Raw genomic sequence first — 57,671 nt, forward strand, 5'->3', positions numbered from 1 at the left:
CCACCTTTTCGTGGCTATATTCTAATACTTTTTTGTTTTGGTATACAATTATTACAGGCACAAATTGACACATTTAAATTAGATGCTGTAGTTGTTACATCCTATAAGGAAGTAAATACTAAACAAACAAGTATACATATAGAACCTATAAGCCTCGAAACGATTATTCGCAGCGGTGCATTTAATTTATCGGATGCAATGGCAAAAATTCCGGGAATTAGTCAGCTCTCTACTGGAGTTGCTATTTCCAAACCAGTAATTCATGGATTATATGGCAATCGTGTATTAGTGCTTTTTTCCGGATTGCGGTTTGATAATCAGCAATGGCAGGATGAACATGGGCTTGGATTAAGTGATATCGGAATATCAAAAGCTGAGATCATTAAAGGTCCTTATTCTGTATTGTATGGAACGGAAGCAGTTGCGGGAGTAATTAATATTATTGAAGAAGAAAAAGCAAAAGCAGGAACCCGACAAAGTGATCTGGGAATTAAATTAAATTCCAATACTTTGGGAGGAACCTTACAATATGGGTATAAAATAAATTTCGGAGAAAAGTGGTTGCGTTTCAGAGCCGGATATGAATCGAATGCAGATTATGCAGATGGAAATAATACACGAATTCTGAACAGCCGTTTTGATGGATATTATTTTAAGGGAAGTTATGGTTTTAGAAAAAAGAATTGGCTCAGTGAAAATAATTACAATTTTTCGCTGAATCGATTCGGATTTATATTTAGTGATATTTCCGATTTTTTTGAATCTCCCGATGCCCGGTGGTCACGAAGTTTTCCGGGACCACATCATATTGTTGTTTTGAATATACTTTCTTCTGAAAATACTTTTATTCTTGAAAGATCGAGTCTCAAACTGAATGCTGGGATTCAATCTAATCAACGCATGGAGGATGAAGGTGGAGGTGCCATTAGTTTAAATATGGCACTTATTACGGGGGAATATACCTTGCGTTGGAACAAACAATTATCTGCAAAAAATGAAGTTGTACTGGCAAATATCACATCCATTGAAAATAATACCAATTACGGAAAACGGCGAATTATTCCGGATGCCTGGATGAGCGAGACAGGAATTTCCGGATTATTGAAACATCATTTTAATAATTCGGTTATGGAAATTGGTGCAGGTTTTGGTGGAAAATATATTAAAACACTACCAACTGCCGGTGTTAATTCGGAAGAAAAAATAATTGATCCTTTCCAAATTTTCAGACCATTCTTTAACGGAACTGCTGGGATCTCTTTAAATCCAAACACAGATCTTAATCTGAAATTTAATGTATCAAGTGGTATGCGCAGTCCGAATTTAGCGGAATTATCATCCAATGGTTTACATGAAGGTGTATTCACTTACGAAATTGGTGATCCAACACTTTCGAGTGAACAAAATTTGAACGGAGATATTTCAGTGAATGCAAATTTTGGTGACTTCCATATTTATGGCAGCGTATTTTATAATTATTTTCACAATTATATTTATCTCGCACCCACTTCCGAAGAATGGTTTGGATTTCCGATCTATAGGTTTAAACAACAGGATGCAACTTTATATGGTGGCGAAACTACCTTAGATATTGCACCTGCGTTGATCAAAAACTGTAAGTTAAGTATCAGTTATTCCGGAATGATCGGGAATACTGTGGATGGAAAATATTTACCATTTATTCCTGCTCAAAAAATTCGCCCGGAGTTGCGATTCGAAAAAAATAAAATTAGGAAAACAGAAAATGATTTTATTTTTATAAACTGCGATATTGTTTGCGGACAAAATAATATTGCACAGGAAGAAACAGTAACACCATCTTACGAATTATTAAATGCAGGATTGGGATGTACTATCAACACCAATAAATTTCCAATAGTATTATCGCTTTCCGGAAATAATTTGCTCAACGAAGTATATTACGATCATTTATCGAGATTTAAACCTTTGGGATTAAATAATATCGGTATGAATATCGCAATTAATTGCAAAATTTTATTTACTAAACAAATTAAAACAAAATTATATGAAAAATAAAAATATTATTATAACTACGCTATTACTTATCGTTACCATTTTTTCTGCATGTAAAAAAGAAGATGAAATGGAACCACCATCCATCAGTTTTAAAACGGGAGGAAGTTATGTTTCCTCGAGTGTTTCTTTACCTGCCGGCTCTGCTTTACTCATTGGAATAGAAGCATCAAAAAGTGAAAGCGAGGGAGAAGATGAAGATGTATTGACGCATTTTAATATTTCCCGTTCTCTGAATGCAGGAACTGATGCTTCTGTATATAATGTAGATCTTACAGCTGCACAGGAAGAAGAATATGACTACGATTTTGCCACACCAGTAAGCACAACAGTTGGCGATACTGAAAAATACACATTCACCATCACCAACCGCGATGGATTAACAGGACAGGTAAGCCTTACGGTTACTGCACAATAAATTATTAGTGTGAATTAATGGTCCCGGTCTAGTAAACTAGCCGGGCCTTTTTTTGTCAAAATTTATATAATTTAAACTTAGTGTTACAATTCCCCTAGGTGTCAGGGATTAGGAAAAAATTAGGAAATTAACACTTTAAAAATTGAATTTCATTCAAAACAATAATCGAATTCAATTTTGCTCAAAAGTGAATATGTTTGAATTTTGTCAAATTTTCAGGATTTTCCATTATTTTTTATACAGAGTTCCTTATACTTAGTTTAATATTTTAACTTTACTTAGATATGAGGTTTTTCTCCTTTTTATACTTTTGTTTAATAATTCTGAAATCCGGAAGCACACAAGTTACCTGGAGTGAAAATATTGCGCCCATACTTTATAATAATTGTGTAACCTGTCATCGTCCTGAAGGTATTGCACCTTTTTCATTGATCACTTATTATGAGGCTTCGATTAAAGCCGGTGAAATTGAAGCGGCAGTATTAACCGGAGAAATGCCTCCCTGGCCAGCAGATCCCAATTACGCTCATTTTGCAGACGAATTAGTTTTAACAGCAGACGAAAAATTTAAAATTTCTCAATGGATTGCAAACGATCTCGCAGAAGGTGATCCGGAACTGGCACCTGATCCACCTGTGTTCAATTTTGGAACCTCTGTTTTAGACGCTGTAGATACAAGTTTTACTATTGGAAATTATACAACACAATATTCTATAGATGAATATCGCCATTTTGTTGTGCGCACTAATTTCACGGAAACAAAATATTTTAATGTGATGGAAATTATTCCCGGCAATTGGAATCTTGTTCATCATGTGGACGTATATCTTGATTCTACCGATATTTCTTATGAGTTAGATCTTGCTGATCCGCTTCCGGGATTTAATGAAGAAACAGGATTTCCGGTATCTAGTAAATACGTTGGCGGTTGGTCGCCGGGTAGCGGACCATTATTTCTTCCTCCGGATTGGGGAATTGAAATTCCTGTTGGAAGCGATATTGTTATACAAATACATTATGCTCCTGATAATTTGGGATCAACTGACAGCACCAGGATTAATTTTAAGTTTGTCGAAAATATAGAGGATGTTCGACATGTTGAAGTAAGTATTCCTCTATATAATCCACTAGGTGAAGCGTTAATTATACCTGCAAACGAAATTACTAATTTCACACAACAATCAATTGCAATGGGAAGCGACAAGTCGTTTATTGCAATAATGCCACATATGCATAAACTCGGAAGGTCTTATAAAATTTGGATAAAAACATTAGATGGAGATTCCCTGCCAATTATAGACATACCGAATTGGGATTTTCACTGGCAATATTTTTATACTTTTCCCACTGTTCAAAAAATTCCGGAGGGTGCAAAATTTTATGCAAATGTATATTTTGATAACACTACCGATAACCCTGATAACCCGAATGACCCGCCGATAACAGTGTATGAGGGGCCTTATACTTCTGATGAAATGCTTATGACATTCATGGCATATACCAACTATGAAGAAGGTGATGAATATATTATAATTGATTCCTCGTTTTTATTTCCAGCTCCGATTATTGAAATAGAAAATGAATCTGTTTTTAAGGTATATCCAAATCCTGCATCTACAAATATTACTATTGAATCTGATATTAATACTCGAATTTCCGGAATTCAAATAATAGATATTTATGGAAAAGAAATAATGCACTGGGAAAATTTAAGCAATGTTAAACAAGAACCTTTTTCCACATCTATTGAAGTTTCTACTTATCCAAAGGGAATATATTTTATTCAATTAAAAACAGCAGAACATAATTTTGTAAAAAAAGTGATCCTTTTCTGATCATCCTATTGAATATATTTTCCTGAATTAATTTTTATGTACTTTTATGCCCATTGTGAGTTTAGAACTAAATGAAAAAGCAATATGCCATTAAGATGCAGGTTTTACTGTTTGATCATATTTACGATCATTTTTGTAAGCACCACCTCTGCGCAAACCATTTCCTGGGCCCAACAAAAACGCGACCTTGAATTTCTTAGCGATGCAATTAAAAACGCTCATCCAACAAACGAGAAAGATAAATTAAACTGTCTGCACTTAATTGACAGTATATCAGCAATAATTCCCGATAGTATTAATATAAAGGAGTTTCATTTTCAGATAAAGGAAATAATAGCCGGATTACATTGTGTACATACAAGTTCGCGAAAATCTCCGGGAGAATTACGATCCGAAAATAAAAATAATTATTTCCCCTTTTCTGTCGCTGCATCAAATGATACATTATATCTGATTCATTATTATAACGATAGTAGTATTACACTTTCTCAACCGCTATCGGTAACATCTATAAATAATATCAGCTCTGAAAGGTTAATTCGATTTATGCGGAGTTACATGACCAGCGATGGAGACTTAGAAACTACAGGCAATAGTTATATTAAAGATTATGGGTATTATTTTATTGCAGAGTACCTCGGTTTCCCGGATAATTTTTCTGTTGCGTTTAAAACAGCAAATGGAATATTACAAACTTTAGAAGTTCCTGCCATACATGAGGCTATAACAAAAAATGATATTGTGACCTCTGAATTAAACATAATAAAAATGGAGGATGCCAGATTTTATAATTTTCTTTCTGATTCACTAATTCAAATACTCGATATTGATGGTTTTGCAGATCATAAATACAAAAAATTCTACTCCGGCATATTTGAATTTATAGCTAAAACAGAAATAAATACTTTAGTGATAGATCTCCGTGATAATTTAGGCGGAAACAGAGATAATGCAACGGAATTATTGGGATATTTTTTACCAAAGGAACAATACTATCAACTCATTAAAGAATCAGGAGCCGCGAAACCTTACGCCGATAAAAAAATATTATTTCTGCAGTTTCTAAAGTTTAATATCGGTTCCTTTTATAGGGCAAAATATAATGATGGTATTGCAACTTTCACCTATCGCATTAAACCGGCAAAAATTCAATTTAAGGGAAATGTATATGTTCTAGTGAATGGCAAATCTGCTTCTGCATCGGGATATGTTGCAGCCTATTTACAATTTTATACTGATGCCATCATTATAGGAGAAGAAACAGCAGGTGGATTTTATGGGAATAATGGAGGTAGCTACACATCGGTGACTTTACCTGAATCACAAATTAAAATTCGTTTTCCCGTCTTTCGGTTTAAACATGATTTTGCACCGGAAAACAGATCTGGTGGCATAATTCCCAGTGTTATAATAGACCATGATCCTATTGATATTTTTAACGGAACAGATGATGAAATGATTTATTTAAAGGGAAGGTCAGGAGGTAAGAGTCATTAGTCAGGAGTCAAGAGTTATTAGTCAGGAGAAAACACATTCGGCTTTAGAGGATCTACTCATTACTCCCGTCCGAACGGGTCATCCGGGCGGGCATAACTCATTACTCATTTTCGTGAATCGTGAGTTTGGATCCTATTAACATTGGAGTTTCGATTTAGTCATTAAACATCTTGTCAAGGGGAGGCTTCTCCCCCCCCCCCCGGGGGGGGGGGGGGGGGCGGCCCCCTCCCCCCTCTCACCAAAATATTTTCCTTCGAATAATAATTTCTGTTATTTAGAAGAATACACTCTTTTCACCCATCGCGGAAGAATAATTACACCTGCTATTAAATAAGGATAATAAGAAATTGCCCTCCACACAACGGAAAATGTTCCTACTAATTGAGGGTCAATAAAGTCGCACATTAATGCACTGTAAGCAATTTCGGCAATTCCTATTCCGCCGGGAGTAATTGGCAATAACATCACCATCCAAATAGGAAATTGTCTCGCAAAAATTACTGAAATATCGTTTGTTGCAGGATTGAAAAATGCCATCACCACACAGGCTGAGATCATAAAAAAGGAAACCCAGCTTACTGTAGTTGCAGCAAAAGCCCTTAACCAAAAATACCTGTCTTTATTTTTTAATTCTTTGGAAGCAAGCACTACATCATCGCCCGTGTGCATTGCATCCTTTTTCCATTTGCGCAATCCGGGTAACGAAAATATTTTTACTATAAATGTTTTTAAAGCATTTGCATTAATAAATAAACCGTAGGCCAATAATAAGATCACCATGAAAAAGAAAAAATATCCAACAAAATAGATCTGTTGCATATTGTGAAAAATACCCATTCCCGGAAGCCCGGCTTCTCCTCTGCACATTGCATCTTTTGCGAACATGGATTTAAATCCCACAATCAATAATAAAAGTAATGGTGCTAATGCGAGAAAGATCTGATCGAGAAAAATGGTAAGCATACTTGTTGCGGCGCTTTTACCCAAACTTAATTTTTCTTTGCGCATGAAATAAATTGCCACAGCTGCACCTCCAACTGTGGATGGTGTTATTGCAGAAGAAAATTCCCAGAGGGAGATCAAACTAAACGATTTTCGCCAATTGAATTTATTATCGGTGATCAATCTCAAACGGTACATATAACCGATATGTCGAATCACCAATAAAATAAACGCCAATAATATCCAGAAAAATGAACGCAGAGTCCATTGCAGGTTTTTTAATGCTTCGTAATTTAACGAATTATAAATAAGATATCCTGAAACAATAAAAGCTATTACAGCAATTATTATTATTCTGCGGTAAGAAAACTGTTTTGTTATCTGTTCCTCTTCACCGGAAAGTTTATGTAACTCTGGTATTTTATCAGGCGGCTTTTTCATGCTCACCGGATAAAGTTATCCAGAAATTATTTAAACCATCTCCCACCAATAAAACCACCTTTTGAGCAGCAATAAGATCAAGAATACTCAAAAACCTGAAAACTGCCTGATATTTATCCTTACAAGAAGTGAAAACATCCGAAAAAGGCACATTTCTCTTGCCTTTACAATAGGTTACTATACCCAAACTTTCTTCCTCAATGGAATAATCGTATTGAAAAACCACGTGATCTTCAGTGCGGGGCTGACTATTAAACCTATCCATCACCTTTTGGAACACTTTGAGCAACACAAAGAGATTAACGGTGCTCAATTCCATTTCATTGGAATGTTTTTTTGCGAGAATTTCGTGTTCCCCTAAAATATTTCCACGCTGCATTTTTAATTGCCGATCTTCTTCCAATTTACCGAAGTCGTTAATTACTTCTTTAAATCGTTTGTAATCCAACAATCTATCAACTAATTCCTTACGCGGATCTATCTCATTTCCAAATTCATCCAATTCTTTGCGAGGCAACAACATTTTTGCTTTAATGCGCATCAAAGTAGCCGCAACCAAAATAAATTCGCTCGCAATTTCTATATTCAATTGTTTCATCGAATGCAGATAATCCAAAAAATCTTTCGTTATCACCGAGATCGGAATATCATGAATATCCAATTCATCTCTCTCAATAAAAAATAATAAAAGATCAAACGGCCCTTCAAATTGCGGGAGTTTTATTTCGAATGTTTGTTGTTCGTTCATTTTTTTTGTTCTTGGTTCTGAGTTCTGAGTTCTGGGTTCTGAGTTCTGGGTTCTGGGTTCTGGGTTCTGAGTTCTGGGTTCTGAGTTCTGGGTTCTGAGTTCTGGGTTTGCAAAAGTTTAGATGGTTTGCAAAAGTTTCAGGGTTACGATACGAATTATGCCTGCCCGGCCACTGACGGGTTTTTTATTTTTTGATTGTTATTTTTTATTGCCTCACCCTCGGGCCCCATCTCTTATCTTCCCCAAAGTTAAAGACGTTTCTTTTACTGTTTTTCAAAGCTTCTGCAAAATAAATTACTTCGCAATTTCTACAACCAAATTCCTCCGAAAATTACTTTACATTAATATTAAACCATTCAGTTGTAAATTAATTTTGCAGCGCCAAATTTAATCCACTGCCCACTGCCCACTGCCCACTGCCCACTGCCCACTGCCCACTGCTCCTTCGTCCTATGTCCCCCTTCCCTTGTCCTATATCAGTCCTGTGTCCTATGTCATATGTCCTATGTCCTAATTAGCTACTTCACTCATAAACTTAATATGCAATAACCTCAACTCTTCAAATTCCAATCCTTCATCACTCAGATCATTAAATGCTTTTTTCAGATCTGCAGTTTTCATGTCGATAAAATAATCGTGCACTGTTTCCTGTATATCTTCTTCAATAAGATCATCGAGATAATAATTGAGACCTAATTTTGTTCCGGAGGAAACGATGGTTTCAATCTCATCTATAAAATCAGGGAAATTTAATCCTATGGTTTTTGCAATATCAGGTAAAGGCATTTTTTTATCTATTAATTGAATGATCTTCACCTTGTGTGCCGATTTATTCACCACCTGTTTCATTACGAATTCAGATGGTTTTTCAATTTCATTTTCCTCTACATAAATACTGATAAGCTCCAAAAATTCCTTTCCGTATTTATCTGCTTTTCCTTTACTTACACCCGAAATTTTTACCATTTCATCCATTGTTTCAGGATACATGGTTGCCATTTCTTCCAACGAATTTTCGGAGAAAATAACGTAAGGTGGTAATCCGGCTTCTTTCGCAAGACGTTCGCGCAAAGAAGTTAAAAGATCCATCAATAAAGGATCCAATACACTTTTTCCTGCAGCATTATCTAAATCGATATCAGTGGTATCTGTTTCGTAATCGTGATTTAAGGATATCATCACCGATTTAGGATGTTTAATAAAATCTCTTCCCTTATCCGTTAATTTAATTAAGCCATATTGTTCAATATCCTTATAAACAAATTCATTTAATAAACACTGACGTAAAATAGAATTCCAGAAATGATCATCCTTTTCTTTTCCAACACCGAAAAGTTCAATCTTATCGTGACGATAATTTTGATTTTCGGTTGTACTTTTTCCTACCAACAGATCAACCAAATATGGAATATGATGATTTTCATTTACGAAGTCAACTATTTTTAATGCATTCTGCACATATTCTTTTCCTTCAATTTTTTCTTTAGGTTTTAAGCAGTTGTCGCAACTTCCACAATTCTCCTGACCATATTCCTCCCCAAAATAAAATAATAAAAATCTTCTTCTGCACACACTTGTTTCGGCGTAAGCAGCAGTTTCGGCGAGTAATTGCGCACCCATTTCGCGTTCGGCTAGGGGTTTATCGCGCATGAATTTTTCTAATTTTTCTATATCCTTATAACTATAGAAAGCGATACATTTTCCTTCCAATCCATCGCGACCTGCGCGACCTGTTTCCTGATAATAATTTTCTATGGATTTCGGAATATCAAAGTGAATTACAAAACGCACATCCGGTTTATCAATTCCCATTCCGAATGCAATTGTTGCAACAATTATCTGGTGATCCTGCATTAAAAATCGGTCCTGAACTTCAGGCCTTGTTTGCGCATCCATTCCCGCATGATATGCACCGGCTTTTATTCCGTTTATCGTGAGAATTTTTGCAATATCTTCTGTGGATTTTCTATTCAGACAATAAACAATTCCCGATTTTTTCGGATTTTCTTTAATAAAACGAACGATCTGTTTTATTGCATATTCCTTGGTTCTTTTCGGACGAATTTCATAATATAAATTCGGACGGTTGAAGGAGGAAATAAATATGTTGGGATCCTGCAGATCGAGATTCTTTTTAATATCACTCTGCACCTTTGGTGTTGCGGTAGCAGTAAGTGCAATAATAGGGATACGATCATTTATCGTTTCTATCATTGTGCGTATCTGGCGGTATTCCGGGCGGAAATCGTGTCCCCATTCTGAAATACAATGGGCTTCATCCACCCCAACAAAAGAAACTTTTATCCCTTTAAAAAATTCGATATTTTCTTCTTTTTTAAGTGTTTCCGGGGCTACGTATAACATTTTAGTGCGTCCTTCGGTAATATCCGCCTTTACTTTTTTAACCATTTGTCGGTTAAGGGAGGAATTTAAAAAGTGGGCAATATCGTTGTTGCTGCTATAGCTGCGCACAAGATCTACCTGATTTTTCATCAGCGCGATGAGTGGAGATACAATGATAGCGGTGCCCTCCAGCATCAGCGCCGGCAATTGATAACAAAGCGACTTCCCACCTCCCGTAGGCATTAATACCAGGGTGTCTTTTCCCGCCAGCAAACTTTCAATGATCTCTTCCTGATTTCCCTTAAACGAGTCAAAACCAAAATACTCTTTAAGTGCTTCCTTAATTGTCATGTTAGATACTTCCATCCTCTCTGTTCAGTTTATGTTTATTTTAAACAAGTTCGTTTTGGGGTATATTTGTCGCTGAAAGTAAACCGTATCCCAAAACACTTACGGTTAACCTTCCGAATTAGAATCGTCTTCTAAATATAAATAATTTTTATAAAACAGTTCTCTTTAGTAGAAATTTATCATCAGCGGCAATGAGTAAAGTTTATGTGGCTATAATGGCCGGAGGCATTGGGAGCAGGTTTTGGCCTGAGAGTAGAATAAAAAAACCAAAACAGTTTTTAGATATTCTAAACACGGGTGAAACGCTGATTCAAACAACCTATAACCGTTTTTTAAAAATAGCTGACAAAGATAATATTTTCATCGTAACAAATGAACAATATGTATCAATTATTAATGAGCAGCTTCCGGGGGTTGATAAATCGCGCATTTTAGCGGAGCCGATGCGGAAAAATACTGCTCCTTGCATTGCTTATGCATGCCATAAAATTGCCAGTATTGAACCAGACGCAAATATTATAATTGCTCCCAGCGATCATTTAATGTTAAATGAGGAAAAATTTCTTTATGTTTTACTGGAAGCACTTGAATACACCGAAAATATGGATGTATTGGTTACACTGGGCATAAAACCGAGTCGCCCCGACACCGGATATGGTTACATTCAATTTGATGAGACCGTTGTGCACAGAGATATTCATAAGGTAAAGACCTTCACCGAAAAACCAGACATGGAATTAGCCCGCACTTTTATAAAAAGCGGCGATTTTCTTTGGAATTCAGGCATTTTTATTTGGAATGCAAAAGCCATTATGGCGGCATTCAATAAATACCAACAAGATATTCATCAGGCGTTCTGGGCTGCCAGAAAGGCTTTTGGAAAAAAAGATGAAACTCGTTTGATGGAAAAGGCTTATAGTATTTGTCCGAATATTTCCATCGACTATGCAATAATGGAGCAGGCAGATAATGTTTTTGTGATTCCCGCAGCTTTCGGATGGAGCGACCTTGGAACCTGGGCAAGCTTATGGGAAAATTATGAAAAAGACTACTACGGAAATGCCGTAAAAGGTAAAAATGTAATGATCTACGATTCCACAAACTGCATGGTTATGGTGCCCGATAAAAAATTAGTAATTCTACAAGGCCTCGAAGACTACATCGTTATTGACACCGGCGACGCCCTCCTCATCTGCAAAAAAGACAAGGAACAGGAGATAAAGGAGATGACTGCGGATATTAAGAGGAAGGAGTTGGATGAATACCTTTGATTTGTTCTGGGTTCTGAGTTCTGGGTTCTGGGTTCGGGGTTCGGGGTTCTGAGTTCTGGGTTCAGGGTTCTGAGTTCTGAGTTCTGGGTTCGGGGTTCGGGGTTGGTTTACTCACTACTCACCACTCACCATTCCCCCAGAGAATGTTTCCTTTTTGTTAATTGAAAATTTAATTCGGAGTGAAACCGCCCAATGGTACAAACTGTGACTGAGACTGCGACTCCCCACTCCCCCCTCACCAAATGTTGATAATCCTGCATATATTTTGCCATTTTGTGACATGCCAATGAGGAGGATAAAAAGGAAGTAGATCAAAATTTTACAGCGAAATAAGCAACTTGCAATAAATCGATTTTTGATGATTTACTGATAAAATCTATGTATAAACTTAAAAAATGCGATCGAATTACAATATTTGGAGCCAAACCATGCAATTTCTATGAAGAGTGAAATTTACTTTTCTATTCTACCCTGACTTTTGACCTTGATTAAATTTTTTCATTTTTGTGACATTTTCATGCTTTTATTTAACAAACAGAGGTATAAACTTTAGACTTGAGTTTATATTTTCGCCATTCAAAATCTAAAAAGTAAAGAATGAAAAAAACGCTCACGCTCCTCTTGTGCGTAGTATCTATTGCTGCGAGTGCCCAGGAATTCCGTTATGGATTTTATCTTTCTCCCACAAAAAATACCTTTGTTCCGGAAGGTGACCTTTACACTCCATATGGAGAAAATGGAGGATTTCAATATGGAATATTATTGGAACAAACATTTGGTAAGGGAGAACATATTGGGTTAGGTGCCGGAATAACCATGGATTATTTCCAAAGCGGATTAGAATCGCTTGAAGCAGGTCAAAACAAGGATACAAAGAATTGGGATGTTCGTCCGCGATATATTGAAATTCCGGTTGCTGTCAAATTAAGAACAGGTCAACTTGGAAAACTCACTCCTTATTTACAGGGAGGAATAACATATGCTTCTGCAATTCGTGCGAGAGGCGATTATACTTTAAATGGACAGGTATGATTCTGATCTCGATTATATTAATAAAGAAAATCAGAACGGACTTATTTATTTACCTAAAAATTTGAGTATTGATCTTGGTATAGGAACAGAATTCGAAATAAAAGATGGTGCTTCTGTTTTTCTTGCATTTTATTTTAAAAATGGTATCATGAATGTGTGGGAAGATAATACCGATAAAGATGATATTTTCACTCGCCAGTTTGGCGTATCCATTGGTGGATTATTTTAATTTTTATACTTAATAATACATTGATCAGAAATAATAATATTTAAAAAATAATGGAAGATTAAATTAATATTTAATTGTATTAATTATCTCCTCTAAAAATAATTTACAATGAAAAAAATATTTGTCGTTTTATTTACTTTTATATCGCTTGTAGTAAATGCACAACAATTCAGATATGGTGGATTTATTGCACCACAAATAAGTTTCTGGAGCGTGGAAGGTGATCTTTATGCGAACAATGGGAATGGATTTGGTTATCAAATAGGAGTAATGGCCGATCAAACAATTGGAAGTAAAGAAAGATTTGCCATCTCCACAGGACTAACATGGAATGCAGCACCGGGAGGTTTTGTTTCCGCTTCATTACAAAATAACACGGGTAAAGAATGGCATTGGAAAGTAAATACTTTGGATATCCCAATTTCTATACGTTTGCGTTCTGATCAATTAAAGAAAACGGTATTATATGCGCAGTATGGTGTAAATATCGGTATTACCATGAGCACATCCATAAAAAATGAAAAGGGCAACGATGGTTCACAGGGATTCGAATACGAAAAAATAAACCCAAGTCTCGCAATGGGATTCGGTATCGAAAATCAAATCAATGATAAAATGACCTTATTAATTGGAACCTACTTTATTAATGGTGTTAAAAATATGATAATTGATGATGCCAATGATGATAATATGTTTCCACAGCAGGTGGGGTTAAAATGTGGGATACTCTTTTAAGGTTTTTTGTTTACCCTATTATCTTTACCGCTGATTTTAAGGTGATTTAGTTGATTGCCATGATTTTGATTGAGGGTGGATTGGGATGTATTCTCCTATTGATAATATGAATATGAATGATGCTTTTTTTAAAATTCATTACATGAATTTTTTGGGGTGATTTGGATGGGGAGGTATTCTCCGAATTATGATATGAAGATGATTGATGCTTTTTTTAAAATTCATTACATGAATTTTTTGGGGTGATTTGGATGGGGAGGTATTCTCCGAATTATGATATGAAGATGATTGATGCCTTTTTTTAAAATTCATTACATGAATTTTTTGGGTGATTTGGATGGGGAGGTATTCTCCGAATTATGATATGAAGATGATTGATGCTTTTTTTAAAATTCATTACATGAATTTTTTGGGGTGATTTGGATAGGGAGGTATTCTCCGAATTATGATATGAAGATGATTGATGTTTATTTAAAATTCATTACATGAATTTTTTGGGGTGAAATTATTGAGGGGGAATGATATTGTTGAATTTTGAATTTATGAGGCGTTTGAATTGAAGGCTTTTTGCTCCAAAATTGATGAGGAGGCCTACTTCGAGGTTATAGACCTCCAGGTAATTAATTGCTTGACTAAGATCGCCTTCGTCCATTTTACTTACGGCTTTTGTTTCTACGGAGACTACTTTTTCTACTAAAAAATCAGCTCTTCTTGTTCCTACTTTATGAAATTTATAATATACTTGCATTTCCTGTTCCCGACTGAAATTCAATCCTTGTAATTCCATTTCAATTGCGAGTGCCCGCTGATAGATCCTTTCCTGAAATCCATTTCCCAATATCTTGTGTACTTCCATTGCACAGCCAATAATTTTTGCTGTGATGTCAGAGTATTTGTACTTTTCGTTTATCATAATTTTTCAAAAATAATGATATGTACAAGCTATATTTAATTATGGAAAAGATAGTCGGCTCAAAAAAATTAAATCGGATATACTTATATTATAAAAGAAGTCTGGATAGAAATAGTTTCATATTTCTTTTGTGTTATTTTTTACAATTTCTAAAATAAATTACTCGACCACCAAAATAAAATCCTGATCCGGGGTATTACCACTCACTTCCCAATCAGCATTATTTACACCTTCATATACCAGTGAATCTCCGTTTGCAGTTAAAGCAAATACTTTGAAATCGGTAAAAAAATTGCTCGGCATCACATGCCCGCCTGTTCCTTCTGTAACCGAATAAACATGATTTACCAAACCCGCTTCTACCAGACTATCTAAAAAATTTATTGGTTCATTGTTAAAGCTAGCAGTGAGCTTCAGATCGGTTGTGGTTTTATTATCAATAAAATAAACGCCTTTAGCCATTGGTTCATTGGTGCAGGAAATAAATGCAAGAAGCGGAATTAATAATATTTTCATATAAAATAATTGAAGTTTTATTTTTCCATCATTTCTTTAAAAATAAGATAGGTATTAAAACAAATTTCACTTTTTTGATTAGTGGTTATATGGGTAACATGAATTTTATCCGCCATTAATCCCGCACAGGTGGTTATGTCAACAGCACCGGTTTTTTTATAGTCCAAATACTTTAGTAAAGTATATTCTTCCTTTAACCACAGGGTAACATAGGGTTTATCGCAACTTCCATCACCCGTATATAACATTGCGTTTAAAATACTGTGCAGTTTTTTCAGATTTTCTTCTGCACGTTCTTCGTCATCAAGATTTCTGTGTGCATAAATTAATTCTTTGTATAATGCTGGTAATAAAGGATTGGTTTCCAACAATTTGTTTGCTTCGGTAATTGCCTCCGTAAATTTTTTTTCATCATTCAATTTAAAAACAACATCCGCTTCCGCCGTATATGGATTGTATTCAGGCTTTTGGGTAAATCCAATTAATAACATGTACACTTGTGCATCTGAAAGCTCCGTGCCTTTAATAAATTTTTCAATTAATTTATCATAATTATATTCGGATTTTTTATCTGTGGTTTGAGCTATTAAATTGTCGAAGTCGATAACCTTTGCATAATCCGGAGCTTTTGGGTGTAATGGATTTGGCGCCTTTCCATAATCACTTAATTGCGTAATTTTCTGATTTGCAGAGAGATAGTTCTCGGTGGATTTTGCGCCATCCAGCAGATCATTATCTTCAGGAAATATTTTTAAAGCTCTGGCATACAAAATTTTTGCAGCAGAATAATATTTCATTGTTTGAAGATATTTTCCATAATCAACAAAATAGATCACTTTTGAAGAATCGAATGAAAGTGCCTTTTCAAAATATTTCCATGCGTCTTTTTGTGCATTAAAGGTAAAACTTGCGGTTACGTTTCCATGCTTCCAATACACTTCGGCACTATCGGGGTTTGTTTTGCGTTCGTTTTCAAATCGCAATTCCTCATCATCAAATAATTTGCTGTTTTTAGCATAATTGTCCACCTGCGCAATTGCCAATTGACTTGTTATTATTAATGAAATGAATAATACATTTTGGAAGAGTTTTTTCATTGGACTGTGGTAATTTTTATCAGGTGTAATTTATAAAGATACAAAACCAAAGATAAATCGATTTTTTATTAGAAAATAGGGTTTAAGATCGAATTAAAATTAATGTTATTCCAGGTTTAAAGTAGATTCAAAATAACCAAATCGGTTTGATGTTTCCCAATCTTCATTTCTCACTCCTTGATAGATAAGTGAATCACCACCTGCTGTATTTGCATGTACAGTAAATTCCGTAAAGAAATTACTAGGGTCAACATGTCCTCCGGATCCTTCTACTCCAGTATAAATCTTTTTAAATCTATTAAATTCTACAATACTATCCAATAAAACAATTTGTGTTTGGTTATAATAAGCTTTAATTTTCAAATCAAAGTTGGTATGGTTTCCAATATAATATAGCCCTGTGGTAGCAGGCTGTTTATTGCAAGCAAATTGGGTAATAATTATTGTTGTTAGGAGGATATATTTCATTGAGAAAAGTATAAAATAAATAAACCCAAATTTCTACTTTACAAAGTTAATAAATGGGTTTCTGGTTTTTGTGATACTAAACTTCAAAACACCTCGGTTCAAATAATTTCTAATGTTTGGGGAAATGAATTTATTTTACCCGGTAGATTCACTTTAGGCCACGGTTCTTGATTCGATATGAGACGATAAAAAATTAAAGTAAGCATGTTAATTCGACTTCGCCCATCAGTGGCAGGTGAAAAACACCTGGCCACGGCGTACTTGGGAGGGTGTTTGTTGTTTCACTTTCGGTAAAACGAAAGTTTTATTCGAAGCTTCAATGTTACAAACTGCCCACTGCAAACTGTTGACTGCTCTTATTCCGGTTTTATTTTAACAATTTTATTGTCGCGCATTACAACCAGTTCTGTTTTTTTGTATTTTTTAAATTCAAGCAGTCTTTCGTATGTTAACTCGAGGCCTTTTGAAATTTTATCGTAGAGTTCCATTTGTTCTTTAACTGTGGTCATAATTTTGTTTTAATTCATTAAATTTAAATTTGTCAATAATAGTTAGTTGTCCGTCAATAGTTTTTCTAGCTAAAATTTCATGTTTACCATTTGAATTATCAAATATAAAAGCACCATCAACAATTGGCAAATAAATATCAAATAAATTTTTTATGCCATTTTTATAACGTCTCTCTATTATTTCAGGTTCAATGTTATGTCCTCCTTCTGAAACCCGGATTTTTACGCGTTCTTTTGCCAATTCTACATTCTGTAACCAAAAAAAAATTAAGGTTACCGTATACCCTTTTTGTTTTGCCTGATTGATTTTATTATTGTAGCTTCTGGTGGAAAGTGTTGTTTCAAATGCGAAACTAACATTTTCTGAAAGTAGTTCATTTATTCTTGTCAGCATTATCCGACCGGCTTCAAATGATACTTTTTCTGGCTGGAATGGCGATAAACCTCGGGCAATCTCATCCGCATTAACAAACTCATTACATTTAATAATTTCAGGTAAAATCGTAAAGGAGGCAGTAGTTTTACCGGCTCCGTTACAACCTGCAATTATGAAGAGGTTTTTGTCGCTCATTGGGGTAAAGTTACGAAATTGTATTGTGGGTTTAAGGCCAAAGATTTCGGTCCTAAAATTGTCTTAGTATCAGAAAGTTTTAATATCAGTAAATTAACTAATTTTATGGTCAGGAATAAATTTATTATGGGAAAATTTATTTATGAGGTCATTTTTATTACTGTTTTACTTACTTTTCCAATTAATGTTTTTTGTCAATCTCCAAACATTCTTTGGCAAAATTCGATTGGGGGCTTAACCGAAGACAATTTAAGTTTATTTTTAGAAACAGAGGACAGTGGTTATGTTTTAGCAGGATCTTCCACTTCAATGATTTCAGGTGATAAAACAGTTGCTAATAATTTATATAATGATTATTGGATTGTCAGGGTTGATAGTTTATCGATCATTGAATGGCAAAATGCGATCGGAGGAAACGGTAATGATATTTTAATGTCAATTATAGCAACTAGTGATGGAGGTTACTTTCTTGGCGGCTACTCTGACTCCGGAATTAGCGGGGATAAAACGGAGGTGAATTTGGGAGATGATGATTTTTGGGTATTAAAACTGGACTCTGTAGGCCAAATTGAATGGCAAAATACCATAGGAGGAAATAGCATTGATGAATTATATACTGCGAAACAAACCTCAGATGGCGGATATATTCTTGGGGGTGAATCCATTTCAGACAGTTCATATGATAAGTCTGAAAACAATAAAGGATATTCTGATTGTTGGGTAGTGAAATTAGATTCCATAGGAAATATTATGTGGGAAAATTCTTATGGCGGAGGTGGAACAGAACATTTATTTTCATTGGACCTCACAAATGATGGTGGGTTTATACTTGGTGCCTCATCACATTCTGGAATTACAGAAGACAAAAGCGAGATAGCTGTCGGGGCCGATGATTATTGGATCATTAAATTGGATGCATTTGGAAATATAATTTGGGACAATACGATTGGTGGAAATTCCTGGGATTTTGTAAAATCAATAGTTACAACAGAGGATAACAATTATATTGTTTTAGGGTATTCCAAGTCAGGAATTTTTGGCGATAAAACAGAAGCCAGTGTTGAAGATGATTATTGGCTACTCAAATTGGACTCAACCGGAAATATTTTATGGCAGCAAACAATTGGAGGAAGTGCGAGTGATATAGGGTGTTCAATTTCATTTAAAGATAATGGAAATTTTTAATTGGTGGTTATTCATTTTCAGGTATTTCAGGAGATAAAACAGATTCATTAAGAGGTGACACTGACTTTTGGATACTTGAATTAGATACACTTGGAAATATATTATGGGATAAAACTTTAGGTGGTGATGGAAAAGATTTAATTGGAAATTTTATTGAAACCAACGATGGAGGATATATGGTAGGTGGAGCAGGGTATTGCAATCTAACAGGAGATATAACAGACCCGGGAAATGGATCTACTGATTATTGGTTAATAAAATTATGTGGCGATATTACAAATATTATTGACTCTTTGTGTGAAAACACTTCCTATATTCTTCCTGATGGCAGCATTACATATGAACCCGGTGAATATACAGTAATATTGACAAATATTATGGGTTGTGATAGTGTAATTAACATAACTTTAAATACCCATCAGGTAGATCCCTCCATCTATATAGACGATGAAACGTTATTTGCATCAGACACTGGAGCACTAGAATATCACTGGATGGATTGTTCAAACAAAGAATTAATTGAAGGGGCTGATACCTATTTTTACAGCCCAACTTTTTCAGGCAGTTATGCATTAATAATTACCGATGCATATAACTGTGTAGACACCTCTGATTGTTATTCAATAATTGTGGATGATATTACCACTGGAAAATTGCCAAACAAATTGATAATTTATCCAAACCCTGCTAGTAATTATTTAATTATTGAAATAAATGATGAATTAATTAATGCAAAGGTTGAAATAATGAATATTGAAGGAAAATTGATATCTACCTCAAGCTTGTCGAGTATTAAAACTAAAATTCAGATTTCTGACTTTTCAAAGGGAATATATTATTTAAGAATTATAAAGAGTGATAGAATAAACACAGGTATTGTAATATTAAATTAGATATGGGCAACTGCAGATTTATTACTGCATGATAACTCGACTTCGCCCCTCAGTGGCAGGTGAAAACACCTGGCCACGGCGCGGGAGGAGCGATGGTCGTTTCGCTTTTGGTATACCGAAACTTTAATTCGAAGCAGAATTCTCCAATGCTACAAACTGCTCACAGCCCACTGTTAACTGTTGACTAGTTCAATCCGAAGCAGAATTCTCCAATGCTACAACCTGCCCACTGCCCACTGTTAACTATTGACTAGTTCAATCCTAGCAAAAATCTCCAATGTTACAACCTGCCAACTGCCACTGCCTACTGCCACTCCCCCTACTCCGTCTCCAACCCCTTCAAAATCTTTTCCAACTCTCCATGCAACGACTTCAACTTCGGATTGTCGTAAAGGGCAAATAAAACACGAAACTTCATGAGAATATTCATTTTTTGGGTTTCTTCGCCGGAGGAAATGAATACTTGTTGGATGGAAGATATCACACTGTCGGTGGTGACTTTGGTGTTGCCGTTGGGGAATTTGTGGCCCTGACGTTGCAGGATGAATTTACACAACCAATACCTCGGCTCGTCCATAAGATCCCAGAAGGTTAACATATTGTCGAATACCTTGATATTATTATACGACCATTCCAATTCGGAAATATCGGGTAACTCCACAGCATTTTTTGGTAATAATTCGTTTAACATAAATGCATTGCTGATGGAATACATGGTATTGTCGACAGAGGATGATTTACCTAATTTAAATCCTTCCACATAATTAATAACTGCTTTTTGAATTAATTCGGTGCGTGCTTTGCCTGTGTGTAATGATGCTAAAGTTTTATAGGCAGATCCTAATACATTATAAAGTGCATGTGAAGTAATAATTTTATTAAGACTTTCTACTTTACTAATTACTTTTTTAATCTCTTTTATTGCATCAGGTGATTTTAGAAAATAATTAATTTTTAATCTCGAATATTCCACATAAGAACCTAAATTAAAATCGTTGCTGTTTTTTTCAAAATATCCGGAAAAGTATTCGAGACTGGTTTTTTCTTCTCCGATTCGGTTGTAGAAAATTGCAACCAATTCAGTGAGTTGATTTAGGGAGATGTTGGAGGATTTTGCTCCATTGAGTATAAAATCAAACTCTTGTATGTAACCTTGTTTCTGAGCTTCGGAATAATTGGCACCTATTTTATTAATTAAATTCTCCAGATCCAATTTAACTTGTTCTATTACATAATATTTTTTATCATCAACCTTTTTTTCCGAACTTAATTTTTTCAGCGTATAAAATTGATCGCCATAACATTGATAGGCTCCCCAGGTGTTGCTGTAAGGATATTTTTCGTAACAATTGCGTCTTGCATTTCTTATGGCATCACCGAAATTATATCCTGATAACATTCCGTTATAAAAATCGGTGGTGAATTCCATTGCGGCCACATCGTTTATTGCCCAACCGGCAGCGACAACCACTTTTACACCCATTTCAATTAATTGAGTGCCCAAATTTGCAGCGAGTTTATATCTGGATCGCGAAGCAGCTTCTGCAACATCACTAGTATTTCCCAGGTGACAACAATTTATAAATACGAGTTCGGGAATACTGCTTAATTGCTCTATTTCTTTTGTGGTGAGAAATACTTTATTTCCAATTACCATTCCCGACAGATCGGGATTTTCTTCATTAAATAATCCATGTGCCGCCAGATGTATAATTTTATAATCGGAACGGAACATTTTTTTAATGATGGTGCTTGAGCTATCATTTAAACTAGAAGTAGTTTCATATCCGATCTTAGATAATAAATTATTTACCATTTCCGCTTCTGCCGCTGCACCTGTTAAGGATGGTAAATAATTTCCGGTATCAGGATTACCAATTACCAATGCTCGATTTGCCAAGGTATAATTTACACCCGGACGAAACTCATCCGTAGATAACTGACGAATCATTCCAACCTGTGTTGAAAGTGGTGATGATTGCACGGAAATATCCTGCAACATCTCCCATGGATAGCCGGCAGTGGTTTTATCCAGTATCAATAATAAATTTTGCTGATTGCGCACAGCCATTTTAAAATCATTCGGAATTAATAATTCGAAAATGGATTTAGCTAATTCCGTGTCCCAATTTTGTTTGGTGGAAATTTCTTTAATTAATGTTTCAATAATTTCTTTACTGCAGAATAATCTTCTCACTTCCTCACGTGCAGTTCCCATAGATGAACTGAAGGTAAATACACTCGTGCGTGAACCATTTTCATTGTATACATAATCACTTTGAATGGTAATACGCTGCCACCAATCAACATTATTTTCAAAATTCAATCGTTTTCTGCTGCCGATCAGTTTTTGCAATTTAGGTTCAAAAATGAATTTTGATCTCGTAGTATTTTTTAACAGATCAAGACATATTAATGCTTGTAATGCCCTGTCCTCATATATTTCAATAAATTCAATTTTATCAATTGTCGGCCAAACTTTATCTCCATTTATGCGAATAGTTTCATTTGCTTTCTGCACTCCGGAAATAATTGCCTTAATTGCTGTCTCCACACTCAAGCCAGCATAACCACAACCTAAAAGCAATGAACTAATTCCGAGTGTATTAGAAGTTCCTACATCTTTTTTATTAAATGAACATAAATATTCTATCACACCTTGTTTAACGGTTTCTTCTAATTGATATCCTGAAAGTTTTTCGGTTTTGCCCATACCAACTATCAGTGCACCTAAAGGTTTGCTATTGGGATTATTAAAATATTTACTCTCGCCGATATTTCCGGGATAATTTCCGGTGGCCAATCTTTTACTTAATAAACTATTAAAATATTGATCCACCACTTTTTCCGCACTCATAATTCCGTCGCTGCGCAAATGGCCAACAAGAATAGGATAGGTTGCATATCGCAGATCACCACATTTCATTTCTATGGTAATTGGAGGATAAATATCTTCATTCTCCATTTCGGATTTTGTGGCACCTATCATTACATTTTCCAGATTCTCCAGTGTAATTTCTTCCACTAATTCTTCCGGCATATCAAATACCGGTTTTTCTCCGCGGGAAATTGGCGGATGTTTACTCAGGAGATTTGTTTTTCCCTGTTTTAATATCTCTCTTAAACCATCAAAAATATCCGGTTCGTTTGCAAGATCTCCGTGACCGACATTGGTGTAATAAACACGATCATTTTCTTTTATTTCTTTGGGTATTCCGGTATCCCAGGTCACAGATCCATCACCATATGGAGTTCCTGTAAATATTAATTTATCCTCGTTTCCAGAGTGAACATTATAATAAAATCCGTTTACGGTCTTGTCACTTTTACCTGCGACATAAATAAAATTTTTATCATTATAAATATCATTATTAAATGCCTTTACCTTTTTGTGAAAAGCGGTAAATTTTTTCAAGGTACCATCATCCGGTATCGGCCAGTTAACGGAAATAAAATGTTCTTTCATTTTCTTCCATGTGGCATTATCCGTAAAATCATGTACGGAAGTATCAATAGGGAGCAGACTTAAAATACCATCGTATTTACTGAATACTTTTAATAATTCTTCTTTCGTGTGAAAACGATCCAGATTCGCGAGTTGTTTTAATCGTCCGCCTTTTCCAACAAGTATTTCCGGAATTAAATAGGAACCACCCAACGGAGAACCTAAAAATAAAACTTTATAGTCAGCAAATGTTATTATTTGTTTCCAGGTGGAATCTTTATAATTATCAATAAATTCGCGCAACACCAATCCGCCCATACTGTGTGCAACAAGTTTAATTGTTTTACCGGGTGCTTTTGTTAAGATCTTTGTGATATAGGTATTTAATTTATCGGCTTCTCCCTTCATATTTAATCGCCAATCGTAGGGAAATACGGCAACATCATATTCATTATCAAATTCCTTTTTAAATTTTGTATAAAATCTACCGATAAGAGAAGTTGCCTTCACATTGGATGCTTCCACGGGAAGATCCATCATTTTTCCGAGCGCAATTTTTAGCAGATCCAAATAAATTTCATCATTATTTTTTGAAATATTAGAACCTAAAATTCCCGGAATAAATACAATTACCGGTTTTTTTCCACTTACTTCCTCCGGTCTTAAATTACCAAAAATAACTCCGCGTTCCGCATTTTTCGGCAAGGTTCTGTCGAAGGATTCGAAGCCCGGAGCGATGGTATTAAGAGGAGCATTTATCGCATTTTTTGTCGCCTCCTGCGTTTCCTGATTTGCGAAATAGGAAAAATGATTTACCTCTGAACCTTCATGATAATAATATCCGATATTTTGTTTGCGGAATAATCCCCGCGACATACTTTTTGTATCAACTATCCAATCATTTTTTCCGAGATAAAATAATTTTGTGATGATGGTAATAATTGCTTTCGGTTTAAAAGCAATTTTATTATTTCCTGCAATCACATGCAAACTTCCATTTATTTCCTCCTGCGGATGATTGAGCGCTTCAATAAATTGCGAGTTGGGATTCATCGCGTATAATCCGGGCAAAATATCCGGACGCGCCTTACAGGCCAATACATCAGCCAATAATTTTTTAAATGCCGTAAGAATTGGAGAAGTAGTGCCGCCAAATGCCATATTAATTCCGTTGATCAGCACATTCAGGTAAGTATCCAAACGCGTGCTGCACAAGGTTGTTCCGGCAGCCGGACAAGCAATACGAATATATTTTTCGATGGTAATTTGTCTTGCGCTGATCTCCGTTTCAAATTTCTGAATTGTTTTTTCCCCGAAATCCGAAATCATGAGTTCGCGATGTTCCGGCAGAAATCCTGGTTTCTGGATGTCACAATACTTTGCAATAATTTCTCCCACTAATCCCCCGCGACTGGTAGAAATAATATGCAAACTCACATTTTTCGGCAACCATTTAATTACTTCAATCGCGTTTTCAAAAGGTGATTTTGTTAAAGTTTGATGCTCCAGTGCTAAAATTCTATCACCATAAATATTTTTTAAATTCTCCCACAAACCAAACTGTTTAAATTCCACCATTTTGTGAAAGGAATTATTTAACGACGCCGTAGTTCCGTGAATCAATAATAAATAAGGCAAAGCACTTTCCTTCAGCTGACTAGTAACCTTACTCGTCCTAAATTCCCCCATCCACAAAAAACAAGCCCGGTGCAGGCTGAATTTTATTATCCAAAATCTCCGCCGATTTTTTCACAACCGGCCCCGTAATATTCCCTTTAGGTTTAAAAATTTTAAATACTTTGAGCACAACATTTTTTAATCCGCCACGATCATCACTCCCAAACGAAATCGAGGTCGGAATCTCCATAATTCCATCATCAAAACCCCTGGAGGCAGGCATTCTGTCATGCTGTAAAATGATTGGCAACTCGCCTACGGTGCCCATCCAAAAGGTGTCATCTTCGAATTGGATTTCTGCGATTTCGTCGTCGTCTCCTTCCGCAACAATAACATTACCTCCGTCGCGCATTTCCGTTAAAAGCACAGCATGCTGTACATCGTAACCATCAATTTCCTCTTCAATGGAGGAGTTAGTAATATTAAATCCTGAGAGTTTAAATTGTCGTGTCATTTAGTTTTATTTTATAGTTAGTTTGATAAAAAATACAGGTAAATGGTTGTATGTATGAAAAGTAAATTTACTTTTCCTGCTAGGAATTTCCAAATAAAAATATTAATATTATTTTATTATAAATGCAATGATGTCACAAATGCTAAGAATTGCAGAAAATTATGTTTTTTATAAATATTTTGGATTTAATTTATATTTTAAGTGGGGGATTACTTAAAAATAGGGAATGGGATTATGGATTTGGTAATATGAAGGGTAATTGCCTCAATTAATATCCCTTCAGGGTGGAAAATATTTATTTTATAAATTTATTGCAGCTAAGATTTCCTCAACATGCGCATCACTGCTACCTCTAAAAGGCCGAGTTGTTACAATAATCATTGTATTATTAAGCTGCTCTATTGTTCTTACTCTGTTATCATACCTATGTAAAATATCTGTTTTTAATCCCGTTCTAAATGGTTCCCACCAATATTCATTTGTTAAAACGATACAGTATTTTGGATTTAATTCTTCAATTTCTTTTCTGACTAATTCGATAGCAAATTCTAGTTGAAGACTTTTAATATAGGAATCTGGATTACCTCTTAAAGGTGCAATTTTATATAAGTTCGACCAAACCATTTTCCTGGCCCATTCAAATGAATCAGGTCCAAATGCATAACATGCAGAAATCAATTTATAAGTAACATTCCAAAAAAATGAGCGGAAAGTTAAATAGTCCATTTTTTCATAAAATTTCTGTGCATCGAGTGTATCAGCATATTTATGATAAGTAGATGCTGACCAATGAACATTTACCCAATCCAAAGGGCAATGGCTTTTCGGCTCATAAAATTCATTTGAAAAGGCAATACTTTCTTTAACACGATCTTTAATATCCTCTGCCTTCTCATTTAATTTAAACGACGCGCCCCAACCATTTAGAGCTTGGCCATAAATAATGAAATCACATTTATCTCCTGGTTTCACTCCGAATGATGGATAGAAATTTACGTATCCTGTTTCGGATTTTTCAGGAGATTTTTGAATGAAGTTGATTATTTGGTTTGTGAATAGTTGGTCGTATTTTGGGGAGAGTTTGTTGTAAATAGGCGCATTCATAAGATGTAATTAAATTAATTTGAAGCTTGCCAAGCGCTTTCAATCATCCAAAAATACTTAAGTTCTTGTTTTTGCTGAATTATTCTTAGTGCATCAATTACCTCGAAGTAATCCTTTTCAGTAAGGTTAGTCCAGGCTGTATCAGCAACATTGAGTTTTGTAAGTTTCTTATTTTTTTTAAACAACGCTGCTAACAAGATCCTATCAACCGGAGGATGTGCAAATTCAGAAAGACTTGAAGTAGGGTTTCCTAAAATGTGATAAGTCTTGATGTAGATGGCAATTATTTTAGCTGCGCGGCCATATTGTTCTCTTTTATCTTCTGGTTTAAGAGTGAGTGATTTGAGAATTTTGTGCGCCATTTCAGAGTGCCATTTATCAAAATCATTAACTGACAAATTTTTATGTTCCAACCTTTGCACTTTGGTATGTAGTTGTGCTGTTTCAATTGCCAAGGCAATTGTATTTGTATTAGTAAAATTGCGTTGCACAGCTCTCGCAGCGGTCCAGACCGCAAAGTTGTGCTTGTGGGTTTCGATGGTGTAGAGGGATTGCATAAAATAATGTAATAGAAATTGTATTATTTACAAATTTAGTTAATACTTAACTAGGAAAGCAAAATCGTAAAAGGAACAGTGTGAGATTACATAAAATTCATTAGATTTGTGTTAAACAACACAACCAACAGTTATAACCTGAAACCATTTTGAAATAATATATGTAAAAGCACTTCAGTAAACCTTTCCTAGCAGGTCCTGATTGTAAATTTGATGGTTTTAAAATTAAACATCTACCTACAATGAAAACAATACACTTATTTTTCTTCGCTTTTATTTTATTCATTTCATGTAAATCTGAAACATCCTATTTAAATGCCTCTAGTGCATTAAGAACACAAACCGAGGAGAAAGTGCTTATTTGTGTAAGCAAAACAGCATATGCCTATCATAAGGAAAGCTGTTCGGGTTTTGAAAAATGCACTCATGAAACCAAAGAAATAACAATATCAGAAGCAAAGAAAATGGACAGAACGCCTTGCAAAATATGTTACAAGTAATATAGCAAATATCCCTATAAATTATTATTGTTTAATAGTGTTCATATTGGAAATCATTTCAATCCAATAGGAAGAAAATTAATTTAAAGAAAATTCAAAATAAACCGGTACATGATCCGAAATTAATCTTGCCTCTTCAAATGTTTTTAGATTTTTATAAAATAAAATTACACCGGATTTTATAAATTTAACTTTGGTAGCCTTATAAAATATATTGTCGTACTCAGAAGCTAAACAATCGTCTTCTATGCATGTAATTTTTAAAGATGTTTTTTGGCCTATTAATACCGGTTTGTATCCTTGCGATTTCAAGGGGTTAAAGACAGTATGCGATTGTGGCAAATTAAAATCTCCACAAAAAATTAGATTCAAATCTGGATACTCTTCCGGTAAAAATTTAAAATATTTCACCTCTGTTTCCGGCTGGCTCGCCTTTGTTATAGCATGAAAATTTACAAGCGTGAATACTTTACCTTCTGCTTTAAAGGTGGTAAAAAATGGTTCCCGGTCAATTTCCAAATGATATTTCTTTTCCAACCAGGAATTGCCAACTCGTGAAACTTTGCTAGTTTTCCAGAAAAAGGCATAGCGTTCAGATTTATAGGCACTACTGGAGGTTGGATCACTGATTGAATAATCCCATTTGCTTCCGGTTTGGTTTAATTTGTAATGTAGTTTTGCAATGGTTTGGGCTCCGCCATCGCCGGAAACAACCTCTTGAATGACTGCAATATCATAACCTTTGATTGTTTTTGAGATAATTTCAAGTTCAGTGTTGCTTTTAGTATCACCTAAATCTTTTAAATTCCAACTTATTATTGAGACTGACGAAAAACCATAAATTGAATTAACAACGAATACAAAACATAAAAAATATATTTTCATAAAAATATTTTATATTTGAAGCCTAAATGTAATAATTTATGAACTCAAATATAAAAAAATATTATTTAATATTTATATTATTTCCATATTTCTTATTAAGCTGCACCAGTGAATCACAAGAAACTACCTCATCAAGGGCTAATGGTGATTTAAATGAAACATTTATTGAAAGTGGAGAAATTGAAACAGATTCAACTAAATATGAAAATGAAGTTATCGCTAAAAAATAATTTGATAAAGGACGGTTGGGAATCCTATCATTTTAAAAACGGATTAATGCCTGATTGTTATAATTTTGTGCCCACGCAAGATAAATCTTTGGATAATTATTTAGAATTGATTGTTGGTGGAGGAACGGATGTAGCAGTTAAACTTTTAAATAAAGAAAGTGACAAATGCATTAGATACGTTTTTGTAAACAGAAATTCTTCATATAAAATTCAAAATATTCCAGAAGGTAAATATTATGTAAAAATTGCATATGGAAAGGATTGGATGTCTAAAGTAGAATATAATCAATGCTTAGGAAAATTTTTAAGGCATCCAGAATATGAAATTGGTGTGGATGTTTTAGATTTTAATTTAAAATATGAAGGGAATTCTTATAGTGTGCCGTATTATATATTAAGTTTAGATGTTGTTGATACTGACTTTCTAAATTCTTTTAATTCGCAAAACATAACAGAGGTAGAGTTTAATAAATAAATTATTGTATTTAAATTGTAATTAGATTAATGCACTACAACTTAATTTCCGGGCTATTGAAAAACTAATATAGCACATCTTAAATTCCGTAATATTCCATTATCAGTTAAATTAAAGACAAATTAATTCCTTTTATTATCCAGAATTGAATTTTTCGTTCATACTGAATTGCCAAAAAAGAAGAAATCAAAACTTTAATCTATTCCATTTTCAAGATTACAGTTTTTATTGTCTTAACTCTATGGATAATAAATATGATTCATGAATGATTCAATAGAGTCTTCATGTTTGTGCGTATGAGTCCTCCTGTATTGTCTATTTCTCTTGAGTCAAGCGGCGTAATCGTATCGTAATATAATCTTCTAAATATTTTTCGCAATTTTTTCAGCTGATATGTTGTCCGACAATTCCCATGTAATGTCGTGATTTGCCCATCATTCCCGAAAGTCATAAATGCATATTTATGTTTTTTTTCCGAAGCTTCTAGATAAAATCCCTGCATCCCTGCAACTGTAATAGTTTTTGAAAAATCCTTTTTTACCTTATTGCTCACTAATCCCTCTATGAAGGTTTTATCGTATTGTACATAGTTCCCATTTTGGGTATACGCAAATATTTTTGTATGATTCGTGCAATAAACACCACCATTCATCTGCGGCTTGAATTTGGCAGGCAAAAGTAGGTAAATATTTGTTCCAGTTATTCTCGTCATCTTTCTACGTTTGTTTGAGTTCAGTTTATTCGGAAATTTGAAAACCCCTGGATCATATTCTAGGAAGTAACCTATTGTAACAAATATTAGTCCCACGATATACCAGAATAAAAAGTAAATAATCCATTGCATTGGATGCCCAAAGCATCGGCCGCTTCAACAAGAATCCAGTAAGTAGCTTTTTCAATTAAAACCATGTCACCATCCTCCATCGAAGATATAGCAACGTCATCTCTCACATTATCCTTATCTATAACACGGTTTAACTGAAAGTGAAAATAGCCAACAAAGCCAGTATGGCCGGTTTCATTTTTGTAAAATTCATTCATTGTCTCGGTTGTCTCTTTCCTATTTTGGTTTAATGTTGAAAGGATTTCATGCCTGACACTTAAATAACCTGTGAAATACCCAAACATATAAACGATCAGGATAACCAATAATGCACTTAGTATCAAAAGAATGCGTTGATGATTTTTTTTCATGATGAGGAAGGATTCGGCAAGTGCCACTCCGACGATAATATATCCCAAACCGTTTATAATCCCATTTATATCATGTATTGCACTCCAGATAAATGTGGATCCTAAAAATAATAACATTTTAATGGCGATAAAAACAACAACAAAGATGATCGCAGCGATAAATTTATCCTTGGTCTCGGAATGGGTGTTTGCTTTTGTTTGACTCATAACTTAAAATTTATTGAATGACAGGTATTTTATGAAAATTTAAATTATTATTTAAAGTGATCCCGCCAAATCAAATGCAGGAATCATTTGTGTCGATAATGATTAATTGAGGAGAGGTGTTGATTTTGGACATTTCACTAATAACTAATTCTTACGGAATAAATGATAATCTGATGAATTGCAATTCCTATTTACGGGTCTTGTACAATATACTTCAATTTGGAAATGCTTTTAAGAAGTTAATTATTACTTTCATCAATAGTAAAATTGGAATTAATTCACTGATGCACACATCAGTGAATTTTGTTCCCTTATAAATGTCTTGAATAACGATTTTGATGTCATCACCCGCCGATAATTTTATAGACGGTTGAATTGAAATTATTTGTTTTTCAGAAAAACGATTTGTTAGTGTTGCCATTTTTATAATTTTTTCCCTTGTGGTAAATATTTAAATTTTTGACAGAGCTATTTTGAATAAATGTTTCCATATTTTTACAATAACCATTAATTATTTGTAAACCACTTAATTCCACACTTTGATAAGTTTGGATTTTATAATACGGAAATTTTAATTCAATATATTGATTTATTCCAAATCCTTTTATCCCTTCACTCCATGCAGTACCGATATTTTTGTCAAATAAATTTTGGACAATATAACTCTTCCCATTTTGCTCCGGCAGTGCAGAGGAGGCGCTATATAAACACAAATCTGGGGTGATAATTTCTGCTTGAGTAGAAACCCCTTTTTTACTTTTTGTCAAAAAATTAAACTGGATGATGTTAGTCAAAAAAAGTATTAAAATTGTTGCAACAGCAACCACAGGTATTGAAATGAATAAGATTCTTTTGAAACGTGATGATACTCGTGGCTTACTAATACTTTTTTTATCTAATATTATAGTTTCAGGGTTTAAAGATATTTTATTTTCAGGTATCTCATCAATTATCTTTGCCAATTGAATATTTGACTGTAATTTAACCTCTTCAATATTAGTGTTAACAAGCTTCAATTTTATACTTTTCCTCGTTAAAATTAACCATACTCCTATTGGAATAATTAGAAATGGGTTAATAAGAGACGCAAAACATAAAAAATACGTATGTCGTCGACTTAAAAATGGTTTATAAAATTCATGAATTGTTAATAATAGCAGGCTAAAAAACGGTACGGTTCCGCATATAAAATATATAAGTAATCCTAATATATCTTCCGTATCTTCATTTGAATCAATGCTCAAAAGACCCTTACATACAATAACCAGATAAAAAGTAGACGCAAGAAGGTTAAGGATAATTGGTGTACGCGCACTTTTAAAAAATGTGATTAATTTGTCTTTAATTTGGGGGGAATCTTTAAAAAATGTCGTAATGTATTGTCGGTCAATATTGGCAACCAGCCATAAGGCGCCAATACAAGAAATATAAAAACCAATTGTTAAGTAATCAACTGGATTAATATCTATGAAACCATCAGAATTTTTAGATCCGGATGATGATAAAATAATTAATAATGCAATTAAAATTAATAATGGTATAAAAAGAATAAGGTTAAATAGAACCGCAGTTAAAATCTTCCTAAAATATTGATCATAAATGATAATTGAACATATTATGGGAATTAGATATAATATGATTATCCAACTACTGTCAAATTCATTTCCATATTTAATGACTTCGAATCCTGAAAAACTTCCAAATATGGGAACTTTAATCCATGGCAAAATAAAACCAATTATGCAAATTAATGCAGCAATTCCAGATTTTGATTTAGAGTTAATAATTTGCTTGATCTGTGTCGAAATAATAGTTTCTGTCGGCTTAGAAGTAGTAATTGGTGAAGGTATTATTTGCTTTCCTTTAAAAAGTGGAGGCGAAGTTGATACAATCAACACACTTAATTCTTGAATTTTATCAGCCGTTGTCCATTCCGATAGCCCTTCAAACCAAATAGGTGTATCGCTTGTAATTTCTTTAGTTTTTAAGCTCCTCAAAGTAAAAGGACCTTCTTGCTCTGTTCCATTGTGTAAATAATATTTTTTCATTTGTGTGTGTTTAGTTCATTGAAAATAATTATGGAATTCAGCTTCTTATATGTTTTAGTTGCATTATTTTATACCTTATTTTTATATTGTAATTTCGCATTTAATTTATCTTTTGTTCATTTGATTTGACATTGTTATTTAAGTTGTTCTTTAAAACTTGAATAGTTGCCATTTTGTGATTTGCTCACACCAAAATGTAAAATAAACTCAATAACAATAATTCTCATTCAAAACTTCAAAACAAATTGAAACCATAATATTGTTTCAAAATTTCAAACTTAGAGACTTTTTTTGTTAAATATACCTCAATCAATGATTAGCATTGTTAAAACTGTAAAAGCAAAAATTACTACTAACAAAAGACGTTTTGAAAATATTGGATGATTGTTTATATTTTTTTGCTTATATTATTTATATGCTTTTCATGTTTAATTGTTTGCTATTGTAACTATGGCAACTCTGCCTCCATTTTCTTTTGAAAATAAAAGTTTCTTACCGTTTGTAATTTCTACCATTGAGCCAATTGGAATTTGTTTGTCTTCGGTAACATCCTTTAATGATGATAGTTTTTGATTTACAAATACCCATTTATTATTATGAAATGCAAAATAGCCATCACTAATTTTTTCCTTGTCAGTTAATTTTTCATTTCTAACTATATTTCTGTTTGAATGCCATTGATGTAAAGTAGCATTGTTATAAACTACAATTCTTTGATTTTCTGGTTTCCAAACATTTGGTTTAAATTGATAAAAGAAATCTAAAACTGGAATTGTATTATTGTATTTTGTATTGCAAAATGGGCATTTTGTATTATTGGTATTGTTGAAAACAAACCATTTTTGCTCACATTTGTTTGTTACTACATTCTAATTTTAAATCATTCGTTTTTATCAATGCTTGCTCCCAAGCATCAGCTGTTGGTCTGTCGTTTGGATTGTGTAAACCTTTAATAAATGCTTGGTCAAAAAGTTCTTTTAAATAAGGACCTGTTATTGTGTAAGGTGTTTTTGATAAATCTGTCCAAGGTTTAAATTTCTCTAAATTGTCACCATATTCTCTTTTGAAATTTCTGTTTTTGCTATCTGTTGGATGCTCAACAAAAAGTGCTTTGGAACCCATTAAGAAATTTTCTTCTTCAATTTCTTCAATTTGTCCAAAATAATTTCCACCTCTCAAAGGGTGTCTGTATAAAAGATACATATAAATTAACACTGCCAGGGCGTGCAAATCAGTTAGTCTCTTGGCAAGTTTTCTTGTTTGGTCCGTTTTATTTAAATGTTTGGTTGATAATACTTCCGGCGCAATAAAATCGGATGTACCTATTACTTCAGGTGGATATTTACCAGGTACTACTAATCCGTCAATGTCTATAATGTTAGCAGCTGAACCACTTGTTGGGTCAATTAACACATTATTATATGAAAGATCTGAATGTGCTAAACCGGCACTATGCAATCGTTTTACACCTCTGGCAATATTTACACAAACTTGAAAATAACTTAACCAATTTCCCAACTCTGAATTATCTAATTTTGTTTTTGAATTTGTTGCTCTAAATTTTGCACTCGCAAACCACTTTCCATTTTTTTCCTTTCCTTTTAAAATGTCGTTACTAGCATATCCTTGTTTAAAGAAAAAACGTTTGTCATATGCAGGTACAATAATCCCAGTTAGACCATCTTTTTCAACAACATCATAAGGCCAAGAATAAACCTTTTTCCAATAATGACCATTCTCTACATTGAAAATACTATCTTTTTTAATAGTTGCAATTGAAACAACTCTTTCCTTTTGATTGAAGTCTAATTTTGTTCGAAAAAAAGCAACTACATAGGATTTATCAGGACTGAAATAAACATCTTTCATTCCTCCACGCATAGGCTCTCCATTATCTACATATTGGTAGGTTTTGGTATTGTCTAAAATAGATTTTAGTGTAATAGTTTGCATATAATATCGTTTAAAAAACTATTGCTAAAGTTCTATCATCGTGGTTTCCTGCACTCCAAAAGTCCATCCATTTTGATAATTGATTTGCAATTTCGCTGTTATCTTTATTAAGTTCTACTTTAATATTTTCATCATTTTTTCCATCTAAATCTTCTAAAAACTCAATCCATTTTTCGTGTTTTTCAAGATTGGCTTCTACTACAAATTTTGCGTCATAAATTCCGTCTGTCATTAAAAATAGATAAGAGAAATCCTCAATTATTTTCAAGTTATAACGAGTGCTTACTGGTCTTTCTTCACTTACAAAAATATCAGGTTGTGTAATAAATCTTGTCCCTCCACCATATTCGCCAACATCTAACCAATTTAATAAAGTAGTTTCTGTTTTGTCAATATTCATTACGGCAATAGGGCAGTCGCCAACTCCAAAACTTTGAATTAAATAACCAAATTCATATTTTTTTAAACAAAGTAAAAATTAATGTAGAATGTAAATATTCTACATTGGTTTTTGCTTTTGGATTATTAAAAAGCTCTGGGTTTGTTATAAAAGTTTGCTCGGCAAACTCTTTTAATTTATTATGAACATAAACACTCGCTTTGTATAAATTCTGTTTTGACAAAATTTGTATTTCCTTTAATTTTTCTTCTGTTTTGTTTGGCTGTATTCAGAAATTTTATTTTCAAATTCTTTCATTTTCTCAATGTCTGCAACTTGTTCAAAATATTCTACAACAGCACCACAAGCTATTTTTGAGCCAACTCTTGCAAGGAAGGCACTACCTGCACCATCACTAAGAGCAACTAATGACCATTGAGTTTTTTCAAAGTATTTAAAAGCAAAATCATCATCTCTTGAAGTACCTACATTAGCATGACTTCTTCCTCGTTTAGAAGAAACTACAATATTTTTTTCTCCAATTTTATCAAAAACATTAATGTCATCAGGTTTTGAAAAAAGTAATTGTTGATTACTTGGTAATAATTTCCACAAGCTTTTTGGGTCAGGATTAATTACCAATGAAATTAATTTTTCATTTAATGGTGCTGTTTCGTCTTCGCCTTTGATTTTGTACAAAAGTTTAAATTTCACATCACCACTTTTAGATGGTATACCTTCAATAGTATCTGTTACTTTATTGAAACTTAAACCTAAATCTTCTAATCCTTCAAATTTTTCATCAATTAAATCAGTTAAATTGAGTGCTACAAAATCTATTTTTGCTGAATAAGGTATTAATTCTTTTGCGTTTGGTATTACAATATGTTGCGTTTGAATGTCAGCAATTCTATTTTTTATATTCCAATTTATCATAATTTTTTCTTGATTTTCAAAGATACTTTTAACTAATTCAGCATTAGTTGGATTATTTGCAAATTCATCCAATAATAAATTTCTGTTTGTATTGATTTCAATACTTTTTCCTTTCAGTAAATTTTGTATGTATGCTTTTACTTCCATAGTTTTATCCTTGTGTTCGGTTTACATCAAATCCACCTTCTCCTGTACCATAAGAACCTTGATTGCCACACCAAGGGCAAATACTTGTTTCTTCGTTTCCTATACAATGCAATTTTCCACAAGCACAAGCAGCAAATGCAAATTGATTGCCACAACAAGGGCAAGTAGGTGCACCTAACAACTCTTCCGTATTAATTTTTTGATTTGTTACATTTTCATCTGATAATTCAAAATACATATTATCTACTTGAAACGCTCCCACTAATCTATATTCGGATGCTATATCTCCTGTATTGTCTAATGAAATATAACGTTTATATTTCATTAAATATGGTCGTTTTGTGTTTTGGCATTTTGCAGATAATACAACAAAATTATTATCCACAAAATCGGTTTTTCGATTTTTAGATAAGTCAATTTTTGAAAGTGTATTTTCATCTAAATTTGCTAATTCAAAACCTGTTTTATTGTTTTCTACACTTTCACTACTTGTTTTAATGGAATCAGTAACCCACTTGAAAAATTGTTTGTAAGCGTTTGTATCTGTGTTTTTAAAGTGCAAAACATTTTCTGTTAGTTCACTTAATTGCTGTGTGTCTGTTTCGCTTCCAAAAGAAATAGCAACTAAATTGGCTGTTCTTGCCCAATTTTGTTTCCATTCTGATATTGCATTTTTTGTATTGTCGGTTGGCACACCATCTGTAAATAAAAATACTATTGGTTTCCAATCGCCTTTTACTTCTTGGGTTGTCTTTACCGTGTTTTTTCTTAATTCAAACATCAAATGTCCTAAACCTTTACTCAAAGAAGTAGCACTACCAATTGGAAATTTTGGGGGATAAAAACTTATCAATTCTTGCAATGGCACAAGTGTTTTTGCTTGACCTGCAAAAACTATAATTGAAACCCAAACTGTTTCTATTGCTGTTGGGTCTGTTTTTAAGGTTTTTATAATTGTTGCCAAACCTTCTTCTACTTGCTGGATTGGGTCGCCAACCATAGATTCAGAAACATCAATTAAAAAATATATTGGTAATCTTCTCATAAATTCCCTTTAATAATATTTAAATAAAGTTGTAAGTTTTCAATATCGTAACAACATAAAACAACCTTTTTTGGATATTCATTTTCCTTTAAAATTACTAATAACCTCAAATGAATATTTTGAAGCTAAATCTTTTGGAAAGCCATAGGCTCCTGTTGAAATGTTTGGAAATACCAGTGTTTCATACTTTTCTTGGTTTGCAATTTTTAAAGAATTTAAATAGCAATTTTTTAAATCTTGTATTTCTTCTTCGCTTTTAAATAAAAATCTTGGACCAACTGTGTGAATTATAAACTTAGAAGGCAAATTAAAAGCTGGACTTAATTTAGACTCTCCAACTTTACAGCCCCCAAGTGTTTTACAAAACTCTTTTAATTCTGAACCTGCTGCTTTATGAATTGCACCATCAACACCACCACCTCCCAATAGGGAATTACGAGCTGCATTAACAATGCAATCCGCTTTATATTCTGTAATATCTCCAAAGTGTAATTCTAATCTCAATTATCTAATGTTTAGCAGTATTAATAGTAAAATCAATAAAATTATTTGCGTAAAATCAACTGACAAGCCTTGTCCAACTTGAATAGGTTTTATAAATTTTTTAAGAAAATTAATACAGGTGTAAAAATGCTATTGAAAAAATTAAAAATGCCTTTGTATTGATTATTCAGTTTGTCTTTATAGGGCAGTAGTTTAGAGTATAGAAATAATCCTATAATAAACACATTTATTATTATTGGTAAAATCATTCTTATAATACTTGTACTACTTCTTGAGGTGGTGGTGGCAAAGTCACAGAATCAGTGGTTCCCATACTTTTATGTCCTTGTTCAATTGTATCAGAAACCCATTTAAAAAACTGTTTTAATGTTGAAGTGTCAGCTGTTGCTAAATGCACTACATTATCAGTAAGTTCTTTTAACTTTGAATCATCCGCCAACCTACCAACTGCGCAACCTACGATAACTCCAAAATTCAACGCCTTTATTTTGGGTATCATTTCGTTGTATAACATAGTATCAGAAGGCTTGCCGTCTGTAATTAAAAAAAGCAAAGGTTTCCAATCACCTTTTTGTTTTGCGTTTCCTTTTCGAATGTCTGTACCTGCTTTTGCATGCAATAATTCCAACGCTTTACCTGTGAAAGTTGCACCAATAGGATCCGTTATTTCAGGCAACTGAAATGACGGCAATTCTGTTAATGGCACTAATTCAGTAACACTTGAGTTAAATGTAATTATGCTAATCCAAAGTGTTTCTGATGCTTGAGGATCGGAACGCAAAGAATGTATCATTCCGCTTAAAGCATTATTTAATGCCTGAATTGGTTCGCCATTCATTGAACCCGAGGTGTCCAATAAAAAGTAAACAGGTAGCCTTCGCATTATACAACTATATTTAGTTCAGATGGAGGTGGTGGTAATTCATTCAATCCTATAACTTCTTTTCCACTATCTTCTACTTTTGTTGATGAAACTCCAATTGATGCAGTTACCCAAGCAAAGAATTTAGCTATACTTTGGCTGTCTGCAGTTGCCAATTCCACTACATTATCTGTAATTTGTTTTAATACACTCGAATCAGCACCACTTCCTGCTGCACAAGCAACAACAATTCCTGTTTTTCTTTTTTTGAATTCAACAAGACCATTCTGCCAACTATCAGTCGGAACACCATCTGTCATTATAAAAACCAAAGGTTTCCAATCGCCTTTTGTTTCAGGTGTTGTTTTTGTAACTTCATTGTCAATGCAATTGCTTAACAACTTCAAACCTTCACCTAACGCAGTAGTTCCTGTTGCTTGAATATCTTTCATTTGGAATGAACCCAAATCTGTTAAAGGGATTATTTGATTTGCAACACTATCAAAAGTAATTACAGAAATATAAGCTGTTTCTTGAGCTTGTGGGTTTCCTCGCAAAGAACTAATCATAATTTGCACACCATTCTTAACTGCTTCAATTGGTTCGCCCCCCATTGAGCCTGATGTGTCTAACAATAAATATACTGGTAATCTTCGCATCTTATTTATAATTTTTAGATAGTGTATTTTTTAAGAATATCTACAAAATTGTCTGTGTCGTGTGGTTCTCCAATGGCTCTAAATTTCCAATCGCCATTGTGTCTATAAACTTCAGAAAATATCATTGAACACTTTCCACTTAGAGTAGCATCGCCTGACAAACTATATTTTGTAATTTCTTTACCTTTTGCATCTACTGCTCTGATAAAAGCATTGTCAACCATACTGAAATGCTGGTTGTTTTTCCTGCCTTGATAAATAGTAACCAAAAAAAGTATTTTTTGATATTTTTGGTCTAATGAATCCAACTTCACAATAATTTGTTCATCGTCTCCATCGCCTGCACCTGTTCGGTTGTCGCCTGTTAGCCAAATATGACCTGATGGGTGTTTTAGAGAATTAAAGAAAATTACATCGCCTTCAAAAAGTCCAATGCTTTGTCCGTTAGTTGCTTGTTTGGTTCGTCCAAGGTTTGCTACTTTTCCATTTGAATCTAACAAAAATGCAATTGCATCTAGGTCGTATTCCTCCTCTTTATTTCCACCAAATAGTTTTCCGAATAAACCACTTTCTTTTTGGCGAACATCCCAACCTAGACCAATTGTTACTCGTGAAAGATCGTAAACATTTTCGCCTTTTGAATTTTTGCGTAAGTCAATAGTTTGACCTTTTGATAAGTTTATTACTTCTTGCATATTTTGAATTTATTTGTTAATTGTACCTGAAAAATACTTACTTAAAAAGAAAGCCAAATCTTCTTTGTATCCAACGCCTGAGGCATCAAATTTCCATTCATTATTTCTTTTGTATAATCTTCCAAATTCTATTCCTGTTTCAATGGAGAAATCTTCGCCTAACTCATATTTCATGACTTCTTTTCCTGTATTATTGTCAATAAGTCGAATATAAGAATCTCTAACTTGTCCAAAGTTTTGTTTTTTGTCTGCCGCTCTATCTATGGTTACAATAAATAAAATTTCTTGAATACTTGGGGTAATTTTTGTTAAGTCAATAATAATCGATTCGTCATCGTCTCCATCACTTGAAGTGCCATCTGGGTCGTCTCCAGTATGAGTTACTGAATTTTCAGGCGAAGTTAAATTACCATAAAAAACAAAGTAGTCCTTGTTTGGCATTTTTCTTTTTTCGTCAATCATAATTGCTGAAACATCTAAATCAAATGTTCCACCTGTTCCTTCATTGGGTTCCCAACCTAAACCAACGGTTATGTTTGTAAAACCAATTGCGACTTTGTCGCCTTTTCTTAAATTAATTACTTCTGCCATATTGTTTATTTTAATATTTAGCTGTCAAATTTAATCTATATATTTTATTTTTTGTAGTCCACTGGTCAAAGTTTACTAAAGGTGGATAATTTGTGGGCTTTGGTGCGACGGGGTAAAATTAAATGCGGTGCAAAAGATTTGGCTTTAAACTTTGGCATGCGCATTTTATAATTCAAAGGAAGCGTTGGCTTTGTTCTCCAATTTTGTCGGTCTTTAGGTAGTGTTCAATGCTTGTTAGGTGTTTTCTAGGGTTGCTGATAACTTCGGATTGTAAAAAAAACTACTCCACAATTACCGCCTCTCCCCAAAATTATCAAATAATTTAAAAAGTAAGTAATCCTTTTCTATAAACTACCACAATGGATTTCATCACTCCTCAAAATCCCACCCCTCTATAACGCTTACCAGCCGGAAGACAAAAATACAAGCAACACTCCTGTTCGAATTGTGGAAGCGTTTGTGATCAATTAAGAACTGGATCAATTTGAAATTTATTGTTCAGTTTCCTTAATTGGGAATACTATAGAGGCTACAATTGAAAGGATCAAAACACCTCCAACAACTGCTAGTGAAAGGGGTGATGTGATATGGAAAAATGGTGCTATAACCATTTTCAAACCAATAAAAGCCAAGATTATTGCAAGGCCATACTTTAAACGACTGAACATGTGAATGAAGTTTGCAAGTAGAAAGTACAATGACCGTAAGCCCAAAATTGCAAATATGTTGGATGTGTAAAGTATAAACGGGTCGTCCGGAGCAATAGCAAAAATTGCTGGAATAGAATCCACTGCAAACAATAAATCCGTAAATTCAATAACACCCACAACAACCAATAAAGGTGTTGCTACTTTAATACCATTTTCAATTGTGAAGAACTTATCCTTATCAAATTCTTTACTAACCTTAAACAATTTATAAATAAATTTTGCTCCGGGACTTTTACTGAAATCTTTTTCATCGTCATCATCGACTCCAGCAAACCATGACTTTATACCCGCATAAATTAAAAATGCTCCAAAAAGTGTTAGCACTACATTTATAGAAACAACTTTTCCAAAATTTTCATTTCAGGTAAATAAGTTACATTGATTAAACCAACGCCAGAGAATATGAAAATAGCTCTCATAACTAATGCCCCAATTATCCCCCAAAACAAAACCTTGTGTTGATATTCTCTAGGAACATTAAAAAATCCAAAAACAAGAATAAAAACGAAAAGATTGTCCACCGACAATGCCTTTTCAATCCAATAAGCAGTTTGATATTGGGCAAATTTTTCCAAACCAGCGGTTTCATTCGTTATTATATAAATGAATATGCTAAAAATCATTGAAATACCAATCCAAACCAGGGACCAGATAGCTGCTTCCTTATTAGAAATAATATGACTTTTTTTATTAAAAACACCTAAGTCCAGTAAAAGCATTATAATAACAACTACAGAAAATGCTGCAATTATTCCAGGGTGATTGATTAAATTGTCCATTCTAAGTTAGCTTCTTTTTTGTGATTTTTAGATTAATTATTTTGGGTTAAATGATTCCTATTATTTTACCTTTTGTTATTTTAAAAGTAAAATATGTTATTTCACTAGCTATTTCAATCTGTTAGAAGCTAAATGAGCTTCGATAATCAGTTTTGCAATTATTTGGTTTCAATTGATAATTGGAATTTAAAAACGAATTTGATTATCACATTTATAAAATTAAAATTTTTGAATAAGTTTCTTTAATATTGATATTACAAAAATAATAACAAACGCGATTATAATTGGTGTAAAAACTGAAATCCAGTTGATATTATTAAATAGGACTTTTATTACAAAAAGAACAACACAAAAAAATATCGACAAATAAATTAGTATATTACTAAATGTTGATTTATTTTTCTTTCTTTTTGCCACCCTAATTAATGAGAATTTTTGCAAAATTATTTCACAGTCACTTCAACCCGGCGATTCATTTGCCTCCCTTCTTCGGTATCGTTATTAGCGATTGGATCATCTATTCCTTACCCATCGATATAATCTTGTCGGCACTAATACCTTGTAAAATTAAATAGTTTTTAAAATTATCAGCCCTAGCTTGTGAAATTATTTTATTTGCTGCTAAATCCCCTTCACTACTTGCAAATCCAAATATAGTTATGGAACCATTAATATTGTTTTCAAGATAGCTTTTAATTTGTTCAACTATTTCGGAATCAATGTTCTCCGGACCAGTCCCTGCCTTTTTAAAAGTAGCTGTTACCTTATTATTTATAACCGGTTTCTTATTGCTTAAAGTAGTTTTATTTTTTTCCTCTGCTGTTTTATTTTCCGCTATAGGTTTAGTTGAAGTTTCATTTCCAGATCGCACTTCATTGGTTGCGTTTACTGTACCAATTTCTTCCGGAGATTCTTCAGCAATTAAATCAGATGTTTTTTCAGAACCCAATTCTCCATCATTTGCTTTTTTTTCTTCAATATTAGTATTTTGCTTAGTTTCAACAATGCTATCATTTTGAATTGTGTCGCTATTGTCTTCATTTGATCTAGAATTAACATACCACGCTCCAAAAGCAAGAATAATTAATGCGACAATACCCCTTAGCCATGATTTTGATCCCGTATTTCTTTTTCTATTTGGTGTTCCTCCTGATTCCTCTTTGGATAAGTCGAATTTGGAATTTGATTTTTTCTTCAAATCTAACTTTAATCCAGATCCATCATTTTTATTTAAGTTAAATGCCATAATATTAATTTTAAAAGCATAAATTAAGTATACATATCTACCAATGTTTGCAAACTGCCATTGTGTGACCTTCCCATCGCTTCAAACTCCCAAGAATTATCAACACGATATAATCTTCCGAATTCAATTGCATCCTCATTCGAGGATTCTTTTGCTAGGTCATATCTGAGTATTTCATCACCAGTAGCTTCATTTAAAATTCTTATATAACAATCGTCCACCATTCCAAAATTTTGGTTTAAAGTTCTTCGATCCTTTTTATTGTCATTAGGAAATTTACAAATAGTTGCACAAATTATTATTTGTTCAATTTTACTATTCACTTTTGAGAGGTCAATAATCATATCCTCATCGTCATCTCCATCGCTTCTTTTTCCATCAGGATCATCAATTGCGCCAAGTATCGATTTATCTTCAGTGATTGGCCTAAATAATCCCCGCTCTTTGGAATCCTCAATACAGTTTCCCATTCTGACTTGACCATAAAACACAAAATAGCTATCCGATGGAATTTTGAAACTACTATTAAGTGCAAAAGCAGAAACATCTAAATCAAAATCTGGCCCATTGGATTCTTCATTTGGATCCCACCCCATCCCAATACGTACTATTGTTAAACCAGGAACTCCTTTTGATAAAGGGAACCTCTCTCCTTTATTTAAATTAAAACTTCCCATATTACTATTTTTTAGTTATTGATATAAATCGATTAAAGTACTTAAACCACCTGAAAATGCTTGACCCATAGCTTCCACACTCCAATTACCCCCATTACGCGAAATTGATGCTATTATTAATGAATCTTGTCCATCAAAATTTGCATTTAATTTATAATTACACAAAATAGAGTTATCAGCCTCATTTCGGATATTTATAAAGGAGTTTTCTACATTTCCAAAATGATGGCCTCTTACTTCGGATTCATGTATTGTTATAACAAAATATAAAAATTCAACTCTAGAATCAATTTTACTTAGATCAATTCTTATTGATTCATCATCGCCTTCGCCATCTCCATCCCTATTATCACCAGTATGTATAACGGAACCATCACTGGTTGATAAATTATTATAAAAAATAAAATGTTCATCGCTGACTAATTTGCCATTTGCGCCAAGCAAAAAAACACTTACATCACAATCAACCGGGGTTCCATTTATAGTTGCCTCATCCCACCCGAGACCCGCTATTATTTTTTGAATGCCTGGTTTTATTTTGTTAATATCTATTGGTTTTTTTTTTTTCTAATACAATTGCCATATTTATAAAATTTAGTTTAAAAAATAATCGTTATTTTTTTTTTTCGGTAACTCAGGAGTTTTAATATATCTTTCCACTTTTAATACAACTTTATCTTTAATTCCTACAACTTTTACAGTCATTCCAATTTCTAAATTCGATTTTTCGGCAAAACCCTGATAAATTTTGTTCTCAATAATAATTTTACCAGTTGGATTCATTGGTGTATTTGTAATCCCAACTTTACCTATTAATTTATAATGGTCTTCTTGAGGCGGAGGTGGCACTTTTGGTTTAAGAGGTTGTGAGGAAGGTCCTGAAACTATGTTGTGATCGACAACAAAAGTGTTCTCCGAATTTTGTTGCTTCAATGAAAGACTATCATTAGCTGTATAATCTGATTTTACAATTTTTTCAAAAATAAGCTTCATTGTATCATTAATTACAGAAATTTCAATACGCTTAACATTATTATATTTTTTTAAAAGTCTGCTAAGAAAAAACGCTGTGTTTATTTCCTCACTAGCCAACAGTATCGTAAGATTATTAATAATAATATTATTTATCTTTGACATTTCATCGATTGCAGAAAAGATTATTGTGTCATTAATGTAATATATCAACCTATCATTTAAACTTCTTTCATTTACGCGAAACCAGAAATTTGCACCACTAGAAAGCTCAACCTCGCCCTTAATAATTGGAGAAATTTGTTCAAGAAGGCCAGCGCAAAATGGTAATATATAGCTTAATTCAATATCCTTATCCATAATTAAAAACGAATTCTGTGCAGAGATATACTCCAGAATCAATTCGCCAAGTATTTTAACTCGAGGGTCAGCTCCTTGACCAATAAGTTTTGCAGAACTTAATAATTCGGAATTAAGATCTTTATAAAGTTCCAAGTATAAATTATTATCTATGCCATTTAAAAGCAACAGAGATTTTGCCTCATTTATAAATCCATTAATTGAAAGCACCTCAAACAATGATTTATTGAAATCCACCCTATCTATATTGAAATAGCCAGCTTCTAAAAATAAATTTTCTATAAGAGCCTTCTCTCTTTCCTCTAAATCAGATTCAAACATAAACCTAAGCGGAAAATTTTGTCTATAAGATTCTATAGAATCCCCCTTATACAAAACTGCATTGATAAAATGTGAAAGATATTGTTCCACACCTGAATAAAACAGCTGTTTTACTGGTTTTTTTATGCCATAAATAGTAAAATGTTTACTTGGATCTTTAACAATTTCAAAATAATTACCATAAGCATTTGGATCATTTAAATAAAATCTATCCCTGGCGGCATTTCCAAAAGTAAAATCGTTTCCATTTACATAAAAATATAAAGGAACAATATTGGAATCTTTAATTATCAAAGGTGCAAATGGACTCCTTTCTGACTGATACCAGAAAGTAACGGAACGTTTTGAAACTTTTAATAATACACAAAAATTCATTAGTAACTATACCTTTTGGATTCCTTTTAATAAATGTTTTTCAAAAAAATTCATTCCCTCTAAAATTATTATTGGAGCAACATAGTCAAATTTCTTCTGTTCCTCTTTCTTTCTTTTTTGAGCTTCGATAAAATCCGGATCTTGTTTTATATAACTTTCAATATTCATGTCCTGAAATCCTGCCATAAAATCAGCGGGGCTCATTTTTAATCCAAACATGGCAGAGGATACCTTAAAGAATAAATCAGCGAAATTCATAAATTTGGGACAAGGTTGTTGACCTTGCTTTGGAGCACATATAAAGTATTCCCCAATGTGTTCCATCATTTCAGCTGTAATTGAATTTCCATAATTTAAATATTTCATTTCTCCGTTTGCGGTAATTACACAAAAATTTTCCTCGCCCAATATTTCTATTGCCTCTTTGTTTTTAGGCACTAGGATTGGTGTAATATGAGTTGGAATTGCCAACCCTTTAGAAACTTCATATTTAACATCAGCATTATTGTCTTTCTTTCGGCTATTAATATTGATTATTTGAACTGGATAATTAATAGGGGTAATTGTCTGCTTAGCCACATTTTCACCTCCAATTCCCCTTATAAACATCTGGGTATAGTAATCATTTGCTGCTTTGGAATTAACAGCAGAAAACCAATCGAAAATTCGAGCACCTTTTCCTGCAAATGCTATATTAATTTTTGGCGCCAAAGCCTTCACATGGGGAGGTGCATCCTCTGATTTTACAATTTCCGATCGCAGTTTGAATGCTAATTGACCAGCATAATACATAATTAAACCAGTTACATACAAATTAATACTCATCATCTCCTTGCATTCTGCAGCAATTAATAAATAAAAAGTATTGAAATCGCTATCATCAAGTCTGTCTACTAATTGTTCAAAATAATAAGGGGCCGTATTCTCTGAAAATTTATTATCCCCTTTATTTAAACCTTGAATTGAAATGTTTTTCTTTTCACACATCTTCAATAAAACCGATTTGAAATTAGGTGAAAATTTTGTGGCCTGAGCGACACGCTGGGCTGCAAATCGAATTGAATTTTGTTTAATCATGGCTTTGCCGCCATCCATTTGGCATAGTGCAGTAATATCAGTAGTACTTCCACCTATGTCAAAGCAAAGTACTAATTCTCCTGGATTAACGGAATAGCCAGAATTTACCAAATAATTAGCCACAGCGCATGCTTCTGTTAAAGATTCCTCATTACCTAAAAGTTTAAAATCAAACCTAATAGGACCTGTTTCAGTCGCTATATCTATTGATTTTTTATTCTTTTTCGGTGTTTCATCCCCCCAGCCGCTCTTTGCAGTTTCTTGTTCCACCCACCCGGTATCATTGTTTTCACCATTTATTAATGAATCATCGTTCCAACCAACATTACTTTCAATCTCACCAAAGGAACTACCACTTGTATCACCGATTTCAGAAAGATCTGATGGGGGATAAGTTTTTAAGGTTACTTTACTTTCAATGGGACTAATTTCTTTTAATGAATCCCAAATAGCCCTGTATTCGCTTAGTAAACCCTTGCCCATTGAGGAAGGATATGACCATTTTAATGTATGGGGTTCATGACCCTCAATAAATAATTGCGCGTAGACATGTAAAAGCAGCGAACTTAAATAAGCCGTTTTATAACTTTTGTCAATGCTCTGAGTTGACCATTTCATATTATGAACTAATTCTGCTCTTCCAACTCTATTAAACCCCAAGGTATATCTATTGTTTTGTGCATTTTCAATTGGAAGGTTCTTTTCAAAACAAGGAAATCCTCCTTTTACTGCCTGAGCTGCTAACGAATCATTTGAATTACTATTATCGTTTACTAAACGTCTTGGGTCATGTATTGTGAGAATAGATTTTATAGAGTTTGAAATAATTTCATCATTTTGAAAAAGAAAATTTCATCTTCAACCGCTGGCCTTTCATCATTATTTTTAGCATCATTAGAAAGTAGGGAAACTCTTCGATTTTTAAACTTTAAATTATCACACACTTCATTTCTACTTCCTGAGAAATATGCAATTGATGAATTGGTGCTACCAAAATCAAATCCGAGATTTGCAGGTGCTAAATCAACTACCGGGTTCTTCAACAAATTTGAAGGGAAAGTTTGGCTACTTCCTGTACCATCATATCTTATAATCCCAAAACCACAATCAATACCGGCATGGGCAAATTTTATACCTTTATATGGCCTATTACTTTCGTAAATTTCATATTTATATTTATTGTCTGCAACTGAATTGTTAGAAGTAATATGCAACTGAATCTTTATACTATCATACTCTTTATCCAATATACTAACTTTACCTTTATTAGCAAGATATAAAGGAACCTTATTCTTATCTAAAACAATTCGAAAAAAATCATCATTCACATCACCAATAAAGGGAGTTGCTTGAAATTTGGCATCATTATGTGGTATTTCAGAATATAGAAAATATCTATTCCATTGTTTGGATATAAAATTTGGCCACAATAGAATATCTTGTCCTATTATAGAATCACGGGTAACTTTATATACAACTTGTTTTGTTATTTCATTACCGGTTTGTGTGTAGAGTTTCAATTGAACAATTAATTTTTCACCATCCTTGTCAATTGGATCGTAAATTGCAGATATGCGAGATTTTACATTTGAAAACTCATCCAAACCTACTAAAGCTGTCAAGTTTGCACCAAAAACATTTAATGCAAGAGGAGTTAAAGGCAAAGTAAAATATGCAAAGTTATTCGATTGACCTTTAGTTTCAGCCTCCAATAAAAGAATTGGTTTGTTCTTTAAATAATTTTTTGTTTCGGAACCTTCCCTTCCGAAATCAATTTGAGCAATTTCAAAAGATTCGGACAATAACAAATCTTTAGGATCAAAAGGAATTGACCCATCTATACTTGCATCGCTTGAAATAATACCTTCAGATCCAAATAATTCAGTAGAATAGTTAAATAGGATACTAAATGGATATCTAAAAATAGAACCTACCTCAGGAGGCGTTTGATTATCCAATTTCGGAAATCCTTTTCCAACCTGATACTTAACCATATCACTCATCCAATTTTGGATGCAACCATAAATATTACTGTAGTCAGGTTTTAAAATATCTTCTAATCCATCGAAATTTTTTCTAAATTTATCTATGTTATTCAGAATGTGATTTGCATATCCATATATTTTAAATAGTTCATCAGGTTTTAGTTCCGATTGAAGGGGGTCAATAAATTTTCCATTGTTGATATTTATAAAGGGTAATTTCTCCTTAAGTTTATATGAAACAGATGAGAATAAAAAACAATCAGGAGAGGTACCCCCTACAACTGTTCCATTAAATGAAATTACATCAATAAATGGTATTTTATCTGCATTATTTGATAAAGACTGGTCACACCATAACGGTTGCCTTTCAAAAAGCACGTTACCAAAAGCACCTATTGGTTCATATATATTCTCTGTATCTATTATTTTTTTCCCATCAGAGTAAGATAATGAAATTCTATCTATTTGAATATCCTTATAATTTAAAGCTATACAAGTTATAAATCCTTTCCATTCACTGATCAATGATTTATAAAACAGCATTAAACCACTAACTTCAGCATCCTTATCAGTTATAGAGTCTAATGCATTTCGAAAAAGATTAGCTCTAGCATATACTGTTGGCATCCCTGAAACAATCGATCCTATATCAACTGATGAATTCCCTTCCTTATCTACCGCGATTTCAGGAATGAGTATATTCTTCGTAAAATTTGGCAACTCCTTCAAACTATCCCAAGCATATTTTACACCAGGTTGGATCGTCTTTGAATTTATAGTAAGTGCTTTAATTGGCGCCATTAAATTGAATTAACTTAAATTAAAATTCTGTGAAGTAGTTAATGCGTTATAGATATGTGCTAGAAATTTTTCCTTTGTAGTATTAACTTTCTGCTCATCTTTCGGTCCTATATTAATTAATTTGTCAATAAAAGTGCCGTATCTATCTGATAAAAGCCCACCTTTTGGCCAATGGTATTTTTGGTCAGTAAAAATTGTACCTACATCTAATTTCTTTAGCTCCGTTTGCGTGTCGGGGAACGCCTCACTATTAAACAAAAACGACCCTGGTGCGACTGTTTTCCTTATCTGATATAACCAACCAGGTGCAAATTTTACATTACCATTTTCATTAACAAAATTATAAGCAAATAATTTAAAATATTCGTTTATTTGATCACATTCTACATTTGTGATGGAGCTATACTGTGTTAACTTTTGTTTTTCACATCTTGTTATAAATCCCTTAACACCGGTATCACCGATTGAACCTCCATTAACTGTTAATGATATATGTGCAAATGAGAAGAAGGCACCCAATCTATTCGCAAAGTTGTTGCCTGCATTATTATGGCTTCCAACAAAATCATCAAAAGAAAAATTAAAAATATTTTCTTTAAATTCAACTGCCTTGTATAGATATTGAGCAGTTGCACTGTCAAAACCATCTACTCTTGTAAAAAAGTCATATGCTGCACAAGCACAGAGTAATTCAGTTATATGACAAGGGTTCTTTTGTGACGCACCACCAGTTATTGTTTTATGCCCAGAGTTTTCGTCATCCACCTTTTTACTTTCTATTGGCCATCCAATATGGTATAAAATTTTGTAACTTTTTTGAACTGTGGGGTCATTTTGATAAAATTGAAGTGCTGCTTGACTGTTTAAAGGAAAAAAAGAAGAATCTGCAATAACACTATTTTCCTTCGTGGATTTTTCTTTGTTATCAGGCTTTTTAAAGGTAAAATACTCTGTAAGTAACGTTGATCCAAATTTAGCCTTAGAAATATCAATTGTTTCTTTATTGCCTGACCTTATTTGAATAAATTCCTGTAATGCTTTAGGAATTACAGGAATTGAAGAAGCACCAGTTCCGCCAAATATAGACCCGAAAATAAACACTCTTGCACTTGCCCCAGCAATTTTCACTTTTGTAACAAATTGTTCTAATTCCCTCTCTTCAGGTTTTGCATTAATACCTTTTGTTAAGTTTCTTGCAGCTTCCAGGATACCGTGATACATTAACATTGAACCTAAATGCGTTTGCGCTCTATATCCATGTGCCAAATTGAACTCTTGAACTGATGAATTTTCTAAAAACAAATCTGAAATTAATTTATTTGCTTTTTGAGTCTCTGCAGTTCCCGAAGAAATTTTACTAATATTTTTATATGTCTCTCTTCCGATATCTGAATAATTTGTATAATATTTATGCAAATTTAGTTTTGCAGAAAAAAAGGTATTTGCATTTGGTGTGCCTCCTACTATACTGCCTGAAGATTTAACTTGATTATATAATAGTATTAAATCTTCAACTCTTTTTTTATTCCCATTTGTTGAATCAGTATCTAAAGTTAATATCTCAATTTCTTGATTATCAAACATCCCAATTGCACATAAATGTGTAAAAGATTCCAAACATCGCATCCCGGTTCCGCCGATTGCAATTACAAAAAGTTTATCCATTTTTAAATATTATTATAGGATTAAAACCAATGACCCAATTTTCCATTTTTAAACATTTTGCTCAAGATAAATCCAATAATGATATAAAGAACAAAACCCGCCCCTGTAGCAATACTTAGATCCGATACATACTTGTCAACCACCATTATATTGCCCTTTGGCATAAACAGGAAGTAACCTAATGAAAAATTTATAGCTGGATTTAGAATCGCTAATATCCAAAACCACATTTTTCTCTTACCAGGGTCTTTGGGATTGCTTCCACCCTCAAATTTTATGGCATTTGCAATAAAAATAGATAATAGTAAAAAAACAAGTGCAGTTATAATTGAAATTATGTATGCTGTCATATTTGTGAATTGAGTTTAGTTGATAAATTATTGTAAGGTTTTAATATAATAGGAATAAATTACTTTATTAGTTGGAACAACACTAGGCTCTTCTAATGTAGTTTTTATTGATTGATATAATCCGAGGTTAGTTTCACCTTTCGAATTTATCCATTTAAAGTTTTCCAAAAGGGGATTTGAAATATTTGGTTTTGCAGAAACTAAGATGATATCTACTCTCATTAAACAATCCGGGTTTGCGATGTTTTCCACTTTAAATTTAGGATCAAACAAAATTCCAAGTTCTACAGCTCCTTTTTCTGAATCCTTTTTAGTATTTTTAAAAAGTTCTTGATTTAATAAAAATACTTCAGGGAGTTCATTTGTATTTTTTTTTGTATTATTATATTCCCACTCGCTTTTGATTTTACCATGTGAATCATAACAGTATAATGCGATATCGTCCATCTCATCATCAGAAAATTTATCTTCACCATTAGTACCTTTAACAATCTTAGGCTTATGATTTAAAGCCTCAGTGCATCTGGCAAAATGAAGAAAATCATCAGTTACATCTGTAACTTTTACTTCAAAATCTTCATAAATATAAGAATCTTCGTTATTTAAATCAATGAATAAATTTCTAAAAAAATGATCAAATTGATTATGCTCAATATAGGACTCGTGAGTAGTACTGATGTTAGCCCAGTCTAAACCAAATGGGTAAAATTCATATGGAATATCACTCTTTAGACCATTAACATAACTATCCTTTAAATCTAAAATGTTATCCTTACCCGGACCAGCGTCACTTTCATAAAAATTGCCGCCCATTCTTGCACTTGGGTATTTGTTATTTAAATTAAATGCCTGGTTAGACAACTCAAATTTTGGCAAGCTTGCAAAATAAGGGTTCAGTTTTGAAAGCATATTATTTTCATCCTTACTACCTACAATAAATAAAGTGAAATAGATATGTTTATTTACTTTACCTTCTACATAATCAGCTACAAAAAAATGTATAGTATTCCCTTTTCCTATCCAAGTTGTAAATGATTCTTTCAAGTAGGCTGTTTTTAATATTTCACCTGATCCTTTTTGCACTTCTTCAAAATCAGTTATAATCAAAGCGTCATTAGCTTTATTTACAATTTCTTCTACAGCCTTTTGAATAGGAGCATACTTGTCCTTATAATTTTTGGAATCACTTATTAATTCACCTAATTCGGTGCTATTTGTAATACTTAATTGTGTTATTTTATCATCACCAAGTCTAAATGTAGTTAGGTTTGCACCATACAATGAATTAAAGCAATCAGATATCAATTTATTAATTACCGGTTCTTTAAAAGCTTTTTGTATCCCATCAGAAAAATCGATATAAAGTGACGGATTACTAGAAGTTATTAACGTTAAATTTGATGTAGTTGCAATGTGATAATCTTTGACTCTTGAGCTTAAATTTGAATCATAGGCATCAAACCCAATTGCATCAAAAAGGATCACCACTTTCACCACCACAACCAATACTACTAACTATTATTAACAATAGCGCTGTTATATAATTAAGCTTAAATTTAAATTTATTCATAACTGAATTTAATTTATTTTTTCCTTTAAATTATTTATAAAATACCAGAGGTCATTTCATAAATGATTAAAAAACACACAAAATAATAAGCCTGTTTAAAATGAATTACTTAGCTAATAAAAATTAACTACGCTTTGATATATATTCAAGTAAATTTGGCACCATTGAAGTTGCTTTTGACTTCAGGTTATTAAGCAACGCCATTTCATTTTTATCAATTTGACCATCCTCACCAATTTTAGCTATAAGCCAATTGGCTTCAGCCTGATCTATAACATTTGGTGAATGTTCGTCGTTTAATAAATAACTACTGATTGCGTCAACAAAAAAACTTTGCCATTCAGGAGCGTTATCTGAACTTGAGCAGGAGGTGTTAAGGTCAAAAAGTAAATCAGCCTCTTCGGTATCAATTTTATTGTCCGCTAATAAAATTTCCCGAAGTTTGGCTACTTCTGCAGAGTCAATTTTGCCGTCAGATAGAATTTCGGCCTTGAGAGTATTAAGGTTTCCCATGTGTTAAAAGTGGTATTTAGGGTTAAAAAAATGGACTATATTTTAGGGATAACAAGACAAATATAACAGAATTTTAAAAAGTTTGTATGTTTTAGAAAAAAATATTACATTAAACCAAAATCTAATGAAGTTAATTCTAACCTCTAGAACGAATCCTATCATTCGCAAAAAATCCCTCATTTTTACAATCTTCTTCCTTTCTAGATGACTTAGTTGTAATTCTAATCTCCATCTCTAAAAAACTGATCATTCCTATACACATTGCAATAATCATGTTTCAAAATTGTAATATTCTTTTCAATAAGCCCAAACAAATTGCAATTTCGCCTCAAATTCATCATTTATAGTGAATATGGACTTAACATAACAATTTCTTAACATTCCCCTCCATCAAAACACCCTCCCACACCCCTTCCACCCCTCCAAACCCCTAAAAATCCACAATTTCACCCAATCCATCCCCAAAACACCCTCTAAAACCAAACTAAACCGCCTCCACCTCATACCCCACAACAAAATACCCTTCCCCAACTCATTTGGTAATTTATTAGTTGGGTAATTTAGTAATTGATCCTACCCTGAAAACTAATTTCCAAATTGAACATCATATTGGCCGTAAAACTACCCTCAGTACAACCCATGTTACACCCCCACCTCATAACCCACCACCAAATAAACCTCCCCAATCTCCTCCGCCACCCTATCTATCGAATGATAATCCCCATCCGACTCGTGTTTGAATTTGACTTTTATCGGTTGGTGAATGTCTACGGTTTCCATGTTTGCCGAATCGGTGCCGGCATCGAGGAGGGCACTGTGCATGCCGGAGTAAAGGGCTCCTTCAGCTAAGGTTTGAGTTGCGGATTGTATAAGGTCTCCATCCAATTTGGTTCCCTCAAAAATCATTTCGTAATTGCCGGTTCTATTTGCTTTTACTACTACTTCAATTTGTTTAATTTTTATTTTCCGGTCTTTAATAAAATAGGGGAAATGTTGTTTTTGAATTGTTATGGAAAGTATTTGATCATTACCTGCAACAACGGGATTTAGGAATTTATTCCATTCGGTGGAAAATTCTTGTTTGAGACTAAATAAACGCGAAAGCTGTAAACCTCCCGAATTGTTGGTGGGAATAATTGCTGATTCAATAATGTTTTTCAGATTTGTTGTGGCTTCTGTTTTAAATGGTCCGGCATCTTCTTTTGCGGTGTATCTTATGGTAATTATAATATCACTGATGGTATTATAATCGAACATACGCAAAGTTTCATCGGCATTTAATTCTAATTGCCATTCGCCAAATGCGCCGCAACCTTCAAATGGTAAAAATCTTTCGTCGCGGAAATTAAATTCAAACATGCCGCTGTCGTTTTGTGCGCTGCTTGTTGCAATGGAATGCGTTTCATTGGTAACATGACGGAAACGAAGATCGTTTGAATAATCTGAACTTTCATATGCTCCTGCCAACAGTTGCGTATTTAATCGCGTGGTATGTTTCAACAATCGCAGTGTTGCATTTACAGAAGTATAAGGTCCCGCAATACAAGGTATACTTACAGAAACAGCTTTTATTCTTCGGAAATAATGGCCTTAAAAATCTAAGTCGTAGGCTGCTTCCGGAATTATGATATTACAGGTTCCATTTTTGCGCAGATTGAGAATCGCCTGCGGATTTAACAACATAAGGGAAACATGTTTCGTTAATTCGAGCTCTCTTTTATTTTTATCATAATAAGAGCTTTCCATGCGGCGAAGATCGTATTGCAATTTTTCTGCACTTAACAATCCCTTTTTTAAACTGTCCCAATATCCAAACTGAATAAAATTTGAATTTCCAAATTCACCCAATTCATATTGATAACATTGTTCTGCTTTTTTTGCTAGATCATAGGCTAATTGGTAACTCTGAAAATACACCGTAGAAATTTGACCTATCATCCAATCGTATAATTGCTGAGCTTTATTCTATCATCACGAACCCCTTAAATTTACTTTAAATAACCATATCATTCACCACCTATAATCCCTAATTTTGGCAGCTCTACCTGAAATGTAACTTTTGCTTTAAGTGCAGTAAATACTCGTAACAACGTATCCAGAGTAACATTACCTGCATTATTTTCAAGTCGGGAAATTTGTGCCTTTTGAACACCTATTAATATGCCAAGTTCCTCCTGTGTGAGGTGCCGTTCTTTACGCGCTTGCTTAATAGCTTTTCCAATTAGATCCATTTGAAGTTCATACTCAAAAAGATCGCGTTCGGTAGTTCCAACTTTGCCGATGAGTTTGTCCTGTACTTGATCTAAGGTATATGATTTCATTTTTTGTTATCTTTTACTTGTTTATCTGCAAAATATTTAGTTCTGATCAATACTGCTTTTTGAATTTCCTTATCCGGAACTTTACTTCCTTTTTTGATAAATCCATGTGTAGAAATCACCATGGTATCCGTAGAGGAAGTTTTGTCCCAAAAGGCCAGTAGCCGGTATTGCAAACCTTGATACAATGTTCTGAATTCCCAAATTTCGTTGGAAAGTTTTTTAAAAAGTTCAGGATCGTTTTCTATTTGAGACTTACGAATATTGTATAATATTTTCTCATAATGCTTTCGATTCAAACTGCTTAAAAATTCAAAGGCTTCCTCCAAAAAAAGAATTTCAAAATGTTTCGACATAGGATAAACAAATAAACATTACAAAGGTATATAAAGTTTCGTTATAAAGAAACATTTGCCCAATAGCTTACTTCTTATCTGAAAATTAAATACCTGCAATTTGCTTTAAATTTGCCACTCAAACCCTCCAATATGCATCTCCTCCCAAAACTCCCCCACACCACCACCATCTTCACCAAAATGACCTCCCTTGCCAATCAGCATGGCGCAATTAACCTCGCACAAGGGTTTCCTAACTTTTTGTCATCCGAGAAGTTGATGGAGTTGGTGAGTGGGTATATGCATAAAGGAATGAACCAATACGCTCCAATGCCAGGGGTTTTAGGGTTGAGAGAACAGATTTCGACGAAATATGAGGGGATTTATGGGGTTTCGTATGATCCGGAAAGTGAAATTACGGTGACTGCAGGAGGAACGCAGGCGATTTATACTGCAATTGCGGCTTTGGTGCATGCGGGTGATGAGTTGATATTGTTTGAACCGGCTTACGATTGTTATGGTCCGGCAGTGGTGTTGCATGGAGGAGTTGTTGTTCCGGTTACTTTGAGTGCTCCGGATTTTAAAATTGATTGGGAAATTGTGCGTGCAAAAATTACAGATCGCACACGGATGATCATGATAAATACTCCGCATAATCCGAGTGGGTCGGTTTTGAGTGGGGATGATCTATTAATGTTGCAAAAAATTACGGAAGGAACCGATATAATAATTATTAGTGATGAAGTGTACGAACATATTATTTTCGATGGTTTAATTCATGAAAGTATTTTGCGGTATCCGAAATTAATGGAAAGAAGTTTGATCATTTATTCTTTTGGAAAAACATATCACAATACCGGTTGGAAAATGGGATATGTTTTGGCACCTAAATTATTAATGCAGGAATTCAGATCGGTGCATCAGTTTTTGGTGTTTTCGGTAAATACTCCGATTCAATATGCACTCGCTGATTTTATGGAGGATAAATCGGAATATGAAAATATTAATTTATTTTATCAGCAAAAAAGAGATCTGTTTTTAG

Annotated in this window: 52 protein-coding genes and 3 pseudogenes (2 of these 55 only partly in view); 14 read left to right on the top strand and 41 right to left on the bottom strand. The window is 33.5% G+C overall.

Annotated features, from left to right (window positions below):
- From IPI31_02825 to IPI31_02840, 4 genes are all read left to right on the top strand, one after another.
- Positions 1–2,037: the 3' portion of a TonB-dependent receptor gene (locus IPI31_02825; GenBank protein MBK7566737.1), read on the top strand. It extends 12 nt beyond the left edge of the window; the window shows 2,037 of its 2,049 coding nt (coding positions 13–2,049); its start codon lies off the left edge, out of view; the stop codon is at positions 2,035–2,037.
- Complete coding sequence (locus IPI31_02830; protein MBK7566738.1) at positions 2,027–2,452, top strand: hypothetical protein; 426 nt, start codon at positions 2,027–2,029, stop codon at positions 2,450–2,452. The genes IPI31_02825 and IPI31_02830 overlap by 11 nt, the downstream gene beginning before the upstream one ends.
- Positions 2,453–2,736: 284 nt before the next feature.
- Complete coding sequence (locus tag IPI31_02835; GenBank protein MBK7566739.1) at positions 2,737–4,287, top strand: T9SS type A sorting domain-containing protein; 1,551 nt, start codon at positions 2,737–2,739, stop codon at positions 4,285–4,287.
- 84 nt (positions 4,288–4,371) lie between these two features.
- A complete protein-coding gene (locus IPI31_02840; GenBank protein MBK7566740.1) occupies positions 4,372–5,784 on the top strand; it encodes a hypothetical protein in 1,413 nt (470 codons plus the stop codon).
- Between the two features lie 270 nt (positions 5,785–6,054).
- Here IPI31_02840 and IPI31_02845 read toward each other — a convergent pair whose 3' ends face one another.
- The 3 genes from IPI31_02845 to recQ form a co-directional block, all read right to left on the bottom strand.
- A complete protein-coding gene (locus IPI31_02845; GenBank protein MBK7566741.1) occupies positions 6,055–7,167 on the bottom strand; it encodes a flippase-like domain-containing protein in 1,113 nt (370 codons plus the stop codon).
- On the bottom strand, positions 7,151–7,915 hold the full coding sequence (locus IPI31_02850) for a segregation/condensation protein A (GenBank protein MBK7566742.1): 765 nt from the start codon (positions 7,913–7,915) through the stop codon (positions 7,151–7,153). Before IPI31_02850 ends, IPI31_02845 begins: the two co-directional genes overlap by 17 nt.
- A gap of 510 nt (positions 7,916–8,425) precedes the next feature.
- Positions 8,426–10,624, bottom strand: coding sequence for a DNA helicase RecQ (gene recQ, locus IPI31_02855; protein ID MBK7566743.1), 2,199 nt, complete (start codon positions 10,622–10,624; stop codon positions 8,426–8,428).
- A 176-nt stretch (positions 10,625–10,800) separates the two neighbouring features.
- On the opposite strand from recQ, the gene IPI31_02860 reads away from it, so the two are divergent.
- The 4 genes from IPI31_02860 (at position 10,801) to IPI31_02875 (ending at position 13,876) form a co-directional block, all read left to right on the top strand.
- Positions 10,801–11,880: a mannose-1-phosphate guanylyltransferase gene (locus tag IPI31_02860; protein MBK7566744.1), complete on the top strand. Its 1,080-nt coding sequence runs from the start codon at positions 10,801–10,803 to the stop codon at positions 11,878–11,880.
- Positions 11,881–12,477: 597 nt separating this feature from the next.
- Positions 12,478–12,912 carry an outer membrane beta-barrel protein gene (locus tag IPI31_02865; protein ID MBK7566745.1) on the top strand — a complete coding sequence of 145 codons (435 nt, stop codon included), beginning with the start codon at positions 12,478–12,480 and terminating at the stop codon, positions 12,910–12,912.
- Positions 12,899–13,141, top strand: coding sequence for a hypothetical protein (locus IPI31_02870; protein MBK7566746.1), 243 nt, complete (start codon positions 12,899–12,901; stop codon positions 13,139–13,141). Before IPI31_02865 ends, IPI31_02870 begins: the two co-directional genes overlap by 14 nt.
- A gap of 108 nt (positions 13,142–13,249) precedes the next feature.
- Positions 13,250–13,876, top strand: coding sequence for an outer membrane beta-barrel protein (locus IPI31_02875; protein MBK7566747.1), 627 nt, complete (start codon positions 13,250–13,252; stop codon positions 13,874–13,876).
- Positions 13,877–14,381: 505 nt separating this feature from the next.
- On the opposite strand, the gene IPI31_02880 is transcribed toward IPI31_02875, so the two are convergent.
- From IPI31_02880 to IPI31_02905, 6 genes are all read right to left on the bottom strand, one after another.
- Positions 14,382–14,789 (bottom strand): GxxExxY protein, encoded by a 408-nt coding sequence (locus IPI31_02880; GenBank protein ID MBK7566748.1) that lies wholly within the window; start codon positions 14,787–14,789, stop codon positions 14,382–14,384.
- 159 nt (positions 14,790–14,948) lie between these two features.
- Positions 14,949–15,305 (bottom strand): hypothetical protein, encoded by a 357-nt coding sequence (locus tag IPI31_02885; GenBank protein ID MBK7566749.1) that lies wholly within the window; start codon positions 15,303–15,305, stop codon positions 14,949–14,951.
- Positions 15,306–15,322: 17 nt separating this feature from the next.
- Positions 15,323–16,402 (bottom strand): DUF4919 domain-containing protein, encoded by a 1,080-nt coding sequence (locus IPI31_02890; GenBank protein MBK7566750.1) that lies wholly within the window; start codon positions 16,400–16,402, stop codon positions 15,323–15,325.
- Positions 16,403–16,507: 105 nt separating this feature from the next.
- Complete coding sequence (locus IPI31_02895; protein MBK7566751.1) at positions 16,508–16,870, bottom strand: hypothetical protein; 363 nt, start codon at positions 16,868–16,870, stop codon at positions 16,508–16,510.
- 356 nt (positions 16,871–17,226) lie between these two features.
- Positions 17,227–17,379 (bottom strand): hypothetical protein, encoded by a 153-nt coding sequence (locus IPI31_02900; protein ID MBK7566752.1) that lies wholly within the window; start codon positions 17,377–17,379, stop codon positions 17,227–17,229.
- Positions 17,366–17,950, bottom strand: coding sequence for a zeta toxin family protein (locus tag IPI31_02905; GenBank protein MBK7566753.1), 585 nt, complete (start codon positions 17,948–17,950; stop codon positions 17,366–17,368). The genes IPI31_02900 and IPI31_02905 overlap by 14 nt, the downstream gene beginning before the upstream one ends.
- Before the next feature lie 126 nt (positions 17,951–18,076).
- Here IPI31_02905 and IPI31_02910 point away from each other — a divergent pair, with 126 nt between their 5' ends.
- Positions 18,077–19,135, top strand: coding sequence for a hypothetical protein (locus tag IPI31_02910; protein MBK7566754.1), 1,059 nt, complete (start codon positions 18,077–18,079; stop codon positions 19,133–19,135).
- Between the two features lie 176 nt (positions 19,136–19,311).
- Positions 19,312–20,028, top strand: coding sequence for a T9SS type A sorting domain-containing protein (locus tag IPI31_02915; GenBank protein ID MBK7566755.1), 717 nt, complete (start codon positions 19,312–19,314; stop codon positions 20,026–20,028).
- Positions 20,029–20,347: 319 nt separating this feature from the next.
- Here IPI31_02915 and IPI31_02920 read toward each other — a convergent pair whose 3' ends face one another.
- The 4 genes from IPI31_02920 to IPI31_02935 all read right to left on the bottom strand — a co-directional run bounded on the left by IPI31_02920 (position 20,348) and on the right by IPI31_02935 (position 27,265).
- Positions 20,348–25,162, bottom strand: a complete 4,815-nt coding sequence (locus IPI31_02920; GenBank protein MBK7566756.1) for a CHAT domain-containing protein — start codon at positions 25,160–25,162, stop codon at positions 20,348–20,350.
- A complete protein-coding gene (locus IPI31_02925) occupies positions 25,149–25,604 on the bottom strand; it encodes a hypothetical protein (protein MBK7566757.1) in 456 nt (151 codons plus the stop codon). The genes IPI31_02920 and IPI31_02925 overlap by 14 nt, the downstream gene beginning before the upstream one ends.
- Positions 25,605–25,904: 300 nt before the next feature.
- Positions 25,905–26,708, bottom strand: a complete 804-nt coding sequence (locus IPI31_02930) for a hypothetical protein (protein ID MBK7566758.1) — start codon at positions 26,706–26,708, stop codon at positions 25,905–25,907.
- A 14-nt stretch (positions 26,709–26,722) separates the two neighbouring features.
- Positions 26,723–27,265, bottom strand: a complete 543-nt coding sequence (locus IPI31_02935) for a hypothetical protein (GenBank protein MBK7566759.1) — start codon at positions 27,263–27,265, stop codon at positions 26,723–26,725.
- Between the two features lie 242 nt (positions 27,266–27,507).
- Between IPI31_02935 and IPI31_02940 the strand changes: the two genes are divergently transcribed.
- Positions 27,508–27,765: a hypothetical protein gene (locus IPI31_02940; protein MBK7566760.1), complete on the top strand. Its 258-nt coding sequence runs from the start codon at positions 27,508–27,510 to the stop codon at positions 27,763–27,765.
- A 78-nt stretch (positions 27,766–27,843) separates the two neighbouring features.
- On the opposite strand, the gene IPI31_02945 is transcribed toward IPI31_02940, so the two are convergent.
- Positions 27,844–28,650 (bottom strand): endonuclease/exonuclease/phosphatase family protein, encoded by an 807-nt coding sequence (locus tag IPI31_02945; protein MBK7566761.1) that lies wholly within the window; start codon positions 28,648–28,650, stop codon positions 27,844–27,846.
- 38 nt (positions 28,651–28,688) lie between these two features.
- Between IPI31_02945 and IPI31_02950 the strand changes: the two genes are divergently transcribed.
- Together IPI31_02950 and IPI31_02955 are read left to right on the top strand one after the other, a co-directional pair.
- Positions 28,689–28,880 carry a hypothetical protein gene (locus tag IPI31_02950; GenBank protein MBK7566762.1) on the top strand — a complete coding sequence of 64 codons (192 nt, stop codon included), beginning with the start codon at positions 28,689–28,691 and terminating at the stop codon, positions 28,878–28,880.
- Entirely contained in the window at positions 28,858–29,355 is a 498-nt protein-coding gene (locus IPI31_02955) for a hypothetical protein (protein ID MBK7566763.1), read from the top strand. Before IPI31_02950 ends, IPI31_02955 begins: the two co-directional genes overlap by 23 nt.
- A 259-nt stretch (positions 29,356–29,614) precedes the next feature.
- On the opposite strand, the gene IPI31_02960 is transcribed toward IPI31_02955, so the two are convergent.
- The 27 genes and pseudogenes from IPI31_02960 to IPI31_03090 form a co-directional block, all read right to left on the bottom strand.
- A complete protein-coding gene (locus tag IPI31_02960) occupies positions 29,615–30,067 on the bottom strand; it encodes a hypothetical protein (GenBank protein ID MBK7566764.1) in 453 nt (150 codons plus the stop codon).
- 86 nt (positions 30,068–30,153) lie between these two features.
- On the bottom strand, positions 30,154–30,756 hold the full coding sequence (locus IPI31_02965) for a hypothetical protein (GenBank protein ID MBK7566765.1): 603 nt from the start codon (positions 30,754–30,756) through the stop codon (positions 30,154–30,156).
- A 214-nt stretch (positions 30,757–30,970) separates the two neighbouring features.
- Entirely contained in the window at positions 30,971–31,177 is a 207-nt protein-coding gene (locus IPI31_02970) for a hypothetical protein (GenBank protein ID MBK7566766.1), read from the bottom strand.
- Positions 31,149–32,804, bottom strand: a complete 1,656-nt coding sequence (locus IPI31_02975; protein MBK7566767.1) for a DUF4339 domain-containing protein — start codon at positions 32,802–32,804, stop codon at positions 31,149–31,151. Before IPI31_02975 ends, IPI31_02970 begins: the two co-directional genes overlap by 29 nt.
- Positions 32,805–33,232: 428 nt before the next feature.
- Positions 33,233–34,757 (bottom strand): annotated as a pseudogene (locus IPI31_02980) (kinase).
- A gap of 10 nt (positions 34,758–34,767) precedes the next feature.
- Positions 34,768–36,219 (bottom strand): annotated as a pseudogene (locus tag IPI31_02985) (protein phosphatase 2C domain-containing protein).
- Between the two features lie 4 nt (positions 36,220–36,223).
- Entirely contained in the window at positions 36,224–37,264 is a 1,041-nt protein-coding gene (locus IPI31_02990) for a VWA domain-containing protein (GenBank protein MBK7566768.1), read from the bottom strand.
- Between the two features lie 78 nt (positions 37,265–37,342).
- Positions 37,343–37,768, bottom strand: a complete 426-nt coding sequence (locus tag IPI31_02995) for a macro domain-containing protein (GenBank protein ID MBK7566769.1) — start codon at positions 37,766–37,768, stop codon at positions 37,343–37,345.
- A gap of 250 nt (positions 37,769–38,018) precedes the next feature.
- Positions 38,019–38,651, bottom strand: coding sequence for a VWA domain-containing protein (locus tag IPI31_03000; GenBank protein ID MBK7566770.1), 633 nt, complete (start codon positions 38,649–38,651; stop codon positions 38,019–38,021).
- The gene (locus IPI31_03005; protein MBK7566771.1) at positions 38,651–39,289 is read right to left on the bottom strand and encodes a VWA domain-containing protein; all 639 of its coding nucleotides are present in this window, start codon (positions 39,287–39,289) and stop codon (positions 38,651–38,653) included. Before IPI31_03005 ends, IPI31_03000 begins: the two co-directional genes overlap by 1 nt.
- Before the next feature lie 14 nt (positions 39,290–39,303).
- Positions 39,304–39,984 (bottom strand): TerD family protein, encoded by a 681-nt coding sequence (locus IPI31_03010; protein MBK7566772.1) that lies wholly within the window; start codon positions 39,982–39,984, stop codon positions 39,304–39,306.
- A gap of 9 nt (positions 39,985–39,993) precedes the next feature.
- Positions 39,994–40,575: a TerD family protein gene (locus IPI31_03015; GenBank protein ID MBK7566773.1), complete on the bottom strand. Its 582-nt coding sequence runs from the start codon at positions 40,573–40,575 to the stop codon at positions 39,994–39,996.
- 491 nt (positions 40,576–41,066) lie between these two features.
- Positions 41,067–42,064: pseudogene (locus IPI31_03020) on the bottom strand (TerC/Alx family metal homeostasis membrane protein).
- Between the two features lie 517 nt (positions 42,065–42,581).
- Complete coding sequence (locus tag IPI31_03025; protein MBK7566774.1) at positions 42,582–43,310, bottom strand: OmpA family protein; 729 nt, start codon at positions 43,308–43,310, stop codon at positions 42,582–42,584.
- Positions 43,311–43,333: 23 nt separating this feature from the next.
- Complete coding sequence (locus IPI31_03030) at positions 43,334–43,987, bottom strand: TerD family protein (GenBank protein MBK7566775.1); 654 nt, start codon at positions 43,985–43,987, stop codon at positions 43,334–43,336.
- Positions 43,988–44,002: 15 nt separating this feature from the next.
- Entirely contained in the window at positions 44,003–44,539 is a 537-nt protein-coding gene (locus tag IPI31_03035; protein ID MBK7566776.1) for a TerD family protein, read from the bottom strand.
- 42 nt (positions 44,540–44,581) lie between these two features.
- Complete coding sequence (locus IPI31_03040; protein ID MBK7566777.1) at positions 44,582–45,934, bottom strand: NfeD family protein; 1,353 nt, start codon at positions 45,932–45,934, stop codon at positions 44,582–44,584.
- An 87-nt stretch (positions 45,935–46,021) separates the two neighbouring features.
- Entirely contained in the window at positions 46,022–47,710 is a 1,689-nt protein-coding gene (locus tag IPI31_03045) for a hypothetical protein (GenBank protein MBK7566778.1), read from the bottom strand.
- Positions 47,711–47,901: 191 nt separating this feature from the next.
- The gene (locus IPI31_03050) at positions 47,902–49,878 is read right to left on the bottom strand and encodes a hypothetical protein (GenBank protein MBK7566779.1); all 1,977 of its coding nucleotides are present in this window, start codon (positions 49,876–49,878) and stop codon (positions 47,902–47,904) included.
- A gap of 9 nt (positions 49,879–49,887) precedes the next feature.
- Positions 49,888–51,543 carry a hypothetical protein gene (locus IPI31_03055; GenBank protein MBK7566780.1) on the bottom strand — a complete coding sequence of 552 codons (1,656 nt, stop codon included), beginning with the start codon at positions 51,541–51,543 and terminating at the stop codon, positions 49,888–49,890.
- A gap of 20 nt (positions 51,544–51,563) precedes the next feature.
- Positions 51,564–51,893 (bottom strand): hypothetical protein, encoded by a 330-nt coding sequence (locus IPI31_03060; protein MBK7566781.1) that lies wholly within the window; start codon positions 51,891–51,893, stop codon positions 51,564–51,566.
- Between the two features lie 27 nt (positions 51,894–51,920).
- Positions 51,921–53,387 carry a hypothetical protein gene (locus IPI31_03065; protein ID MBK7566782.1) on the bottom strand — a complete coding sequence of 489 codons (1,467 nt, stop codon included), beginning with the start codon at positions 53,385–53,387 and terminating at the stop codon, positions 51,921–51,923.
- A 199-nt stretch (positions 53,388–53,586) separates the two neighbouring features.
- Positions 53,587–53,976: a TerB family tellurite resistance protein gene (locus IPI31_03070; protein ID MBK7566783.1), complete on the bottom strand. Its 390-nt coding sequence runs from the start codon at positions 53,974–53,976 to the stop codon at positions 53,587–53,589.
- A gap of 642 nt (positions 53,977–54,618) precedes the next feature.
- The gene (locus IPI31_03075) at positions 54,619–55,548 is read right to left on the bottom strand and encodes a hypothetical protein (GenBank protein MBK7566784.1); all 930 of its coding nucleotides are present in this window, start codon (positions 55,546–55,548) and stop codon (positions 54,619–54,621) included.
- Between the two features lie 18 nt (positions 55,549–55,566).
- Positions 55,567–55,914 carry a hypothetical protein gene (locus IPI31_03080; GenBank protein ID MBK7566785.1) on the bottom strand — a complete coding sequence of 116 codons (348 nt, stop codon included), beginning with the start codon at positions 55,912–55,914 and terminating at the stop codon, positions 55,567–55,569.
- Positions 55,915–55,982: 68 nt separating this feature from the next.
- Positions 55,983–56,297 (bottom strand): helix-turn-helix transcriptional regulator, encoded by a 315-nt coding sequence (locus IPI31_03085; GenBank protein MBK7566786.1) that lies wholly within the window; start codon positions 56,295–56,297, stop codon positions 55,983–55,985.
- Positions 56,294–56,650 (bottom strand): type II toxin-antitoxin system RelE/ParE family toxin, encoded by a 357-nt coding sequence (locus IPI31_03090; GenBank protein MBK7566787.1) that lies wholly within the window; start codon positions 56,648–56,650, stop codon positions 56,294–56,296. The genes IPI31_03085 and IPI31_03090 overlap by 4 nt, the downstream gene beginning before the upstream one ends.
- Positions 56,651–56,782: 132 nt before the next feature.
- Here IPI31_03090 and IPI31_03095 point away from each other — a divergent pair, with 132 nt between their 5' ends.
- Positions 56,783–57,671 carry the 5' portion of an aminotransferase class I/II-fold pyridoxal phosphate-dependent enzyme gene (locus tag IPI31_03095; protein ID MBK7566788.1) on the top strand. It continues 251 nt past the right edge of the window, so the window shows 889 of its 1,140 coding nt (coding positions 1–889); its start codon is at positions 56,783–56,785; its stop codon lies beyond the right edge, outside the window.

This window comes from Bacteroidota bacterium, assembly GCA_016706865.1.
Classification (GTDB): domain Bacteria; phylum Bacteroidota; class Bacteroidia; order Chitinophagales; family BACL12; genus UBA7236.

Excerpts from the sequence above, each read along its gene's own strand:
- IPI31_02975 (MBK7566767.1), bottom strand. The coding sequence starts at position 32,804 with ATGAAAAAATATTATTTACACAATGGAACAGAGCAAGAAGGTCCTTTT.
- recQ (MBK7566743.1), bottom strand. The coding sequence starts at position 10,624 with ATGGAAGTATCTAACATGACAATTAAGGAAGCACTTAAAGAGTATTTT.
- IPI31_03010 (MBK7566772.1), bottom strand. The coding sequence starts at position 39,984 with ATGCAAGAAGTAATAAACTTATCAAAAGGTCAAACTATTGACTTACGC.
- IPI31_02890 (MBK7566750.1), bottom strand. The coding sequence starts at position 16,402 with ATGAAAAAACTCTTCCAAAATGTATTATTCATTTCATTAATAATAACA.
- IPI31_02965 (MBK7566765.1), bottom strand. The coding sequence starts at position 30,756 with ATGAGTCAAACAAAAGCAAACACCCATTCCGAGACCAAGGATAAATTT.
- IPI31_03060 (MBK7566781.1), bottom strand. The coding sequence starts at position 51,893 with ATGACAGCATACATAATTTCAATTATAACTGCACTTGTTTTTTTACTA.
- IPI31_02830 (MBK7566738.1), top strand. The coding sequence starts at position 2,027 with ATGAAAAATAAAAATATTATTATAACTACGCTATTACTTATCGTTACC.
- IPI31_02955 (MBK7566763.1), top strand. The coding sequence starts at position 28,858 with ATGAAGTTATCGCTAAAAAATAATTTGATAAAGGACGGTTGGGAATCC.
- IPI31_02895 (MBK7566751.1), bottom strand. The coding sequence starts at position 16,870 with ATGAAATATATCCTCCTAACAACAATAATTATTACCCAATTTGCTTGC.
- IPI31_02900 (MBK7566752.1), bottom strand. The coding sequence starts at position 17,379 with ATGACCACAGTTAAAGAACAAATGGAACTCTACGATAAAATTTCAAAA.
- IPI31_03085 (MBK7566786.1), bottom strand. The coding sequence starts at position 56,297 with ATGAAATCATATACCTTAGATCAAGTACAGGACAAACTCATCGGCAAA.
- IPI31_02940 (MBK7566760.1), top strand. The coding sequence starts at position 27,508 with ATGAAAACAATACACTTATTTTTCTTCGCTTTTATTTTATTCATTTCA.
- IPI31_02905 (MBK7566753.1), bottom strand. The coding sequence starts at position 17,950 with ATGAGCGACAAAAACCTCTTCATAATTGCAGGTTGTAACGGAGCCGGT.
- IPI31_03005 (MBK7566771.1), bottom strand. The coding sequence starts at position 39,289 with ATGCGAAGATTACCAGTATATTTATTGTTAGACACATCAGGCTCAATG.
- IPI31_02835 (MBK7566739.1), top strand. The coding sequence starts at position 2,737 with ATGAGGTTTTTCTCCTTTTTATACTTTTGTTTAATAATTCTGAAATCC.
- IPI31_02880 (MBK7566748.1), bottom strand. The coding sequence starts at position 14,789 with ATGATAAACGAAAAGTACAAATACTCTGACATCACAGCAAAAATTATT.
- IPI31_02935 (MBK7566759.1), bottom strand. The coding sequence starts at position 27,265 with ATGCAATCCCTCTACACCATCGAAACCCACAAGCACAACTTTGCGGTC.
- IPI31_02915 (MBK7566755.1), top strand. The coding sequence starts at position 19,312 with ATGGTAGGTGGAGCAGGGTATTGCAATCTAACAGGAGATATAACAGAC.
- IPI31_02920 (MBK7566756.1), bottom strand. The coding sequence starts at position 25,162 with ATGGGGGAATTTAGGACGAGTAAGGTTACTAGTCAGCTGAAGGAAAGT.
- IPI31_03080 (MBK7566785.1), bottom strand. The coding sequence starts at position 55,914 with ATGATAGGTCAAATTTCTACGGTGTATTTTCAGAGTTACCAATTAGCC.
- IPI31_03070 (MBK7566783.1), bottom strand. The coding sequence starts at position 53,976 with ATGGGAAACCTTAATACTCTCAAGGCCGAAATTCTATCTGACGGCAAA.
- IPI31_02885 (MBK7566749.1), bottom strand. The coding sequence starts at position 15,305 with ATGAAAATATTATTAATTCCGCTTCTTGCATTTATTTCCTGCACCAAT.
- IPI31_02875 (MBK7566747.1), top strand. The coding sequence starts at position 13,250 with ATGAAAAAAATATTTGTCGTTTTATTTACTTTTATATCGCTTGTAGTA.
- IPI31_02960 (MBK7566764.1), bottom strand. The coding sequence starts at position 30,067 with ATGACGAGAATAACTGGAACAAATATTTACCTACTTTTGCCTGCCAAA.
- IPI31_03050 (MBK7566779.1), bottom strand. The coding sequence starts at position 49,878 with ATGGCGCCAATTAAAGCACTTACTATAAATTCAAAGACGATCCAACCT.
- IPI31_03025 (MBK7566774.1), bottom strand. The coding sequence starts at position 43,310 with ATGGCATTTAACTTAAATAAAAATGATGGATCTGGATTAAAGTTAGAT.
- IPI31_03055 (MBK7566780.1), bottom strand. The coding sequence starts at position 51,543 with ATGGATAAACTTTTTGTAATTGCAATCGGCGGAACCGGGATGCGATGT.
- IPI31_02930 (MBK7566758.1), bottom strand. The coding sequence starts at position 26,708 with ATGAATGCGCCTATTTACAACAAACTCTCCCCAAAATACGACCAACTA.
- IPI31_03045 (MBK7566778.1), bottom strand. The coding sequence starts at position 47,710 with ATGAAATGGTCAACTCAGAGCATTGACAAAAGTTATAAAACGGCTTAT.
- IPI31_02925 (MBK7566757.1), bottom strand. The coding sequence starts at position 25,604 with ATGACACGACAATTTAAACTCTCAGGATTTAATATTACTAACTCCTCC.
- IPI31_02945 (MBK7566761.1), bottom strand. The coding sequence starts at position 28,650 with ATGAAAATATATTTTTTATGTTTTGTATTCGTTGTTAATTCAATTTAT.
- IPI31_02860 (MBK7566744.1), top strand. The coding sequence starts at position 10,801 with ATGAGTAAAGTTTATGTGGCTATAATGGCCGGAGGCATTGGGAGCAGG.
- IPI31_03015 (MBK7566773.1), bottom strand. The coding sequence starts at position 40,575 with ATGGCAGAAGTAATTAATTTAAGAAAAGGCGACAAAGTCGCAATTGGT.
- IPI31_02850 (MBK7566742.1), bottom strand. The coding sequence starts at position 7,915 with ATGAACGAACAACAAACATTCGAAATAAAACTCCCGCAATTTGAAGGG.
- IPI31_02910 (MBK7566754.1), top strand. The coding sequence starts at position 18,077 with ATGGGAAAATTTATTTATGAGGTCATTTTTATTACTGTTTTACTTACT.
- IPI31_02840 (MBK7566740.1), top strand. The coding sequence starts at position 4,372 with ATGCCATTAAGATGCAGGTTTTACTGTTTGATCATATTTACGATCATT.
- IPI31_02870 (MBK7566746.1), top strand. The coding sequence starts at position 12,899 with ATGGACAGGTATGATTCTGATCTCGATTATATTAATAAAGAAAATCAG.
- IPI31_02990 (MBK7566768.1), bottom strand. The coding sequence starts at position 37,264 with ATGAGAAGATTACCAATATATTTTTTAATTGATGTTTCTGAATCTATG.
- IPI31_02970 (MBK7566766.1), bottom strand. The coding sequence starts at position 31,177 with ATGGCAACACTAACAAATCGTTTTTCTGAAAAACAAATAATTTCAATT.
- IPI31_02845 (MBK7566741.1), bottom strand. The coding sequence starts at position 7,167 with ATGAAAAAGCCGCCTGATAAAATACCAGAGTTACATAAACTTTCCGGT.
- IPI31_02865 (MBK7566745.1), top strand. The coding sequence starts at position 12,478 with ATGAAAAAAACGCTCACGCTCCTCTTGTGCGTAGTATCTATTGCTGCG.
- IPI31_02950 (MBK7566762.1), top strand. The coding sequence starts at position 28,689 with ATGAACTCAAATATAAAAAAATATTATTTAATATTTATATTATTTCCA.
- IPI31_03000 (MBK7566770.1), bottom strand. The coding sequence starts at position 38,651 with ATGCGAAGGCTACCTGTTTACTTTTTATTGGACACCTCGGGTTCAATG.
- IPI31_03090 (MBK7566787.1), bottom strand. The coding sequence starts at position 56,650 with ATGTCGAAACATTTTGAAATTCTTTTTTTGGAGGAAGCCTTTGAATTT.
- IPI31_03030 (MBK7566775.1), bottom strand. The coding sequence starts at position 43,987 with ATGGGAAGTTTTAATTTAAATAAAGGAGAGAGGTTCCCTTTATCAAAA.